The organism is Wolbachia endosymbiont (group A) of Bibio marci, from assembly GCF_947251645.1.
Taxonomy (GTDB): domain Bacteria; phylum Pseudomonadota; class Alphaproteobacteria; order Rickettsiales; family Anaplasmataceae; genus Wolbachia.
Map to the genome: position 1 here is coordinate 57,672 of NZ_OX366364.1, position 56,605 is coordinate 114,276.

Below are 56,605 nucleotides of genomic sequence, written 5' to 3' on the forward strand. Positions count from 1 at the left end.
GCATCCTGTATTATTTATACTAAATCCATACCATCACGCTTTGGACCTAGTTCTTTATTCATTCTCACAATCCGTGAACGGTTACAAATACTGGAGTTTACCCTTCTTCTTGTTATTTTTCTAATCTATAGTTAGCGTTCAAAACCATATTCGAAAAGTATCTCATATATTTCCAGATTTTTTTAATGATGTTTATTTCATCCTCAACATTGTCTCTACCTTTATGAACTAAATTACAATTTAGCAGCATTAAAAATTATAACGTATTCCTACCTCCAGAGTTGCATCTGGTATTTGTGATGCTTTTATACCGCTTAGTTGTCCACCTGCAGTAATACCAACTGCACCAACTATCTGTGGAGTAATTTCATAATCAACACCAACCTTCAGTTTATAGGAAATAGAACCCAGTATTTTATCTACTACCTCACCTTCACCAAAGCTAAAAGGCATTACTTGTAGGTATCCTCCTAAGCCTCCACTGACATATAGCTTAACGGGATCAATATCAAGGTCAGGATAATAACGATAATTTGCCAATAAGCTAGCCCCTATTTTCCTTTTTTCTTTATCAGCTATATCACTTATGTCAGTGAGAACCTCAAGTTCAAACTTAGAGTTTTTGTCATAATGATAACCAAAAACAACGCTAGGTTTTATTTTTAAGCCGCCACCCCATCCGGCACCAAAGTTTAAACCTGCATAGTACTGATCTTCTGACTTACTTGCACTATTACTAGCTGCACCTGCTAAAGATGAAGTAAGCAACACAGCCAAAACGCACAATCTCTTTATTTTCATATAACTCCTCATACAAAAAAATATATAATGCATAAGTATATATGCTTTGTATTAAAAAAGATATAACTACATGTCAAAAAAAAGTATACCCACAAAGTAAAGGATGTGCTACTCGGATGTATCCGTTCAGCCAATGGCGTCAACTTAAGGGAAAATATCAGTGATTGTGTATAAAACTTCTCTCTAAATTTTTTACCATTAAATTACCCAAAAGCTGCAATAAACAGCACTTTTGTTTCTGTTTTATTTCAACAAAGAAGTCTAAAATATGTCCTTTTTAGGTGAAACATGCAAAAAGGAAAAAATCTTATTCTACAAATTAAAAATATAATATACTCGAAAGCTTTTCAGAGAATCCATTGTGTTGAGTTTTACACGAACAAGAAAACTTCCTTTTACGACAGTATTTTCTATGATTTTAAAGTTAATTAAGAAAAGTTTAGGAAATAGAATGTGAGCTCATTAAGTTCCACCCTCAAAGCAAGCTTTTTCTAAAGCAAGATATAAATACAGGTCTTAAAGAATTTAAGCATCCAAACAGCCTATTGAGCAAACGTTAGCAGAAACCTGAAGTCGTTACTCAAATGCGTTCATTAAATCAAATTATTTATCTACGACCGTCTTCATTAAAATTTATTCAGCAGCATTATGAATTGAAAGTAGATTTTATTTTTCGCTTGCAAAAAAGAAATTATAGCAAGCTATGGTTCATCTGGTGAATTAGATTTTGTGCTAGAAAATAAAACGAAAAGCCAAAAAGTAAGAGTAATAGTGCTTACATTAGCCAATGGGGAAACAGAGTTTTTGACCGAGACTTTGGAGCAAAGCTTATGTGTTAAGGTGGCATATAGAAGAGTGCTATAAACGACTCAAAATAGGTGCAGAGTTAGAGAATTTTTCTGGCGTAAATTTAGAGGCTGTATTACAAGAATTTTGAGCAAACTTAGTCATGTGTAATATATTGTCGCTTCATATCACAAGGGCCTTGGAATGGCTTTGTTGCATCGCACCTTATACTGGTAGTAATTTACGATAAATATCATGTAGCCATTTCAAATTTAGCCATACCAATTTCAGTAAATTGATTAAGCAAATAGCACTTAATCAGCAATTCTTTTTCGCGATTTACTTCGGATTTATTCCTAAAGCTGAATCCAAATATTTGCTTTAATCTTGAGAAAAACCCTTCAATATAAGATCTTTTCCCATAATTTACTTCTTTTTTCCATTCTTTCACGCCATCTTCACCGTATAATTTTATTAACCTAATAGCAGCATTTCTGTCAGACATATAATCTATTTCTGGATGTTCTGCCGCATTGTTTATTGGTGGAATTTTTGCCTTTATATCATATTCGTGACACAATTTGTAAAACTTGTGCCTATCATATGCCCTATCTGCATATAGTGCTTTTATGACATGCTGAAAATTAACTTCTTTAAGCAAATCGCAAGCTCCATAGTGATCAGAGTAGACACCGTTACTGTATTTTACAGCTATGGCTTTTTTGCTGTTTATATTCAACATTACATGCAATTTTCTTGTCTGTTCATAGCCACGATATTTTCTGTTAGCGCTATTTTCCTTGCTGTGACCAGGGGTATTGTTGTAAATGCTGATACCTGTACTATCTATAGCAATTTCGATGTCTTCCATATTATTTTTATCAATTCTGCAATCATTGATCTTAATATTAAGTTTCTTAAACCTTCTTGATGCTTGTGAATAGCTGATAACTGCTAAATCTCTTCCTATTTGTTGCATATATCCTTTTATAAACCCCACCGTTTGTCTTAAACCAATTCTAAAAAGATTGACAATTATATGCACCAAAATCACAACTTTATCACTGTAAATATAGTTGCCGCCTTGCATTTTTGGACTATTTTCATACCAATTTTCTATGGCTTCATTGATATAATGAAAAATATTTCCTCTTTCCTGGAGAAATTTGTTATATTCATTTTGGTTACTGACTTTCATTTTCTGTGGCATATTTTTTCTTCAACAGTTAAATGGTTATTTATAATGAATTTTGTCAGTAGCCACCAGATTTTTTCGGTTGCTATGCAACAAAGCCCCTTGGAATCCAGATAAAATTGCTGATAAATTTTTCAGTTTTATTTGGTGTAATGAGGCAGAAACTCTATCAGGTACTTATTGCGCCAAAAAACTTTCAAGCCCTTTTTGATAGAGCAAGTATACGCGCTAAAGTTAAAATCCGACCAGGACAGCCGCAATAAGGTAGATAAGCCCAAACGCCATCATGTCTTTAGGAGAGTTTGCTAATGAAAGTTCTTAAGTTGACGCCATTGAGTGAACGGTTACTATTTAAAAGGATATGTTCAAAAAAACTGTGTCAAATCAACTCATACATTTCATTACCAACTTCATGATGAAGTTCTGCAGTTGGATGGAAATAATCAAAAAAGAAGTAATCCTTTAGTGTTTCTTTGCTACACTCAGGGTTATAGTGAACGTCAAGTTCCCCTTTAAATATCAACTTTAAGAGTATTTTTATATTTTCTTTAAATCTCCCAATTTGGTCTGCAATGTTCGATGTGCATGCATCTTGACAATTTAAACCTTTGCTCTTGTATTCGCCAAGCATACTTTTCATTTTAGAGTTAAGATCAAATGCTTTTATTTCAAGATCTGTACTTTTCTTCATATAATCTAAGCCATTAGCCAATTTTGCATTGAAATTCTCTATGAGCTTTGTAGCTAGTTCCCTTGCTTCTTCATCTCTATTAAAAGCTGGTATTAAGCCAACTTCAGGTGCGTTTGCAACAACTACATGCTTAACACCATGTTCATTTAGAACCTTAAGTGCATTACATATTTCACTCACTGCTTGTTCCAATACTTCTTCCGCTTTAGTATCGTCATAAGCAGTGGCAATCATAACATCATTTCCGCCGATTATGATGCAAAATAAATCTTCTTTACCTATATCTGGATGATGTTTAATTACCGCATCTAGCTGGTTAGCTAAACGAAATTTATTGAAGAAATAAGAAAAAATAGGGTCAAAAATTTCAGATGCTGTTGCACATGAAACTGCATAGTTTTGACCTTGCTGTTCGTGGCATCTACCAAAAAATGAATAACTCCACCCAGGTTTAAATTCGTCTAAATCTAAATATTTTGCTACATATTCAACAGCAGTAGGGCCATCGCTAAAAGATCCTCCTTGATAAAAAGGGTCACCAAACTTTACGCTTTTTGCAAAGGATAAATTATTTAAAATTCCAATAATTGCACCATTATCGGATAAACTATCACCCAGAACATAAAAATTTCTATACTTTGAATTAAAATCTTCATTTTTATTTGTCATAATATTTACCGTAGATTAGCATGTTGTTTCATTAGATTCATAAAAAAAGAAAAATAGCGGTGCAACTTTTTTACAACCCCCATTTTAAACTTTATTGTGTATTTCCTTCATATCATACCTTTTTGAAAAAACGCTCTGACTTTTTCTCCACTTTTTCCGGGCAAAATCAGCTTCTTCTTAACTTGACACGTATACTTAAAAGAACCCTCTAAGTTTTCTAGCGCGGCTTGGATGTTTCAACTTGCGCAGTGCTTTTGCCTCTATTTGCCTGATTCTCTCACGTGTTACATTAAAAATTTTTCCTACTTCTTCTAAGGTATGCTCCTTCCCATCTTTACCAAGGCCAAAACGCATTCTTAGAATTCTTTCTTCCTTTGGTGTTAAAGTTGCAAGAACATTGGTTGTAATGCCACGCAAGTCAGCAAGTATTGCAGCATCCTCTGGTCTGGAGACTCGCTTATCTTCTATACAATCACCGAAGGTACTACTATCATCTTTTCCTGTTGGAGCTTCAAGACTTACTGGATCCCTTGCTATTTTCATAACTTTGCGTATTCTTTCCAGTGGCATTGTCAGTTCTACACTCAATTCCTCTAACGTCGGCTCTCTCCCCATCTCATGAGTCATCTTTCTTAATGCTCTGTTGATTTTACTGATAATTTCCACCATATGAACTGGTATTCTAACTACTTTAGACTGCTCAGGTATTGCCCTAGTGATCGATTGTCTTACCCACCAAGTGCCATAAGTTGAAAATTTATATCCACGTTTGTAATCAAACTTATCCACGGCCTTCATAAGACCAATATTGCCTTCTTGTATCAAATCAAGCAGATCAAGACCTCTTTTTGAATACTTCTTAGCAATGGAAACTACTAGCCTTAAGTTAGCCTTAATCATTTCTTGCTTTGCTTCAGAGACTTCTCGTTCGTGTTTTTGTATTCTCCTGATTAGCTCCTTAAATTCTTGCACGTTATCTTCCTGTATATGCTGCTTAATACCGTTCAAAGTACTAGCTATATGTTCAGAGTTATCGTCTATAAACCTTAAAAATTTGTTTTTTGATTCACCTGTAAAAGAGGACTGATTTTCATTGATCTTTAAAAGACTTATCTCTTTCAACTCGTGCTTTAAAAGCACGTCATCATAAACTTTATAGAAACTTTCTCTATTGATATCGTATTTTCTAGCCTCAGCAATAAGATTAGCCTCATCAAGCGTGATGGATCTATTTATCTTATAAAGTTCTTGTGTAATTCTGGCAACAGCAGCATCACTTAACTTAATTTGTAATGCCATAGACCATATTTGATTATACAAAATTTCTAGCTCATTAGAGAAATTTTTAGAATTTTTTCTTAATATCAACGCTTCATTTGTTAAAGTAATTATCTCATCCAATGCAACTATGACCTTTGGCAATAAGTCACTTTCCATTTCAAGAATAGAAACATTTAAATTGACTGAACTTATATCTTCATTATCACCGTCTTTCTCATCATCACTTTTTTTACTATCTTTCTCATCATCACTACAATACTCAGCATCTTCAGAAACATCCTCAGAATCCTCAACATCTTCAGCACTTTCTTCACTCTTTTCTTTGGGTACCACATTAAAATCAGAGTTATAAATTGCATCCAGATCTATAATTTCTCTCAGTAAGAGAGCTCCACTACTTAAATCATCACGCCATACTTTTATCACCTTTAATGTTACTGATGTTTCAATTATTGCACGTAACATGTTATGCTTTTCAGATTCAATTTTTTTTGCTATCTCGATTTCATCTGCCCTTGACAAAAGCTTTACAGAGCTCATGTCTTGTAAATAAATCCTTACTGGATCATCATTTTGTACTAAAGTTGCAGTAACATTTGGCGATGTGTCATCATCATCAAGTTTACTATCATCACTGTTGGAAGGAACATCTTCTTCATCTTCGCTACTTTCAAGCACATTAATTCCGGAGTCCTGCAATAAAGATATAGCATCATCTATAAAGTCAGACGAAAAATTTTCATCTGATAATTTATCATTTATATCATCACAGGTGACAAAACCACCTTTTTTTATACTTTTAGTTACAAGATCTCTGATAATTTTTTTCTTATCTTCTGCATCATTAATAATTGACATCATTACCTTTATAGTTTATAATTTCATTCCTTATTAACAAACAAACTTACAACGAGCAAGTCTATAATTTTACTTTTAACTTGTGGCTATTTGTTACTTCATATAGTTTAAGATACTGTTAATTTATGTACACTTGTCTTGATCAATTGTTCCATACTTTTCTTCTATTTTTACTGCTATGGACAATCCAACTGAAAATGTTGCAATTCCAACCACTATAGCAGTAAGCATTAAAACATGGGGTATAGGATTGCTATATGAATAAAAATTTGAAACCAATATAGGAGGCAAGGAACTTTTTATATACCCTAGAGATATGTAAAACAACAAAACAGATGCTTGGAAGACACTTACTCCTATCATTTTCTTGATTAAATTTTTATCGTTTATAATAATATATAAACCTAGCACCATTAATATAATAATAATTGTATAATTATATAAAGTCATTGTTTTTTCCTACGAGCAAAATTTATATATATAATTAACATAGAGGAGCAGACAGTAAATGCTACACCTAATTCCACAAAAAAAATACCCAATTTTTGACCGGTTCTATTATTGGCTGACAAGATATCGTAAGATAAAAAACTTTGGCCAAGTAAAGTTGTTGCAACGCCCGTTCCTCCATAAATTAAAATACCTAACACGTTAGTCAATCTAATCACAGAATAAGGTATTGCTTTTAGAGTTGTAGATACACCAAATAGCATTGAATATAATATTATCCCGGAGGCAATAATTATTCCTGCTTGAAAACCTCCACCCGGAGTGTAATCACCGTGAAATTGTATGTATAAACCAAATAAAATGATAAAAGGTATCATCAAAAATGTTACTGCATTTAATATCGGATCTTTAATCATTTTCTTTTTCTTCTTTTAATATCAACGTTATACAAAGCGCAGCAGTAAAAACTACTATAGTTTCTCCAAACGTGTCATAACCACGAAAGCTTGCCAAAACAGCTGTCACTATATTAGGAATACCGGTAGCTTTTTCGGTATTTTCCACATAATAAGGAGCAACATGCAAGTGGATCGGAGCATTGTGGCTGCCAAAATCTGGCAATTGAATCATAAAATATGACAAACATACAGCCAGAAATAACATAAAAAAAAGCGTTATAGGGTTATGAGATAGATTTACTTTATGATTCTTTATCAAGGAGAGTGCTGCAAACGTAAAAACCGTACTTAGCCCCGCACCAACAGAAGCTTCAGTAATTGCAACATCAGGTGCATTCATAATTAAGTATATAAGCGCAATAAGTGAACTAAATACACACATTAGAACAGCACTTACGACTAAATGTCGCGAGAAGACTATAAAAACCGTAACTGTTAGTAACAACAAAAGTAGCACTACATTTAATATTTCTAACACCTTAACCTTCTTTAACAGTTTTTTTCTTAACTTTATAATAAGTGCGCGCTAAAATATAGCCATTAGTTGAGCTAGCTACCCATATTATAAGAATTAATAATATTATTTTAACAGTATTGATTGAAAATCCATTCTGCAAAGCAAAACCAATTAACAATAACGTTGCACCGCTAGAATCTGTAATACCTGCTGCATGTAACCTAGTATAGAAATCAGGAAATCTAATTACTCCCACACTTGAAATAATTACTAAACAAATGCCTAAAAATATAAGAACGGATCCTATCATAAATTATTAAAACAACATTAATCTCATTAGTGCTATAGTTGATATAAAGCTAACGCTAGCATACAACAATGCTATATCAATTAAAAAAAAATTATTCAGAATGATTGATATTGCTGTTATGAGTACAACTACTTGCGTTGAGAAATTATTGAACGCTAAAACCTTATTGTACACATCACTTGACTTAGAGACTATGCGACACAACATTACACTCATACAGAACAACAGTGTATAGATAGCAATGTGAATCATTTAAAGACTATGTAACTTCAGTAGATTTCTAAACGGATACTTCTTCATCGCCATCTTGATCATTTATTTCACCATCCACTTCATAATCTTGGCTTTCTTGACTTACATCAAGATCTGTGTTATCAGAAAAATTTAATAAATTCGCTAGCTTACTTGTATTACTGCTGTAAACATTATTCATATTTCCTTTCATGTACTCTTTGCATCTACCTACCAAAAGGTTAAATAGGTCATGAGTATCCACCTGTTTTTCTGCTATTTCATGTAAGGAAACTATGGTGTTCTTATGGTCTTTAAACTGAGCTGTTTGAACTGGATTACTTGCCCCTGTATTTAAATCATGTGTTCTTTGACTTGCCAATAGAATCAATTTGAAACGGTTACTTACCTGTTCTGTACACTTTTCTACAATAGACTCAGCCATAAGATACTACCTTAATAAGTTTTATACTATATCACAAAAAACAAGTTGTCAACTTTGTATCTATTGCGATTCAACTTCATGTTTTACTTTTTCTGCCTCAGATTTTATTTCTTGGCTTTCTGTCATCGTGATTGTTATTTCATGATCAAGTTTTTTTAGAAATCCTAACAATCGCTCTAAAGAAAAACCATCTATTTTACCATTTTTAATTTGCGATACCTTTGGCTGATCAATACCAAGTTTCTCAGCTGCAAAAGCCTGAGTCCAAGCATTTTTTTCTATAATTTTATTTATTATATAAAGCAACTTTGTTTTTATTCCTGCACTGTCTAAGTTATTTAACGATATTATTTCCATAATTTTTACACTCACATATCAATTAACTTTATTAAACATTATAACATAATATTTAATATACCAAGATATTAATATCATATAACTTGTCAATAATTATATGATATCAATATTTAAAACTTTAAGTTGATTGTATATTAATATTTCAATCAAATTTCTAGTAACTTTAAATTATCATTTTACTATCAGCCTATCTGAAAAAGTCATTTACAGAAAGAACAAGCTAAAATTACAAAGCTTGAAATACAAAAATAATTATTTTATAAATTTATCTTACATAAGAAGTTTATACTCTATATCTTAATATAGATATTTATTTAAATTTTTAAAATTTCCATTTTAACGAGAATTCTATATATTCTATTTATAATATAACTTAAATATTTGTTGCTTTTTAGCTGGAACATTATTTAGTTAGTAAGTAAAATTGTGTTGAATATGACAAAAATAAAAAAAGATGTTGCTGTTATTATGGGGAGTGAGTCAGATTACACCACTATGATCCATACCGTTGATATGTTAAAAGCATTAGAAGCTTCACATGACATATTCATAATATCTGCACATAGAACACCAGAAAGGCTCTTCAATTTTGCCAAGTCTGCGCAAGAAGAAGGTTTTAAGGTTATTATAGCTGGTGCAGGGGGTGCAGCTCATTTACCTGGTATGGTTGCGTCACTAACTTGTTTACCAGTTATCGGCGTTCCTGTGCATAGTAAACAATTAAATGGGCTGGACAGTCTACTCTCTATAGTTCAAATGCCAAAGGGTGTTCCAGTTGCAACCATGTCTATAGGAGAAAATGGAGCATATAATGCTGCCATTACCGCCGTATCTATATTGTCAATTTCCAACAGTGAAATTGCAGGTAGGTTAAAAAAGTGGAGAGAAAAACAGACCAAAGAAGTAAAAGAAAAACCAGTTTCATAATAAATCTATGGCAATAATTCTTTTAGACACAAAAACCATAAACCGTATAGCAGCGGGGGAGGTGATAGAAAGGCCAGCAAGTGTAGTAAAGGAATTAGTGGAAAATGCAATAGATGCTGGAAGTTTAGAAATAGAGATCAAAATAGAAAGTGGTGGGCGTAACCTTATTATTGTGACAGATGATGGTAACGGAGTAGAAAAAAACGATTTAGAACTTGCGTTTATGCGCCATGCTACTTCAAAATTGAGCGATAGTGAGTTGATAGAAATCAAGCATCTTGGCTTTAGAGGAGAAGCTCTACCTTCAATTGCAGCAGTAAGTAGGATAAAATTATCGTCTAAGGCAAGAGAAGCAAGTGAAGCATGGTCTATAAGTTATGAGGGTGGAGAGAAAATAGGGGAGCTAACTCCTTACTCTTTATCACAAGGGACACATATTGAAGTACGAGATTTGTTTTTCGCTACCCCAAATAGACTAAAATTTCTAAAAACCGAAAGAGCAGAAACTCAAAGCATTGTTGATATTGTAAATAACCTAGCAATGATTAACTATCATATAGGGTTTACTCTCACTTCAGGTAATAAAAAGCTCTTAAAATACGCTAAGCAGACTTCGTTATTTCATAGATTGTGTGAAGTAGAAGAAGAATTTCAGGGCAATTCTTTGGAGGTCAATGAAGAAGAAGACGGCATTAAACTTACGGGACACATCTGTAAGCCGACCGTCAATCGTGGTAAGTCAACTCAGATCTATACGTTTGTTAATGGAAGGCCAATTAAAGATAATTTACTTATTGGTGCGGTTAGGTATGCATATCATGATTTTATTCCAAGCGATAGGTATCCTTTTGCAGCGTTACATTTAGAGATACCTTATGATCAAGTAGATGTAAATGTGCATCCAAATAAATCAGAAGTAAGGTTTCAGAATAAGAAGCTCATATATGAGATAGTGACAAGAGGATTAATTAAAGCGTTGTCAAGAAGGATAGGCACCTTTGATGTCATTCCAGCTAGTGACCAGAAAACTACTAATACGATAGAGGGTTTTGTGAAAGGTTCATTATCAGATCCTTTTGATAAGTCTAATGTTCAAAAAGAATTTTACGAAAGGAGGCCAAGTCCTTTTGAAAATCAACTAATAAAAGAATTTGCCTCTCCAAATGAAAAAGCAAAAGGCTTATCAGAACAGTCAAAATCGTTTAATTATACCGGTATACAGAAATTCCCAGCACAAGCGGAGGCTATGGTTCTAGAAAAAAAGGTGTTAGAGCAAGTTGATTTGATAGAGAGCCACCCACTCGGGTTTGCACGCTGTCAGGTCTATAATACTTACATTATTGCCGAGGTAAGAGACAAATTGATTATAGTCGACCAGCATGCAGCCCACGAAAGACTAGTATATGAATGCCTAAAACAAAAATCAAGTATAAAAAGACAAAAACTACTTCTTCCTGAAACGGTTGAAATCAAAAATCAAGCTGGAATGGAGATGATTGAAATCTATAAAGATAAGTTATTTGAAATGGGTTTTGATATTGAAATCAAATCAGAGAATAAAGTAATAGTAAAAGAAATCCCTGCAATTTTGGGAGCAATAGATGTGAAAGAGATGCTAATTAATATAGTGGGTAGATTAACGGAAATAGAAGATACATTGCCAGTAGAGGATAAAGTGAACAAAATATTGGCTACTATCGCTTGTCATGGATCAATTAGAGCGGGTAGAAAAATGAGGTTAGAGGAGATGAATGAGTTGCTGAGGCAAATGGAAAAAACCCCATATTCCGGACAATGCAACCACGGAAGGCCAACTTATATAGAAATGAAATTGAGTGATATTGAAAAACTGTTCGAGCGTAGGTAATGAGGTTGCCATAAATATGTAAGTGCTCCTTCCTCGTCATCCAAGTAGCTATAGAAACGGATTAAACGAAAAAACCTCCTTGACAAACTTCGCCAGCCCCCTTATTATGATAATAAGGGTATTTATGACTCAAAACTTGTTTTTGACCTGCAGGCTCAATGACAAAATTCAGTAAAAAACTCAGAGTATTTATTGGCGGATTACATAAAATTATAGCGGCTGCATGTCTTTTAAATTTTTTCTACATTCAGCCAAACCGCGCTTAAACTAAGCGTCAGCACATTATTACAGCGCCACTTACAGTAATATAGAGTCAAAACTCGCTACTCGGGGCTTCTTTTGCCTTTTTTTCGTTTGGTAAATTTTTTAATATTTATAGCAACATGAACTGGGCAGGAAGGTGTCATTCCAGTGCTCCTGTGATGTCATCCCAGTGCTTGACACTGGGATGGCTTTGTTGCATAGCAACCGAAAAAATCTGGTGGCTACTGACAAAATTCATTATAAATAACCATTTAACTGTTGAAGAAAAAATATGCCACAGAAAATGAAAGTCAGTAACCAAAATGAATATAACAAATTTCTCCAGGAAAGAGGAAATATTTTTCATTATATCAATGAAGCCATAGAAAATTGGTATGAAAATAGTCCAAAAATGCAAGGCGGCAACTATATTTACAGTGATAAAGTTGTGATTTTGGTGCATATAATTGTCAATCTTTTTAGAATTGGTTTAAGACAAACGGTGGGGTTTATAAAAGGATATATGCAACAAATAGGAAGAGATTTAGCAGTTATCAGCTATTCACAAGCATCAAGAAGGTTTAAGAAACTTAATATTAAGATCAATGATTGCAGAATTGATAAAAATAATATGGAAGACATCGAAATTGCTATAGATAGTACAGGTATCAGCATTTACAACAATACCCCTGGTCACAGCAAGGAAAATAGCGCTAACAGAAAATATCGTGGCTATGAACAGACAAGAAAATTGCATGTAATGTTGAATATAAACAGCAAAAAAGCCATAGCTGTAAAATACAGTAACGGTGTCTACTCTGATCACTATGGAGCTTGCGATTTGCTTAAAGAAGTTAATTTTCAGCATATCATAAAAGCACTATATGCAGATAGGGCATATGATAGGCACAAGTTTTACAAATTGTGTCACGAATATGATATAAAGGCAAAAATTCCACCAATAAACAATGCGGCAGAACATCCAGAAATAGATTATATGTCTGACAGAAATGCTGCTATTAGGTTAATAAAGTTATACGGTGAAGATGGCGTGAAAGAATGGAAAAAAGAAGTAAATTATGGGAAAAGATCTTATATTGAAGGGTTTTTCTCAAGATTAAAGCAAATATTTGGATTCAGCTTTAGGAATAAATCCGAAGTAAATCGCGAAAAAGAATTGCTGATTAAGTGCTATTTGCTTAATCAATTTACTGAAATTGGTATGGCTAAATTTGAAATGGCTACATGATATTTATCGTAAATTACTACCAGTATAAGGTGCGATGCAACAAAGCCCACTGGGATCCAGCTAAGTTAGTGAGTGTAAAAGTAGCCAACCTTACGTTAAAACACAACGTTCTTGATGAGATTGCATAAAAACTGGATTCCTTACATCATAGAGACACTGCCATTATAGAGTGAACCAGTGTCTGGGCACTGGGATGACAAAAAAGGGGCTACTCGGATGACACCGTCTTGGATGGAAACCAGTGTCAGCTACTTTCATGACATCATCATAAAGTAAAATGAGATCCCAGTGTCAAGCAATGGGATGACAGGAGAAGGAGGCTACTTGGATGACACCATTCTTTTTTCCGGATCCAAGTAGTCAGCTACTCGGATAACAAAGAAAGGAACACTGGGATGACCCCTTTTCCGGTGGAACAATATTTGTACAGTTATGGAATTGTGCAACAGGCACAATTTAATATAAAAAGCTTTGCTTTTTGAAATTTTGGGTTATAATTAACTTAAGATATTTCAGTAGGGAATTTATTGTGAATAGCAGTTGTGTTAAAAGTCAATGAAAAATATCGAAAAATTTTCAATTTAGTAGATTTATAAAAAATCAATATATTATGACTCTTAATTTAAATATTCTTAATCTAGTGTAGCTGTGGATAAGTACTTATAGTTTGTATAGCGTACTTATCCACAAGCTCTGCCATAAATTAGCTTAGATAGAAACAGACTGAGGACTATATTCCTCAGTAAAGACTCTATCGTCTCTGACCAAAGAGTTAGCAAGAATAAGCAGTTTTCTCATGGCAGCAGTGGAAGCAATTTTATATGGCTTTTTATATTGATTATATAATCTAGTAAAGAAAGGGTTGATATAAGAATTAACTTTTTGTGCACTGAGAATACACATGTGTAAAACCGTTCTAACTTGTGATCTACCGCCCTGAATACATCTCTTTCCTTTACTGAAACCACTGTCTCGATTAAAAGGTGCAAGTCCTGCAAGGCTAGATATTTGCTTTTCTTGAAGGGTTCCAAGTTCGGGCAAATAGCAAATCAAAGTAATGGCTGTGATTTTACTTACACCTGGTATGCTAGTTATTGATATATATTTTCTTTTAAGCTCTTGGTTTTGATCGATAAATGTAATCATTTCATCTTCTAAAGTTTTAATTTGATTACGTAAAATCGCGAGAAGCTCCTCTATTTGTTTGATTATAGATGTATCAGTTACCTGTTGGATTTGGGTTTTTTGTATTTTTGCTATTTCTACAAGTTGGTTTCTACGAGATAATTTTTGTTTCAAGCAATCAATATTACCATTATCAACTGTTAAAGGAGTAACACGCATATCTGTATTATTGATATAACGTGAAATGATACTGCAGTCTATTTTATCAGTTTTTGTAGTAATACCAAGGCTTTTAGCATAGTCTCTAACCCATCTAGGTTGAATGACGTACACCTCAAAACCATTGCTTAGTAAAGTATAGGCACATAATTTTTCGTATCCACCAGTTGCCTCAAGACCAACTTTGGTTACATTATGCAAACGTAAAAAGTCCAGCATTTCATCAATGGATTGTACATTGTTTTCAAATATTTTATAATGCTCAAGTGGGTGAATGTGGATATCTAATTTACTTTTGCTAACATCAATGCCAGCAATAATATTTGATGAATTCATAATTCCTCCATAATAATAACATATACTGCATTTTCCAGTCTTATATACGAGCCTAAAAGCTCAATCAGTTGTTCGGAACTTTCAGTATAAATTTAAGAGAAGAGAACCTTGCTTTCCAACGGTCCCTATGACCAAGAAAGGAAACGGTTCCTCTTCTCTATACATCTTTATATTACTGCTTTGTCACACTTATAAAGACTTAATTTCAACATATAAGAAAGGAAAGGAGCCAAGCTTGTTGGTTAAAAAAAATTGGTTGCGACAAAACAGTGGTCGGAAAGAGAAAGCCAGTTTCTGCATAATTGATGCTCAAAGCGTCAAAAACGCAGATACTGCTGAAAGAAAGGGCTATGATGCAGGTAAAAAGATTTCAGGGTCATATCGCAGTTGATACACAACACATGCAATTCATATAACAACGGCAGAAGCAACTGATCGTAGCAACCCCAGTTGCGAATTAGAAAGCAGTGAAAAAGCCAGGAAAATAGAGTAACCTCCGTAAATTATTCACAAAATAGAAAGGTTACCCATGAATAAAAATATAACAGAATTATTTTGCCTGATCGACGATTTTTGCAATTCAGTTGACAAAAATTTTGCAGAAAAACTTCTACCAAGTGGCAAAAAACCAACCAGGACGCCAGAGATTACGCATTCAGAGATTTTTACCATAATATTGCTATATCAAGTGCGACAATTTTAAAATTTTCTATGTGCATTATTTGAAATTATTATACGAAACAGCGTTTCCAAAATTGCCATCCTATAGTAGGTTTATTAGGCTAAAATCGCGGGTTTTATGGTATTTAGCGCTCTTAATGCAATGGTTTTGCGAACAGTCAAAAGTGACAGGGATTTCGTACATAGATGCAACATCTATCGCTGTTTGCCATCCAAAAAGGACCTCGAGAAACAAAGTTTTCAAAGGGTTGGCAAAGATTGGAAAGACTACCTATGGGTGGTTTTTCGGTACATCTAGTAATCAACGAAACTGGCAAAATTCAAGGGGTTACGGTGACAAAAGGCAACGTTGATACCTGTGCCAAATTTAACTCAGAAATTGACTGGATTATTGTTTGGAGATAAAGGATATATCAAAAAAGATCTTTTTCACGAATTATTCGATAGAGGGTTAAAGCTTGTAACCAGTATAAAAAAGGGTATGAAAAACTCATTAATGGCGCTAAATGAGAAGATTTTGTTAAGAAAAAGATCGATTATTGAGACAGTTTTTGGCTCTCTGAAAAACAAATTTGAGATTGAGCATACTCGCCACAGATCACCGATAAATTTTTTGGTACACATTTTTTCTACGCTTGTTTCATATTCCATGCAGCCGAAAAAGCCCTGCATTTCTAAGCTTTACTTCGTTGGCTAATCCGCAACTGGGGTTTTCAACAGTTTTAATTATATGACTGTCTAATATCTTTCTTTCAGAAATGGCATCGTTTTGGAAAAATCTATAAGCTGCTTTACTTTGATGCCAATCTTCACAAGCTTGATTTATTGAATGTTCAGGCGATTCAGCAAAACTATTAACTATTTTTAAAAGCCTTTTACTTAATCTTTTATCACCAAAATTAACAATTCCAAATTCACTTTCTGCCCATTCACCAGTTGAGGTGCTTAAATTTCTTTTTACCATATATTTCCATTTTTAGACCATAGATCTATTTATAGTAAAAAGTTGAATTAGTAAAATAGCAGCTTTTTCACCATTTATAGATTTATGGGTAATAGTAAGGTTCTGAAGTCGAGGGGAGAAGGCATAAGTGTTGAAAGTACCAAAAATGGCGTTATATAAGGTGATTGACGGCATCCTCCTGATATTAGGATAATTGAGCGTATAAAAGAATCATTAAGGTCTAACGTAAACTGTAATAGCGCTATTTTAAATCCGCGTAAGTTGTTTCTGATTTTATAAACGAGAAATAACAAAGCTGTAATAATGATCATATAAATATACACTTTGTATCCGTTCAGGCAATGGCGTCAACTTAAGGAAAAATATAAGCGATAGTGTGTAAAATTTCTCTCTAAATTTTTTACCATTAAATTATCCAGAAGCCGCAGGAAACAGCACTTTTGTTTCTATTTTATTTCAACAAAGAAGTTTAAAATGTGTCCTTTTTAGGTGAAACATGCAAAAAGGAAAAAATTTTATTCTACAAATTAAAAATATAATATACTCGAAAGCTTTTCAGAGAATCCATTGTGTTGAGTTTCACGCGAACAAGAAAACTCCCTTTTACGACAGTATTTTCTATGATTTTAAAGTTAGTTAAAAAAAGTTTGGGAATAGAATGTGAACTTATGGATCCACTAACTTGTAAAGTTCCACCCTCAAAGCAAGCTTTTTCTAAAGCAAGATATAAGATTTATCATACAGGTTTTAAAGAGTTATTGGAGCTAAGCATCCAAACAGCCTATCAAGATGAACCTGAGCTGGAGAGGCTATAGACTTATTGCAGCAGATGGTTCTGGTATGAGATTACCCAGCTCTGAGGAAATTGTATCCGAGTTTGGCCGTTTTAAACCAAATGGAACAACAGGCACAATGCCACCATTGGCAATTTGTTTGTTGATTTATGTACTTCACTGATTTGCAGTGCTCGCCTTGCGGCTTGGAATATAGGCGAACAAACGTTGGCGGAAGAGCAATTACCCGAAGTTATCACTCAAATGCGTTCATTAAATCAAAAGAAATTATTATTTATCTATGATCGTGGTTATCCTTCAGTAAAATTCATTCAGCAGCATTATGATTTGGAAGTAGATTTTATTTTTCGCTTGCAAAAAAGAAATTATAGCAAGCTATGGGAACGAATTGCATCTGGCGAATTAGATTTCGATTTTATATTAGAAAATGAAAAGCTAAAAAATAAAATGAAAGGACAGAAAGTAAGAGTTATAGTGCTGACATTAGCCAACGGAGAAACAGAGGACTTCACTTTTTGATCGAGAAAAATTTACTTTGGAAGATATCAGTAAAGCTTATGTATTAAGGTGGCACATAGAGGAGTGCTATAAACGACTCAAAGTAGGAGCAGAGTTAGAGAATTTTTCTGGGGTGAATTTAGAGGCTGTATTACAAGAATTTTGGGCAAACTTGGTCATGTGCAATATATTATCGCTTCATATGTGTGATGCACAAGGGCCTTGGAACCCAGATCAAATTGCTGAGTATCGTTTAAATTTTTCAGTTTTATTTGGTGTGATGAGACAGAAACTTTATCAAGTGCTTGTTGGAAGTTGTTTGCCAAAAAACTTTCAAGCCCTTTTTGATAGAGCAAGTATACGTGCTAAAGTTAAGATCCGACCAGGGCGATTATATAGCCGCAACAAGGTAGATAAGCCCAAACGCCATCATGTCTTTAGGAGAGTTTGCTAATGAAAGCTCTTAAGTTGACGCCATTGGCTGAACGGATACTACACTTTTATCCCATTCATGGCATAACTTAAAAAGTGCTTATATCCAAGGTTTTGCTTTATAAACTTAAAAAATACCTCTATGTCCCACCTGCGCCTATATAGTTCTGTTACTTCATAAGCTGGCATTTCAAACAAGTTGGTTAAAAACCGTATTTCATTTCCAGTCTTGTTTCGTATTTTTATTAAACGTAGGTCATTGCCACTTTACTTTTTGCTTGATAGAGATTGACTGTTATATCCTCCAAAATTTCTTGGTTGTTGTTTTTGAGCAATTTCATTCTTTTCCATAATGTTATACCTTCTTTTTAAGTGAATTCTTGTAATAAATTTATATTCCTTTTTATCAAACTCAATGAAAGTTCCGGTTTTTGCAATTCCCCTATCAAATATCCTCTTTTTCAACTTTAGCTTCATTAATTGCTCTTACCAATGCTATATCTTCGCTACCTTCTTCTTGCCCTTTACAAAATCTTATGCTTGTCGGCTTTAATCCAACACTGACTTTCACTTATTACTCTTACCACCTACTTTTAACCCATCTTTTATAAGGTAACCTGATAAATTTATGATTGTTGAATCAAATCTATGTAAGTTATTAGATGTTTTTTTAGGTAATAATTTTTCAACTTTATTTATTAAATCGATATATATCCCTTTAAAATAATCAGAACTTTTAACCTTTTCGACAAACCGCTGTATGTTTTCATCATCATTTTTATCTATTACACATCTGTTTATTACCACTTCTAGCGCTCTTAGGCTTGTTTTCTGCCCCATTAATATTAGCTTCATTAGACCCTTAAATATAATTTTGCCCAATAGTTTACTTATCTACCTCACTCCAATCTTTCTAGGTCCTCATCTTTAATTAATTTTAGTATTCCTTCTATTTGATCCATTATTACCTCCATTTTTTTGTAATAATAGCTCTTTACATCCTTTCAGTACCACTTTCAACACTTATGGGGGAGAAGGGTGACTTTCTCTCCTTAGATAACCTCTAGCTATACGCAACAACTTTACTTTCAACAATTTTATTAGCAATAATACGACTTTCACAATCAATATTTATTATATCAGATAGTGAATTAATATCAGTATAACTATCAAAACTTTCCATTGTTGATTCCACTACCTCTACTATTTTTAAAAAGCCGATTCGTGACTTCAAAAATTCATTAACAGCTATTTCATTTGCAGCATTGAGCACAATACTGTTTGTTTGTGGAGTAGAAGAGTTTAACACTGCCATGCTAAGCTTTAGCGCAGGGAAATGCTTATGGTCTGGCTCTTGAAAGGTCAATTTTCCTTGCTTTGTTAGGTCTAGTTTATAATTTAAAGCTGATCTTTCTGGCCAAGATAGAGCATATGAAATAGGAATTGCCATGTCAGTCTCTGCAAGCACAGCAAAGTTGAAACCATCCTTATAAACTACGATTCCATGTACTATTGACTCAGGATGCACTACTGCTTCAATTTTATTCGGGCTGATATTAAACAAGTTATGTGCTTCTATTATCTCTAGTGCCTTATTCATCATTGTTGCGCTATCAACCGAGATTTTCTTTCCCATATTCCAAGTGGGGTGACTAAGCGCCTTATCTACCATGACATTTCTTAATTGCTCAAGACTATAATTTAAGAATGGTCCACCAGAAGCAGTAAGTATGATCTTTTCTACGCATTTATCGTCATTTTGCAAAACTTGAAAAATTGCGTTGTGTTCAGAGTCGATAGGGATTATTTGTACGTTTTTTTCTTTAGCTTTTTCGAGTAATAACTTTCCACCGCAAACAATGCTTTCTTTGTTTGCCAATGCAATGACTTTGGTACCGCTTTCTATAACTTCCATAACTGGCCCAAGGCCTGCAATGCCAACTATTGCAACAACTGAGAGATCAACAGGTATGGTAGCAATATTTGTAGCGCCAATTGCTATTTTTGCATCTGTACCAAGTAGACTTTCTTTTAAATCTTTGTAAAACCTTTCATCGGAGATAGCAACGTATTTTGCATTCAGCAGTTTTGCTTGGTGTGCCAGTAGAGCAAAGTCTGAATGGGCACTTAGTGCTTCCACTTGGTATTCTTCTTTTCTCTTTGAGAGCAAATCTACAGTCTTTTTTCCAATGCTTCCTGTTGATCCTAAAACTGAAACCTTTTTCACTAAGACAAACTCATAACAATAGCAACTTTTCTTATTAGGCCTTCTTGCATACTATTCAGCAGTTTTTAAGCGTTTAACCAAGTTCATGCCCGTGGTCATCGCCAACAGACGGTGAAGGACCAGGCGAAAAAGATTGACCATGGTGGTCACCTGCATCATGCATGTCTTGCAAACCATCAGCATTATGAGCCATTTCATTATTGGCATGAGGGTAATCATCTGAGTGAGGTCCATCATCACCATGAGCCATATCCATTCCTTCTGATGGCATATCTTCTCCACCTCCACCTGAAAAATATTCTGCAAGGCTTTCAAGAAATTTTATGCCAAACATATTACCTGATTTTCCAAGCAGTGTTACTAAACTACTGCCACTTACCAAACTTTCAAACACATTATTATAAGCAGCAATCGCCCCTTCATGAAAGTTGAACAACCACTTCATTCCATCGACAACTGTTGAAACAGAGTCACTATGACCAAGACCAAAACCACTTTTCTCACCAGCGGCTTCCTGGTGTTGCTGCTGCGCTTGCCATTCTGCAATATTTGGACCTTGAGCTTCACTCATAAATTTTTACTCTCAACCTTAAGCTATTATTTTATCACAAATATTGCAAAATATCAATAGAGCTTTTGAATATAGCTAATACAAACAACTTCTGCCACCTTATATAGGATCCAGTTTGAAAAAAATCTGAATTCCAATGTCTGCTACCTTTTACAAAGTTAAAACTTAAAAATATGACTGTTAGCAACAGTGTATATATCTTTAGCTATATATAACGAATGAATTTTTTTATATATTCGTTATTAGTATTTTGTATTTCCTGAACAGTTCCATGGGAAATGATCTCCCCTTCATATAATACTGCTATTTTGTCAGCTATTTTAAATGCGCTATGAATATCATGTGTAATCGTGATAATTGTAGTGTTAAGATCTTTAGATAATTTTATTATTATCTCGTTTACTATATCTGACATAATTGGGTCCAATCCTGAAGTTGGCTCATCTAATATGATGATTTCTGGATTGTGTGCAATTGCCCTTGCAAGTGCTACTCTTTTTTTCATTCCACCTGACAACTCTATTGGAAACATATCTGCTATATTTTCTTCCAATCCAACATCATTTAGCTTTTCGATTGCTAGCTGTTTTGCCTCCTTTTTGCTGATATTAAAGCGCTTTTTATAATTAAAAGATATATTTTCCCACACTGTAACGTAGTCAAATAAAGCGGAATTTTGAAATAAAACCCCAAATTTATTTTTGCTTTTACTATTTATTTTAACAGACCCTGAGTCTGGAGCAAGCAAGCCGATAATTGTTTTTGTTAGTACAGATTTGCCGCTTCCTGAGCCGCCAAGTATGACTAATGATTCCCCTTTTAATATATCAAAATTTAGATCTTTTAGTACTGTCCTATCATCAAAAGATAAGCTTAAGTTCAATATTGATATTATGGGATTACGCATGTATCAAAGTAATCATGTAGTTTGCTAAAATGATCAGTATGGACGATAAAACAACAGTTGATGTTGTAGCAACACCTACTCCTCGTGCACCTTCTTTGCAATGGTAACCGTAATAGCAGCTTGAGACAGAAATTATGGCACCAAATGCAGTTGCTTTAGCTAGCCCAGTTATAAAATCGTACGTATTAAAGAACTGAGCTGTGTATTTAATGTATATATTTAAATTGTGGTTAAATTCGAAGACTGCAGTGATACATCCTCCAAATATTCCTATTAGATCTGCACATACTGTAAGTATGGGAAATACTATGATTGACGCTAAAATCCTTGGTGCAATTAAATATTTGAAAGGGTTGATGTTCAAAGTTGTAAGGGCATCTATTTGCTCGGTGATGCGCATTGTACCAATTTCTGCCGCAATTGATGATCCAACCTTTCCTACCATTATTAAGCTGATCAAAACTGGTCCTAACTCTTTAATGATAGTGATTGTAACAAGTTTGGGTATTATCTGTTCTTGGTTAATTAATGAGTCACTCAAGCTGCTTTGTAAAACTATCGCCGCTCCTATAAAAACTCCAGTGAGCCCAACAATTGGCAGAGAGAAAAAGCCTATCTCTATAATTTGTCTTGCTACGTTGCTAAAATAATATGGCGGCACGAAGCAGTGGTATAGAGATTGAATAAAAAATATGAATGCACTACCAAGCCTTAACAAAAAATTGATAAAGTACCTACCAATTATTCTAACACTATTTATATCAAAAAAGCTCACTTTGTGTTCATTTTAGCTAGAGGTTAGTCTTACTGATTTTATTAAAATTTTTATTAACTTTATCGCAAAGTATAGCTGAGATATGTTTTAAGTTCAATAGCTAACGTAACTTTACCTTATACCGCACACAACTATACGAACGTTTATCTTTCTAAAAGCAATTTGCATAACAAATGATGTCATTCCAGTCTGGAATGGCTTTGTTGCATAGCGTTCAGAAAAACTAGCAGTTACTGACAAAATTCATTATAAAATAGCCATTTAACCTTTGAAGAAAAAATATGCCACAGAAAATGAAAGTCAGTAACCAAAACGAGTATAATAAATTTCTCCAGGAAAGAGGAAATATTTTTCATTATATCAACGAAGCTATAGAAAATTGGTATGAAATTGGGCCAAAAATGCAGGGTGGCAACAATATTTATAGCAATAAAGTGGTGATTTTGATACATATAATAACCCATCTATTCAGAATAGGTTTGAGGCAAACAGTTGGATTTATAGCAGGATACCTTGAGCAAATTGGGAAAAATTTGCAAGTTATCAGCTATTCACAAGCATCAAAAGAAACTTAATATTAAGATCAATGATTGCAGAATTGATAAAAATAATATGGAAGATATCGAAATTGCTATAGATAGTACAGGTATCAGCATTTACAACCTGGCCACAGCAAGGAAAATAGCGAAAATAGAAAGTATCGCGGCTATAAACAAGTAAGAAAGCTACACGTAATGTTGAATATAAACAGCAAAAAAGCCATAGCTGTAAAATACAGTAACGGTGTCTACTCTGATCACTATGGAGCTTGCGATTTGCTTAAAGAAGTTAATTTTCAGCATGTCATAAAAGCACTATATGCAGATAGGGCATATGATAGGCACAAGTTTTATAAATTGTGTAACGAATATGATATAAAGACAAAAATTCCACCAATAAACAATGCGGCAGAACATCCAGAGATAGATTATATGTCTGACAGAAATGCTGCTATTAGGTTAATAAAATTATACGGTGAAGATGGCGTGGAAGAATGGAAAAAAGAAGTAAATTATGGCTTACATTGAAGGGTTTTTCTCAAGATTAAAGCAAATATTTGTTTAGAAATAAATCCGAAGTAAATCGTGAAAAAGAACTGCTCATTAAGTGCTATTTGCTTAATCAATTTACTGACATTGGTATGGCTAAATTCGAAATGGCTACATGAATTTATCGTAAATTACTACCAGTATAAGGTGCGATGCAACAAAGCCCGCTGGAATCCAGTTTCTACACAATTTAATCAAAACGCTGTATGATATGTTTTTTGTAATCAAGTTTCCTGGATCCAAGTAGTCTGGGCTACTTGGATGACACCATTGTGCTTGAGGTAAAATTGACTCCAGAATTTAATGGACTGCCTGCAAAAGCAAATATTTGTATAAATTGCAAGCTTCGCAAGAAGGATTTATAACTTAAATTATATAAACAGACCTTACTTATTTTACTATCCCTGTTTACTTCCTGTAAAAAACATGTTACTAATGAATTGAATTTTGTAGTAGAATGGAGGAAGTTTTGGCAGTTCCAAAAAGAAAAAAGTCAAAGTCAAGGCGTAATATGCATCGTTCTCATCATGCTATTGAGCCTAAGAATGTTGTGGTATGTTCAGCAACTGGGGAATTCATGTTGCCTCACAATGTAGCAGTCGATGGCAGTTACAAAGGAAAACGAGTTTTCATTAAGCAACAGGCAGAATGACTATTATGGTATGTTATCTACGATCAATAATAATATAGTTATTGCACTTGACGCTATGGGGGGCGATTTTGCGCCTCTTTCCGTAATTCAGGGCGCTGGTTTTTTTTTGGATAATCTTGTTGACCCAGGCATTAAAGTTCTTTTTCATATTTATGGAGATAAGGAAAAAGTATCTCCTTTGCTTTTGAAATATAAAAAAGTAAGTAACAATTCTGAGTTTACTCATTGTTCTGACAATGTCCTTGCAAATGATAAGCCATCTTTTGCGCTGAGACATCGTAAAGACTCAAGTATGAAAGCTGCAATTGTTGCAGTGAAAGAAGGTAAAGCTTTCGGAGTGGTATCTTCAGGCAACACCGGGGCGTTGATGGCAATTTCCAGATTTATTTTAGGAACATTACCAAGTATTTATCGTCCTGCTATTGTCTCTATCTGTCCAACTAAGACAAAAAGCTTCGCTTTGCTTGACCTTGGTGCAAATGTTGATTGTAATGCTGACTCATTATTTCAATTTGCGTTAATGGGTAGTATATTTGCAAAAATAGCATTAAAAATTGACAATCCTGAAGTTGCTTTGCTAAATATCGGTACAGAAGAAGTTAAAGGTAATGACTCAGTGCGCGGCGCTTTTGAGTTGCTTAAAAACGCTCCAGGCATTAATTTCAAAGGGTATATAGAGGCAAGTGAATTTTTAGAGGGTAATATAGATGTGATTGTTGCTGATGGTTTTGTTGGCAATGTAATGCTCAAAACAGCTGAGGCAACCGCTAGTACCTTTATCAATCTAATAAAGCAGGAAGTATTCAACTCGTGGACAGCGAAAATGCTTGTTGGTATATTGTTAAAATCCAAACTGAATAAAGCATTAACGCGTTTTAATCCCAAAATTAGAAGTGGAGCTATGTTTTTAGGGCTGAATGGTATCATCATTAAAAGTCATGGAAATTCTGATGCTGTTTCTTTTGCCCATGCTATAAAATTTGCAGTAAATGCAATTAGTGAAAATTTAAATCAAAAGATAATTAACGGGGTAAGTCATATTGAATAAAAGTTTCATATTAAGCACTGGATCTTACCTACCAAGAAAAATGTTGAGTAACAACGAAATTGCATCGATAGTTGAGACAAGCGATGAATGGATAAGGCAGAGAACAGGAATAGCTCAAAGGCATATAGCAGATGAAGGAGAATTAACGTCAGATCTAGCTGTAAATGCAGCAAAAAGTGCTATAGAAAAAGCTAAAATTTCAGTGGATGAAATTGACTTGATTATAGTTGCAACAACAACGCCTGATAAAACTTTGCCTAGCTGTGCAACGATTGTACAAAGTAAGTTAAAATGTAAAAATGCATTTTCTTTTGATGTACAAGCAGCATGCTCTGGTTTTATATATGCAGTTACAGTTGCTGATTCGCTCATAAAATCTAACAATAGAATTAAATATGCGCTCGTTATTGGTGCTGAAATAATGTCTAGGATTGTTGACTGGGAAGATAGGTCAACTTGTGTACTCTTTGGTGATGGTGCTGGTGCAGTGATAATAAAATCGGAAATGGGTAGCAGCGGCATCATATCAACAAACTTACACTCTGATGGCAATGTGGACATATTATGTACGAACGGAGGGACATCCTCTATTGGTGATTCTGGAAAAATATGCATGAATGGAAGAGAAGTGTTTAAACATGCAGTGGATAAGTTAACAGCCTCAGTAGAGGAAACACTAAGATGCAATAATTTGAAAATCACTGATATTGACTGGTTAATTCCCCATCAAGCAAACATTCGTATTATTGAAGCAGTAGTAAAGAAATTAGATTTTCCTATAGAGAAAGTGATTAATACCGTTGATAAGCATGCAAACACCTCAGCAGCGTCAATTCCACTGGCCTTAGACTATGCAATACAAGAATCAAAAATAAAATCAGGAAATCTGGTACTGCTGATTTCAATAGGCGCAGGCCTGACCTGGGGTTCCGTGTTGCTGCACTATTAGACTTCCTGCATTACCTCCTGTCACCCAAGTAGCTATACTTGTAGAACATCACAGATTGCACCCATAGGGCACAGCCCTTACTATTACCCACAAATCTATAAATAATAAAGATGAAGGCTTTTATTTTATTAATTCGACTTTTTACTATAAAAAAAACTATAGTCTAAAAATGGAAATATATGGTAAAAAGAAATTTAAGCACCTCAACTGGTGAATGGGCAGAAAGTGAATTTGGAATTGTTAATTTTGGTGATAAAAGATTAAGTAAAAGGCTTTTAAAAATAGTTAATAGTTTTGCTGAATCGCCTGAACATTCAATAAATCAAGCTTGTGAAGATTGGCATCAAAGTAAAGCAGCTTATAGATTTTTCCAAAACGATGCTATTTCTGAAAGAAAGATATTAGACAGTCATATAATTAAAACTGTTGAAAGAGCTAAAGAATACTCAACTATCTTAGCTATCCAAGACACGAGTTATATTTCATATAAAAATCATAAAAAGACCGAAGGATTAGGGATTATAGCAGCAAGATTAAGATCTAAAACAACTGATTTTAAAACCCATGATGCATACAACGTTTGCAGTTACAACAGAAGATAGGATTATTGGATCAAAAAATTAGTACTAGACCTTCCTTAGCTGAAGACCTAAAGAAGTTGAAAAGAAGAAGCCATAATACTGCTCTTCCCATAGAAGAGAAAGAAAGCATACGGTATCACTTAAAGACTCTACTAAACATCCTGGATTAAAGGATGTTAAGGTAGTTACCGTTTGTGATAGAGAAGCAGATATTTATGATTTATTTGAAGTTGCTTCCACTAATCAATCTCTTTTTGTAGTAAGAGGAAATCAAAACAGAACAGTAAACAAGAAGTCGACTTATTCTGAAAAAGGTGGTAAAAGATTGTGGGATTTGATGAATCGCATGTCTTGTCAAGAAGAAATTCAAGTCTGCTCGCGATAATAAACCTCAAAGAACAGCAGTTTTAGAAGTAAAGTTTAGTAACTTTGTGATGAATGCATCAAAAAATAACGCTAGACGTAAAACCCAAAAACTTCCTAATTTAAATTTAAATGCTGTCTATGTTATAGAAAAATATCCCCCATTTGGCGAAGAGCCTATGAACTGGATTTTATTGACAAATATAAATATTAATAATTTTGAAGAAGCAGTAGAAAAAATACAATGGTATTGCTTAAGATGGAGAATAGAGGTTTTTCATAAAATTTTGAAATCCGGTCTTAAAGTTGAAGAATGTAGGCTCCAAACCGCAGATAGATTAATCCGCTTTCTTACAATTATGAGTATAATTGCATGGAGAATATTCTTTATCACATTGGTAGCTAGCAAACCTTTCTTGTACTGTCATACTGACTGATGATGAATGGAAGGTTTTGTATACCAAAATGCTTAAGACAAAAAACTATCCTGTGACCCCACCACCTATAAGAGAAATCGTGAGGTGGGTGGCCAAATTAGGAGGGTTTTTAGCCCGCAAAAATGACTTAGCTATAGCTCTGTGGAAGGGATGGAAACGTCTCTTTGATTTAGCAGAAGGATGAAGACTTGCTCATGAATTCTATACTTGTGGGTAATAGTAAGGGCACAGCCCAGTCGTCTAAGTGAGGAAAGTCACCTCTCCCCACCATAAGTGTTGAAAGTGGTGCTGAAAGGATGTAAAGAGCTATTATTACAAAAAAATGGAGGTAATAATGGATCAAATAGAAGGAATACTAAAATTAATTAAAGATGAGGACCTAGAAAGATTGGAGAGAGGTAGATAAGTAAACTATTGGGCAAAATTATATTTAAGGGTCTAATGAAGCTAATATTAATGGGGCAGAAAACAATGACCTTACCCAGAAAAAGTGGAGAGAAAGTTGGTACGTTTTTATAATAAAAAAATGTTTTTATAGAGAGGTACAATATGTCAAATGGAAGAGAATATACAGCAGAGTTGAAAGAAGAAGCTGTAAAACTTTTTAAAGAAAGAGGAGAAACAATTTCGAAAGTAGCAAAAGATCTAGGTATAAGCTCTAACGTATTAGGTAAGTGGATAAAAAAATATAACGAAAAGAAGTCAGTAGCAAATGCTTTTCCAGGTAGGGGTAATGTAGCTCCTTACGACAAAGAAAGATTTGATTTAAAGAAAGAGTTAGCAAGAGTAACAAGAGAGAGAGACATTTAAAAAAAAGCCCTGGGCAGTCAAAAAGAGTAAAATATTTTTTTATAAAAGAACATAGCAGCTGCTATAAAGTACGGGAATTATGTAGGATTTTGAATGTATCTGCTAGTGGCTACTATAAGTGGGCTGCGAGGGAAATAAGCAATAGAGAATTAGCAAATAAAAGCAGATATTCAAAAAAAGCTTCTAAATGTAGATATGGAGCTCGTAAAATTCATGCTGAATTAAAGGCTTTGGGTAAAAGTTGCAACTTGAAAACAGTGCAAAGTATTATGCAGAAAAATGGTATTCAGGCTATATTGAGAAGAAAATTTAAAATTAAGAAACAACAAACGGACAGTAGAGTCGTAATATTAGACCAAAACTTTATTGTCGATCAACCAAATAAAGTATGGGATTACTTATATAAAAACCAAAGAAGGATGGCTATATTTGGCAGCAGTAATCGACCTATACTCACATATGGTGATTGGCTGGTCAATGAGTAGTTCAATGAATAAATAATTGGTCATGGACTCTGTATTAATGGCCGTTAATAAACGTAAACCTGCCAAAAACCTACTGTTACATAGTGATCAAGGTTCACAATATACTTCACAAGGTTATCAATATCTCTTAGCCATAAAGAATATAGATGAGCCATAAAGGTTGTTGTTACGACAATTCTGTTGTAGAAAAGTTCTCTAAAAAGGGAGTTACCAATAGACACTTCTAAGCACTTTAAACAGCATATTAAAACTGCTATATTTGAATATATAGAAATTTTTTATAACAAACAACGTTACTATTAACTATTGCGTCCCTGAACATTTTGATTCATCATTCTTTTTATAAAAAAACATTCTCAACTTTCTCTCCACTTTTTCTGGGTAAGGTCAGAACGCCACTAACTTCCTCCATCCCAGGTTGATTTTAAATTGTCCGGAATGCTGTATTATTTAAAATCCTAACATTTAACTCTTTTTTTGATAAACTTGTTTATTTGCTGTTTATTAAAATTTTCACTTCAAAATTTAACCTCACCAAAAGTATAAGAAGCCTGTCCAATGAAAAATTTGCAGTCCTTAACCTTCTATAGCTAACCCAAGAAAGGTTTCCCTACGTCATACCGCCGCGGTATCTCAGCATAGATTCCGCTAGCAAGTAGCGGAATGACGAATTTGTTGTTTTTCAAATTATCGGTAAACCTAAGTCACTTTAGCTATAAAATTATAAGTTATTGATATTTTTGCTCTTTTTTATCCTTAATCCAGAATTCGGATTAGTAGGGTGTCATCCAATTCTCAGTGGTAAATTAAGAAGGGTCTGCAATAACGAATGTAGCTAGGGATATAGTTGTTCTATTTTCCAATCGCTTCCCTCAACAAGGGTGTATCTAAATCTAATATGCTTCCTATATTCACCTTCTTGCCAAAATTCAATTACTTTTGGGATTACGCAAAATCCCACCCAAAAGTCAGGACGAGAAACTTGTATATTGTAAAATTCTTTTTCCTTCAATTTTATAGCTTGCTCAAAATCTTGCCAATCTTTCAGAATGCTCGATTGTTTTGAGCACCATGCGCTAATTTGACTATCGCGCGCTCGAGAAGAGAAGTATTTGTCAGTTCTTTCATCGTTTAGAAGTTTAACCTCTCCTTCAATTCGTACTTGCCTAGCAAATTCTATCCAATGAAACACTAACGCAGCTTTGGGGTTCTCAGTCAATTCTTTCCCTTTTTTACTGTTTACGTTAGTGAAAAACACAAAACCTTCTTTGCTATATTCCTTTAGTAATACCACTCTTGCAGATGGAATGCAGTCTTTGCTACAAGTTGCTAGCGTCATTGCAGTTGGTTGTTTACACGGAGAATTAAGTACTGCTTTATACCACTTTGAAAACAAATCAAACGGATCTTTTTCAGGTGAAAATATCATGTCAAAAAATAAAATCTTAATTCTGGCACGCATTGCAAAAATAAGTGCTACGGCCATTTTGTCTTATAAGTGTTATGATATTGTTGCAGATCTTGCAAGGTTTTTGAACTTTACCATATACGTAAAAGTTATTTTGAAAGTATCCAGCAGATCCAGATGGCTGTGCATAATCTTTCAGTGTTGAACCGCCTGCAGCAATTGCATCACTCAGAGTATTTTTTACTTCAGTAGCAAGTTTTTCGCACTCTCTATAGGTCAAGTCTTTTGCTGACCTGAGTGGTGATATGCGGGCTCTAAACAAGCTCTCAGAAGCATATATGTTGCCTACGCCAACTATTAATTTATTGTCCATTAATGCTGATTTGATATTTGCTTTTTTGTTTTTCAGCAACTCCTGTAAATAGTCTCCACTGAATTCATCTGTGAGGGGCTCTATTCCGAAATCATCAAAAAAATTTACTTCTTGTTCTTTATTTAAGACAATGACTACTCCAAATCTTCTTGGATCATTAAAGATTATTGAAGTATTATCAGAAAATAAAAATACCACATGATCATGTTTATTCTTCACTTGATCGTGGTCAGCATATATAAGCTTTCCACTCATGCCAAGATGTATGATTACAGCCATACTACCATCTGTATTCCAGATCGTATACTTACCTCTACGCTTGATGTTGCGTATGACTTTGCCCTTTAGCATATCATCAATATTTTTTGTTATTGGGGCACGTAAATTCCAATTATTAACTATAACATTACTAATTTGCTTGTTTTTAATTTTATCAAGCAAGAAGTTAGAGATTACTTCCACTTCCGGTAGTTCTGGCATCTTGTCTACTCTGTTGCTGCTTTTTTCTTTTCAAAATATTTTGCTTTAAAGCTTTCGCTAATCTTTTTTTCTCCTCTTCTTTTTCCTTATTCTTTTTTATATTATTCATTATCATTATATATAAATCCTGCCGTTATAGCTCAGGTGGTAGAGTACGTCATTGGTAATGACGAGGTCCCAAGTTCGAGTCTTGGTAACGGCACACTGATTACACTTATAATATTGCATAACTTGTAAGCAAGGCTTAGAAGAAAGTTACAGAGGTAAGTTGTCATGCTTTTTCCATATCCTTTCTACTTTCTTGTTTTTGAGTAGCTCTAATGCTTTACAAAAGTGATGCCTTGTTTTACTTGGCACTATAATGTCATCAATGTATCCATATGATGCAGCAAAAAATGGATTAGCAAATTTTTCTTTATACTCTTTAATCAGTGTTTGCTGATCTTTTTCGTATCGAAATATAATCTCAACTGCACTTTCAGGGCCCATCACAGCTATTTCAGCAGTTGGCCAGGCATAATTTATATCACCTTTTAGATGTTTCGAGTTCATAACGATGTATGCACCACCATACGCTTTTCTGGTGATCAAACTAATTTTCGGCACGGTCGCTTCAGCGTAAGCGTAAAGCAGTTTCGCTCCGTGTTGTATTATATTATTGTATTCTTGATTTGTACCCGGCAGAAATCCTGGAACATCAATAAGTGTGATGATAGGAATGTTAAATGCGTCACAAAACCTTACAAACCTTGCAGCTTTTCTTGAAGAATCAATATCCAAACATCCTGCAAGGTGCATGGGTTGATTTGCAACAATACCGACAGTATTTCCTCCAATTCTACTAAAGCCAATTATGATATTATGAGCAAAATCAGGTTTTAGTTCAAAAAATTTCCTTCCATCACACACTTTTTCGATAAGTTCGTACATATCGTAAGAAGTATTGGGATTGATTGGAATTAGAGTGTTTAAGGATTCATCAATCTCATTAACATCATTACAGGTTGGTACAGATTTCGGTAGTTCTTGATTATTTGCTGGTAAAAAGGTAAGGAATTCACGCATTTTGAGTAGCATCTCAACATCATTATTGAATGCAAAATCTGCCACTCCTGTTTTGCTTGTATGAATTTTTGCTCCACCGAGGTCTTCGAAGCTTACATCTTCATAGGTAACCTTTTTTACTACATCTGGTCCGGTTATAAACATGTATGAACTATTCTTTACCATGAAAGTAAAGTCAGTTAATGCTGGAGAATAAACTGCACCTCCTGCACATGGGCCCATAATTAAAGAAATTTGTGGTATAACACCTGATGCATTTACGTTCCTTTGAAAGATTTCTCCATAACCAGCAAGAGAATTTACTCCCTCCTGAATTCTGGCTCCACCAGAGTCATTTAGTCCGATAATTGGAACCCTGGCATTAATTGCCATATCCATAATTTTGCATATTTTTTTTGCATGTGACGCACCAAGTGACCCACCAAAGACAGTAAAATCTTGCGAGTAAACGAAAACTTTTCTGCCATAAATAGTACCATGACCAATCACTACTCCATCACCTAAAAAATTAGCATTTTGCATGCCAAAATCAGCTGCGTGATGCTTCACGAATTTATCGTATTCTTCGAACGAATTTTCATCAAGCAATATACTGAGTCTTTCTCTAGCAGTTAATTTCCCTTTTTCATGTTGTTTGGTAATCCTGTCAGAACCGCCTCCTTTTTCAGCTTCTAGTGCTTTGGTTTTTAGATTTTCTAGTATTTTAAAGTCTTGCATACAATAAAGTAGTTTTCAAATTAGTTGTAGACTTTATTAAGTTTACAAACCCTATTAACTATACACATACACTATTGCTATATGCAATAGTGTATGTGTATCGTAATCATTAAAACTTTTTCAACCTAGACTTTGGCCACTACTCTGTAAACTTTCGACATTACTCTGAAGCTGCTGGACATTAGCATCGTCTATAGAAGAAAGAGGAGATTTATTTTGCACAAAACTTTTAGCAGCTTCAACAACCTTGCTTATACGTGGTTCTTTTTCTAGCTCTTTTAGGTACTTTGAGAAGATTTTACAACTTCTATCATCCATATTACTATTATTTTGCCAAAGCTTGAGGCATTTTCTGGTTTGTCAGCCTTTTCAGAAGATAGAGTCATTACAATCTTTTCACTGTTGCTTATTGGAAAAGTCATCTGGAATCTGCCCTTTATATCATGATATTTTCCATCTTGTATTCGTATTACATCATCTCCTTCCCCGATCTTTAATGCTCCATCTAAATTTTGAAATTCTGGATTACTCAGGAATTTTGCAGGAATCACAATGCTTGCTTCTGGACACTGTATACAATAAAATTTATTATCTCTTTCTACTATAACATCTTTTATCACATTTTCTTCTCCATCTTTTTCAATGCCCTCACATACAATTTGTTTTAGATTTGATAAATAGCTGGTATGTTTTTCCAGTAGACTTGTTGGCAATAACTTCAAAGCTTCTTCACTCATATAAGTGCCTGTTGAAACTAGATCGGACATTTTTGATGAAAGAAGATCTAGTTGATATCTTTCATAAGTGGACAACTCTTGTGTTTTTAGGATATATAAGTTGCGCACCAAAAAATCTATTAATGATGTATTCTCAGAGAACGCATAACATGGCATGCCAAACATTATCTTTTTGTCTTTTCCAAGTGCTATGAGCTCTAGCGATTCCTTTATCATTCCCTCTGCAACTGTCTCATCGCTATACAAGTGTAAGGTGCTAGCTTGACGTCTTGTGCTCAATAATGTACTCAAGGTATTTTCACGTATACATTCATCAACTTGTTTATACATTGTTATGTCTGATTGAGATGCGTTCGTCGCTTCTAACGCTTTAGGCTCACCTTCACCATCTTCTATTATAAAAGCTTTATTTAGTATATTGTGATCAAGTGTATCTTCATCCTCAGGCTTATCCATATCCTTTATATATTCTGGTTTGTATGATACATTGAGTGTATCTTCAGACTCATCTACATCTTCATCATCCATGATCTTATCTTCAAAACCCTTGTAACTACCTGGAGAACCACAATACCCCTCATCTATCGAATCTGGATTATGCTTTTGTATACCTTGACCTACCATATATCCCCCTACTTGACATAATAAAACAAGAAATTCTAGTTATAGTATGCTCGCGTGATCTATAAAGTCAATAGTTAAATTGCAAGATTTCGGTTATAATTTACTGTGTATAGAAGGTGCTCTTAAATGATGCTAAAAATCGCTATAGTAGGCCTACCAAATGCTGGTAAATCAACTCTTTTTAATAGATTGGTGGGAAGAAAAGCAGCGGTAGTCAGCAATATTCCAGGGGTTACACGAGATAGAAGAGAAGGAATAGGCAGAATTAGCGATTTAGAGTTTAAAGTTATAGATACAGGAGGATGGAACGACCAAACTAGTTTTTCACTGCAAGTTATTGAGCAAATAGAATTTTCTTTATTGAGTGCAGATGTCATTTTCTTTCTTGTTGACGCAAAAGTGCAAAATGAGCAAAACAAAGAACTTGCAAAGTGGCTGAAGAGAAAAATGAATAAATCTGTAATCCTCATAGCAAATAAATGCGAGAGTCATAAGTCTGAAAATGTTGATTATTTGCAGTTTTTTGATTTTATAGGCCCGGTATACATCTCTGCCGAACATAATCTTGGTATGGTTGATCTTTATGATGCACTAGCTGGTGTTATTGAAGATTTAAATGAGGACACTGAACTACTTGAAAATGAATCCAGCAGACTTAGAATTGCAATCATCGGTCGTCCAAATGTCGGAAAATCAACTTTTTTAAACAGCTTGCTTACAGAAAACAGAGTAATAGTGAATTCAGAGCCAGGCACAACACGTGATTCTTTAGATATTGTATACGATCATAATGGAAAGCTAATTACTCTCATCGATACCGCAGGAATCCGCAGAAAGGCTAATGTTACAGATAAATTAGAATCAAGATTTGTTGAGAAAAGCTTAGAATCAATAAAGCGCTCTCATGTGGTAGTTTTAATGCTAGACTCCCTACTTGGTATTGAGCAGCAGGATTTATCAATTGGTGAAGCTGCAATCAAAGGAGGAAAGGGGATTATCGTTGTTTTAAATAAGTGGGATTTAATAAATAAAGATGACAGAAGTAAATTAATAAAATTTGTCAAACAACAGGAAGTGACTCGGTTATTCTTGGGAGTGCCAACTATAACAATTTCTGCGTTAAAAGGTATGCGCTGCGGTGATGTGGTAGATAAGTGTCTTGAAGTGAGTGAATCTTTGAACAAGAAAGTCAGCACTGCAAAACTGAATAAGTGGCTAATTGAAGCTTTAGATAGGCACTCTCACCCGCTTGTAAAAGGCAAAGCAGTTAAAATGAAGTATATCGCTCAAATTGGTACTAAACCTCCAGCTTTTTCTTTGATATGTAACATACCTGAAAGTGTTGATGAAAGTTACAAACGCTATTTAATTAATGATCTTAGAAAAAATTTCTTTGCTGAAGGCGTGCCAGTCAGATTATTTTTGAAAAAAAATAAAAATCCCTATGCAAAATGAATACTCTGCTTTATACTTTCAGGGATAATTTACTTAAAGTTATGTGTAATAACTCCAGAATTCCTACAGTCTTTCTGCTATCAAGTGCTTTTGCTCTAATTTTTGCATATGTGCTAGAATATTTTTTCAACATGCTGCCATGCAAGTTATGTACATACGAGCGAATAGTTTACTATATCGCCGGATTACTTGCAGTAGCGTGCATGCTTAAAAACAACAAAATTCTAATCTATGCAATGTTTTGCAGTTATCTCGTAGGTGCAATAATATCTTTTTACCATGTAGGCCTTGAACTTCATTGGTTTCATGACATTTTAGGATGCACAGAGCAAGTAAGTAGTAACGCTAGTGTAGAAGAGTTAAGAAATAATCTGTTAAACCCTAATTATTCTCCATCTTGTGACAGACCTCATTACGTTCTAGGTATTTCCCTAGCAACATGGAATCTAATTTATCTCATAGTAGCTCTGTTCGTATCAGGTAAAGTGTATTGTGGAGAAAGAAAGAAATCTAAATAATTTAAGGTACAGCAACAATCGGTTCTTGCAACAAGCAATTAGAGTAAATCATGCTGGAGAATATGGAGCTATTTGCATTTATTCTGGTCAAAAATTTATTCTTAAAAAATCTTCTATAATCAATGAAATAATTGAAATGGAAGAGCAGGAAAAAAAGCATTTTCATTATTTTAATGAGAAAATCAAGGAGCAAAAAGTTCGTCCTACTGTTTTGTTGCCAGTTTGGCGTGTGTTAGGAATGTCGCTTGGCGTTGCAACTGCCATTATGGGCAAAAAAGCTGCTATGGCTTGCACTGCTGCAGTTGAAGAAGTTATAGGGGAGCACTACAGAGAGCAAGTTTCACATTTAGAAGATGGAGAATTAAAAGAAACTATAAGTAAATTTCGTGACGAGGAGTTAGAGCACAGAGATATTGCAATTCAGCACAATGCTGAAAGCGCATTTGGCTACAACATTTTATCTTCATTCATAAAAACAGGCTGCAAAGCTGCTATTTACTTGTCCAAGTTAATTTAACTAAGCAGCTTTCTTAAAGTGTTTTTAATGTTCTGATGACAACAGAAACCAGGAAGAAATTCAAGTGTAACAGTTACTTTATAACTATATTTACATATCACTATTATTAATAAATAATTAGTATTTGTAAATTAACTACATCCAGAGTATAGATTACTAAAGAGGGATAAAAGTGCGTTTTAATTTAGAACCAGGAGATACTGCTTGTGATGGTAGAAGTAAGCTCGTAGCTGTCAAAATAAATAACGAAGAAAGAATTAACTTACCTTTCACATCTTACATTTTCGATAAGGATCATTTTGTCATATCTAACTTTAGACACAATCCGATGAACGGCGTACTAACCAATTTATCTCAAGGACTACAATTAAAGCTAGAAAAAGCAGGAGATGATTATTGACCTTACCCAGATGGTATGATACTTAGTCAATTAAATAAGCAGATGATCTTAGCTACAAAAATATTTTTTACCTCATTTGTTTTTGGATTTATTCTTTTTCCCTATTTTATAAAGCTTCTAAAAAAAATAAGTAAAGATGGGCAACCAATTAGATCATGTGGACCAGAAAGTCATTTAATAACAAAAAAGAATGTACCACCTATGGGCGGAATAATAATACTGATTTCTTCTTTATTACCAATTTTACTCTGGGCTCAGTTAACACCAGAAATCTTGCTGCTGATATTGACAACTCTATTTTTTGCTCTACTTGGATTTATTGATGATTATTTAAAATTGAAGACAAATCACTATCGAGGTTTAAGTGCAAAAACCAAAATACTTATTCAGTTTATTGTTGCTCTGGTTGGTGTGTTTATATTTAAGCTATACTCTGCTGAAGGTTTTACAAAAACGTCCCTATTTAAAGGAGTAATAATTGATTTTGGCTATCTATATGTCCCATTCGCTGCGTTTGTAATTGTCGGCTCTTCTAATGCTGTGAATCTCACAGATGGTTTGGATGGCCTTGCTGCAACTCAAGTCATCACTTCCTTTGCTTTTTTGGGGCTAATTGCATACATAACTCAAGCAGATATGAATATTACTTTATTCTGCATTGCATTTATAGGAGCTATTCTAAGTTTTTTGTGGTTTAACACACATCCAGCAAAAATATTTATGGGTGATGTTGGTAGCTTGTCGGTAGGCGCAGCTTTAGGGTTAACTAGTGTCCTAATTAAAAGAGAAATGCTTTTTGCCGTTATTGGAATAATCTTTGTAATAGAGACTCTATCTGTAATTATTCAGATATCATATTTTAAATATACAAAGTTTAAATATGGAGAAGGAAAAAGAGTTTTTCTTATGGCACCAATACATCATCACTTTGAGAAGAAGGGATGGTCAGAAAATGTAATCGTTATGAAATTTTGGATAATTTCTATTATCTGTTCAGTTTTTACTATAACTTTCTTATTATAAAAACCTATGAAATACCCAGACTTTACATTAGAAAATAAATTATCAGGAGTGATAGCAGGAGTGGATGAAGTTGGAAGAGGTCCACTTGCTGGTCCAGTAATGTCTGCAGCTGTAGTGTTTATCGATAGAAATATAATTATTGATGGTATTAATGATTCAAAAAAATTGACTCCTCAATGTAGGCAAGTCCTATATGAAAAAATAACATCCGTTGCAAAATTTGGTATAGGAATGGCAAGCGTAGAAGAAATAAATTCATACAATATCTTGCAAGCAACAAAACTTTCAATGAAACGTGCGTTAATAGACTTGGACCTAGAATTAGATTATGTGCTAGTTGATGGTAATCAACCACCTGAAGTGAAATGGCAAGTGAAATCCATAGTAAATGGTGATAATTTGAGTACATCAATTGCAGCAGCTTCAATCGTTGCAAAAGTTACGAGAGATCGGCTTATGCAAGAATTGCACAATAAGCATCCTGAATATAATTGGTATAAAAATAAAGGATATGGGACAAAAGAGCACCTTAACGCTATTGGCCTTTATGGAATTACAGAACACCATAGAAAAAATTTTGCACCCATATCTCGGGCATTATAGCCTTTAATCACTCACCCTTTTTTGAAAGGCGCATTTTCATTAAATAGGCAAACTGTACTTGATCCATTCCTTAAGGTAAACACTGAACTCACCCTTTCGATTATCAGGTAGTCGTCAACTGTACGGAAGTTTACTAAAGACTCATACCCTGCAGAATCAACCATAAAAACTGCCGGGAAATCAGAGTTTATTTTATTGAATTGCAGATATGTAAATTTTCCATCATCAAAAACCTTAATTGGTATTATTGACTGACTGCCTTTAACGTGCGAGATGGAATAATTAAAATTTAATCCCTTCTTTACAACTTCAATGTCGTTTATATCAGGAATAATGTTATGACTAGCTTGTTCGAAGATATCACCGTTATTTGTTGTGTAAATCTCATCACTGCTAAATAGTGGATAAAGAAACCTTACTTCATATGCTAATCTTGGATCATCTAGTCCAGTTGCTTCTTCAGCATGAAGCTCAAAGTAATAAACTCTTTTATTGGTAATTATAGTTGCGTTAGTATCGGCAATATCATCTATAGGCTTAATAAACAATCTGTTACCTTGAGGAAGGAGTTGCCAACCAGTTGAATCACCCATTGAAAGGTTTTGTATTACCTCCCCTGGTTCAAACAATATGCTGGATTGATAACCATAAAAACCCGTATACTTATGTATAGCCTGTGGGTTATAATTTATCACCTTTATGTGATCATCTCCAGCTATTGAACGTGGCTCCTGTTTTGCAAGTGCATCACTACCACAGAGGAACAACAGTACGGCAAACAGTAAACCAATCATAATATCAAAATAAATTAATCTTCATTTTATCATTGATAGACATGCACTGCAACTGTTAAGCTATACTATAAACCCCAATTATAGGTTAGCAAGCGGTAGAAAAGGCAAGAAATAAGGCGAACTCCTTAAATACTTTAGAACTACAGGAGGCTTCACCTAAACGGATATACTTGGAATCCTGCCATTTTCACTTCGTAAACATACCAATAATTTTGTCCATTATTCCACCCATATTTGCTTCAGCTTGAGTATGCTCTATTTTACCACCATTCAAAATTAGTTTAGCATCTGACCCAGGTGATATATTAACAAATTTACTACCAACAACTCCACTGCTAGTGATCAGAGCTGAACTATCAATTGGCAATTTTATGTCTCTGCTTATACACATATCGATTCGTGCTACGTAGGTAGCTTTATCAAGTGATACATCAGTTATGCTTCCAACGTCCACACCAGAGATCTTGACACTATCACCAACTCCTATACCGTTAGCGTTAGCAAAAAGACCATATATTTTATTGCAATCCTTATAGTTTTTCTTTATGTAAGATAGCTTATCAATAGCAAAGAAAATCAGAAAAATAGTAAAAATTAATACAAATAATCCAGCGGTTATTTCAAGTATATTTGACCTTCGCATCTTTAGTTATCAGGACTCCAGCTTTTATAGTAATTTTTCACTTTTTGGTTTGGATAGTATGCATCTTTTGTACCCGTTAAATTAGGAGTATGTTTTACTTTTCTTTTTTTATTATTAACTGGTACTACATTATCAGTATAGTGAAGCCATATATGCCATTCCGGAGGCACTGTTGTAGGCTCAGAGACACTGCTATATATAACCCACCTTTTCCCTTTACTTGATTCATAGTAAGAATTTCCATTTTCATCTCTTCCTACAAATTTATCTTCTCTTCGTAATAGGCGTTTTATTGCATTACAAACTTTAGATAACATAAGGGTATTAAAACAAAAAGTATTATATATACTAATACTTTAACGATATATTAACAACAATTTAATGCAATTACCAATTTTACAAGTTATTATACCAATAATTGCATCAATGTTTTGCTTTCTTACCAAGAAACACAAGGTATCTTGGTTTATTTCTTTTATTGCAACAACAATCACTCTTATCATTTCATCGATACTACTCATTAAAACATATAAAGGCGAGATTATAACTTATCACCTTGGAAATTGGGCTCCTCCGTACGGCATAGAGTTAAGAATCGACGTGTTAAACTCCTTGATTCTAACTTTGGTGAATTTTATAGCGCTGATTAGTGTGCTTTATAGCTTTTATATTAACGAAAAAGAAATTAGCAAAAACAAAATCACTGGTTTTTACTCTCTATTTCTACTGTGCTTAAGCGGACTGCTCGGGATTCTAGTAACAAATGACATATTCAATCTTTATGTTTTTTTGGAAATTTCATCTCTTTCTTCTTATGTATTAGTTTCAATGGGAAGGGATAAAAAAGCTCTAGTTGCAGCATTTGAATATCTAATTAGTGGAACAATAGGCGCAACATTTTATTTATTTGGCATCGGGCTTTTGTACTCCATGACAGGAACGCTCAATATGTCTGACATGGCTGAGAGAATAGTGCCATTATACGATAATAACATCATGAAACTTGGCACATTGTTCATTTTTGTTGGTCTCTCAATCAAAATGGCACTATTTCCATTAAGCAGGTGGCTGGTTAATGCATATAGTGAGGCACCAAGTTTCATTAGCATATTCTTTTCAGGCACAGTAACTAAAGTGATGATATATGTTTTCATCAGAATCTTTTATACCACTTTCCAACAAAATTTTTTCTTGTTTAAGCCGCTGTTGGACAATGTGATAATTATCCTCGCACTTTGCGCTATTGTATTTGGGTCGATATTTGCAATAACCGCAAAAGACATAAAAAGACTGTTTGCTCACTCTAGTATTAGCCAAATTGGTTATATAATTTTAGCACTGAGTTTTAACTCAAAAACAGGTGTATTTGCAGCAATTCTTCACATAGTAAACCACAGCATAATAAAAACATCTTTATTCATGGCTGCAGGATGTATTTCTTACAAATTTGATACAACAAAAATAGAGAATTTATCGGGACTCAAGAAATCAATGCCTTATACAGCACTTGCGTTCACTCTACTCAGTTTAGCATTAATCGGTGTGCCTTTAACAAATGGCTTTGTAAGCAAGTGGTATATAATGAAAGCAATTATCGAATCTCATGCGTGGATTTCCCTTGTAACATTTGCTGCTGGCTCTTTCCTTGCATTGATATATATGTGGAAGATGGTAGAGAAAATGTATTTTGAAGATGATGCAACGTCACGCACTGGAATGACACCGGACAAAATTAATGATGTGCCATTTCCTATGCTTTTCTGTCTATTATTTATGGCAGCTTTAACAGTAGTAACTGGAATATATAGCACTTCAATTCGGTTAGTAGTTGAGAAGTTGGTTTTTTGATTTTTATCTTTGTTTCATATTTTACTATACTTTAAGGTTATAAGGTCTTTATTGTGGATAGGCTGAAGAAGATTCATTGGTTGTTAGTCATTAACGTGATAGCTCTGTTTTGCGTTGGCATTGTTGTTCAATACTCTTCTGCTGGAGGAAAGTGGGTGCCATTTGCGATTCACCAACTGGTCATATTCTCCTTCTTTTTCCTACTCGCTATAGCTATGTCATTCATAGAATTAGATTTTTATTTGAAGCACGCTTACTTTTTTTATATAGCAGCAACGATTTCGCTATTAGCAGTAAATTTTTTTGGCTCACACATAATGGGTGCGACGAGGTGGATAAGAATTGGGTCGATTAGTTTGCAACCATCAGAATTTGCAAAAGTGGGCTTAATACTTGTGCTTGCTCGCTATTTTGATAAGCAGAGTGTGTATAAAATGATGGAATTTAAAAGATTGCTTAAGGCACTTATAATTATTTTCTTACCCGTGTTCTTGGTGTTAAAGCAACCTAATTTAGGCACAGCTGTAATAATGTTACTTATAGGGATGTCAATTATATTCACAGCAATAATAAAAAGATCTCATTCAGTAGTATGTGGAACTCTTGGCATTTTTGCAGTACCGGCTATTTGGCCTTTTTTACGTCCTTATCACAAGCAAAGGATATTGTCGTTTTTGGATTCATCAGTGGATCCACTTGGGATAGGTTATAATGCGCAGCAATCTCAGATAGCTATTGGTTCAGGAGGTTTACTTGGTAAGGGCTTTGTTAACGGAAGTCAAACTCAACTTGGATTTTTGCCGGAAAAGCGTACAGATTTTGCTTTTGCAGTGCTGAGTGAGGAGTGGGGCTTTTTAGGTAGCATGGCTTTAATTTTGCTTTATACCTCATTACTTGGAATAATTTTCTCTATCGCTTATAGGTCGAAAAATTATTTTTCTAAGTTAGTATCTATCGGAATTTTCGCCTTTTTTAGTGCTCATTTCTTTATAAACATCGGAATGTCAATAGGCCTCTTGCCTGTGATAGGCGACCCATTGCCATTTCTGTCCTATGGAGGAAGTACAACTGCTGCAAGTTTGATATGTATAGGATTATTGCTGGCAATAAAAGCAGATGAACAACAAAATGCTTGTATTTTACCTATGCTAAAGTAGAATTAAACTTTACTTAATAGTTTTTATGCTAGATGAAATGCGTGAGGAGTGTGGGGTATTTGGCATAAGTTGCAACCAAAGTGCTGCTTTTAACTCTATACTTGCTCTCCACGCTTTGCAGCATAGAGGTCAAGAGTCTTTTGGCGTAGCAACCAGTAACAACGATAAGCTGCACTCTTATCACTTTCAAGGTCAAGTGAGCAGCGTATTTGATGATATAGATGAAATAAAGAAATCCTTACCTGGAGATTGTGCAATAGGTCATGTTCGATACTCAACAAGTGGTAGTAAATTTGGAGTGCAGCCCATGTTTGGCAAAAGTGGCAAATTTGGGGATTTTGCCATAGCACATAATGGTAATTTAATTAATATTTCTCCGATACGCGAACAATTAATTAAACAAGAGTGCGTTTTTCAGTCAGATATTGATACAGAAGTAGTAGTGCATCTAACAGCAAGCGGTGAAAAAGATAGCTTCTTAGAGAGTTTTATATATGCATTAAAGCGAATACAAGGTGCTTATTCTTTTGTGGCAATCAATCAAGAAGTAGTTATTGGAGTACGTGATCCATCTGGAATCAGGCCTCTTGTTTTAGGAAAGTTAAACGGTTCTTACGTTCTTGCATCTGAAACTTGTGCTCTTGATATAGTAAATGCAGAATTTGTTAGAGAAATAGAACCAGGCGAATTAGTTACCATCAGTTCGAATAGTAAGCTAGCCTCAATGTTTCCTTTCCCACAGCAAAAATCAAGTTTTTGTATTTTTGAATACGTTTATTTTTCAAGACCAGACAGCATAATGGAGAATAGGTCTATATACGATACAAGAAAAGAAATAGGAAGAATACTTGCGAAGGAAAGTCCACCAAAAAACAATGTGGATATGATTGTACCAATACCTGATTCTGGAATACCTGCAGCTATTGGATACGCAGAACATTCAGGATTACCTATGGAACTGGGGATAATTCGTAATCATTACATAGGAAGAACTTTTATACAACCAACCGCTGAAGTACGTAAAGTTAGAATAAAATTGAAATTCAACGCTAATAAGCACATTTTAAAGGGTAAAAACATAATTTTAATAGATGATAGTATAGTGCGTGGTAGTACGTTAACAAATATAATAGTTATGTTAAAGGATGCAGGAGTAAAAGAAATTCACCTCAAAATTTCAAGCCCACCAATTAAGCATTCTTGTTTTTATGGAATAGATACGCCAGAGTGCAAAGATTTAATTGCTGCAAATAAATCTGTAGAGGAAATTAAGGAAGTTATAGGAGTAGATAGCCTAGCCTTCTTGAGTATTGATGGACTATATCAGGCTGTTAAAGCAGAAAAGCGTAACAATGCTACACCACAATATTGTGATGCTTGTTTCACTGGTGATTATCCGATTGGCAAATAGTCTACACAAGATCACTGAAGCTCAATTGTACCCGTTCAGCCAATGGCGTCAACTTAAGGGAAAATATCAGTGATTGTGTATAAAACTTCTCTCTAAATTTTTTACCATTAAATTACCCAAAAGCTGCAATAAACAGCACTTTTGTTTCTATTTTATTTCAACAAAGAAGTCTAAAATGTGTCCTTTTTAGGTGAAACATGCAAAAAGGAAAAAATCTTATTCTACAAATTAAAAATATAATATACTCGAAAGCTTTTCAGAGAATCCATTGTGTTGAGTTTCACACGAACAAGGAAACTTCCTTTTACGACAGTATTTTCTATGATTTTAAAGTTAATTAAGAAAAGTTTAGGAATAGAATGTGAGCTCATTAAGTTCCACCCTCAAAGCAAGCTTTTTCTAAAGCAAGATATAAATACAGGTTTTAAAGAATTTAAGCATCCAAACAGCCTATCAAGATGAGCCTGAGCTGGAGAGGCTATAGGCTTATTGCAGCAGATGGTTCTGGTATTCAGCTCTGAAGAAATTGTATCCGAATTTGAACCAAACGGAACAATAGGCACCATTGGCAATTTGTTTGTTGATTTATGTACTTCGCTGATTTGTAGTGCTCGCCTTGCGGCCTGGAATGTGGGTGAGCAAACTGACCTTACCCAGAAAAAGTAGAGAGAAAGTTAAGACGATTTTGTCATGAGAATGATGCATCAAATTGTGCAGGAATGCAATAGTTAATAGTAGAATGTCTACGTTGTTTGTTATAAAAGATTTCTATGTATTCAAATATGGCAGTTCTAGTTTATTGAGCAGAATGTTGAGAAGTATCAATAAGCAGCTCCCTTTTGAGTGAACTGAAGAAGCTTTCTGCAACAGAATTATCGTAACAACAGCCCTTATGGCTCATGCTGGAAATGATGTTTTTTGTATTCAATAGAAATTGGTAATTTTGAGAGGTATACTGTGACCCTTGATCGCTATGTAACAGTAGATTTTGGGAGTGTTAAATAAACCATACGCGTCAAGTTAAGGAATGTAGAGAGCTTAAAGTAGATACCCTGGTCTTCCTATATCTGTCTTTCAAAGAAAACTTTGACCAGATTATAGTAAGCTTTTTTAGAAAAATTTTTAAATTATTGACAATATTGTTTAATATCAAAAAGAGCTCTCTAACCCGCCTTTTCAATTCAATAAATGCCTTTGTTAAACTGAGCTCCGTGTTCTTTTTTAGTTTTACACAGCCAATCATTCCGTGAAATACGAGAATAGCACATAATTTTGCGTATAGCTCGCACAATACTCTAAATGGATTTGTCTTTCCTTTTAGTTTATCAAGATTGATATGACTTTTATATAGTTTAAATAGTAATTCGATTTGCCATCTTACTCTATAAACCGTCAATATTTGTTCAGCATTAATTTTACTCTCTGGAACATTAGTTACAAATATTGATCAATCTAATAACTTTTGATTCTTTTGAGAAGATGTATATCCATGTGACTTTGCTAATTTATTAGCCTTTCTTCTTCTAGCCATAAACTGTTCTTCAGTTAGCTTTTGACATATAATTCTTACCTTAATTTTTACTTCCTTTCCTAATAATACTTCTTTTTCTAAAGATAATTGACCTTCCAAATACTCCAATAGCTCTATTTTTTGATTTGTTTCTATATCATATATATTGGTATCAGACTTATAACGACTAACAAAATATGCACCTGCTTCATCAATCTGTTTAAAAGAACTAGGCACAAAGTAGCCCAAGTCAAATATTAGCAAATCATTGGCTGATAAACCGTTCAGATAATCCCTATAACCTTGATCCGACCTTATTCCTTCCATTAAATTTAACTTATCTAGCGCTTGATTCAGGTAATCAAAGACTAACTGTAGCTTTATTCCTGATTTGGTATTATTCTCACAATCTCTATAGCTACTGCCATATCCTTTATACATATCTTCCATGCTACTGGGCAGGCTAATGTAGCTGCTATCCAATAATTTAACGCTTCCAAATTGCTGTAAAATTTTGCAATCAATCTGTAGACTTTTTTTAAATAAACACAAAGCTTCGTTATACATTTTTTTCATGAACTTAACTGCTTCTTCACTAAACCTAAAATCTAAACCCTGTTTTGTAATTTCTATCGAGTCTTCATTTAGCAATTGGCACATTGTTTCTATGCTGCAATCATCAACTCCTATGTTACCAAAAACCATGGCTTTTATGAATGATGAGCCATTAAGTTTTCTCTTTCTTTTTATGAAACCTACTGCAATTGATATTTCGTCTGCTTTTTCATTAAAGAATTCATTGAGGTCTTTTGATAAGCAAGCTATTCTGTCCATTGTAAGTTCTCTCATTCATATATCCAAGAGAACTTATACCTTATTATTTTCCTTCACTCTATCAACTTTACTTACACTTTTCCTTAACTTGACGCGTATGGTTTATTTAACACTCCCATGCGTGAGAATTATTGCTGCCAACAACCTTCCTTGGTTTTTATATAAGTAATCCCATACTTTATTTGGTTGCTCAGTGATAAAATTTTGATCTAATATATTAGGAGCAATAACCATATTATTTGGTTGTTTTTTAGTTTTAAATCTTCGTCTAAGTTTGGCTATAATGTCATTTTCCTGCATAACATTTTGCACTGTTTTGATGTTATAATTTTTGCCTAAAGCTTTTATGGATTTTAGGGGCTCCATATCTGCATTTAGATGCTTTTTTTGAATCTCTGCTAGAAGTCCTTCCCTTGCTAATTCTTTATTGCTTTTTTCTTTAGCAATCCATTTATAATAACCACCAGCACAAAACCCTGCATAGTTCCTGTATTTTATAGCAATTTCTATGCTCTTTTATAAAAGAATATTTTACTCTTTTTCTTTGGCAAAATATCCCAGGGCTTTTTTTAAAATGTCTCTTTCTCTTCTTACTCTTGCTAACTCTTTTTTTAGATCAAATCTTTCTTTGTCATAAGGAGCTAGTTTTCCTTTGCCTGGAAATGCGTATGCTCCAGACATTTTTCCATCATATTTTCTTACCCATTTACTTAACATACTGCCATCTATACCTAGATCTTTTGCTATTTTTGTACTTGTTTGACCTGTTTCTTTAACCAGCTTAACAGCTTCCAATTTAAATTCTGCTGTATATTCTCTTCTATTTGTCATATTACACCTCTTTGAAAAAACGTTTTATTTTACTCCAAAAACGTCTTAACTTTCTCTCTACTTTTTCTGGGTAAGGTCACTTCCTTTAACTTATTACAGATTGCTGTATGTAAATTACTCCAAAACATCTATCTGCTGCTGAAAATATTTCTCAAATACTCTTTCTACTTCATTATCAACTAACTCTTTCATTATTTCCCGAGCTTGCGTGTTTACTTTAATTTCATCTATTGGCAAAGACGTGGTATACCTTCGTCTGAAGATTCCTATATGACCATTTTTCATTGTTGCTATAAATGCTCCTTCATACGTACGGCTCCCTACCTTTGCTCCTCTCTTTGTCTGTTTTATACTCCCAAGTTTTGCAACTCCTATCCACTGGGAACTGAGCTTTACTACTGACCATAAGCGCTTTCTATTTGCTTTATCCACACTTAACTTTTTTCTCATTGCTTTTTTTGGTATTTGCTTTTCTTCGCTTACTTGTTTGATAGTTTGCGATCTTACCCATAGTGCTGTTTTGTTTAATGCTCTCACTGTTGCTAATTCTATTTTTCTTCTTTCAGCATCTATGCTTTGCATAACTTTTTCGATGCTATCGGTGACTTCGATGTTAATACGCATCTACACCCCTGACGCTTGAATTTTCCCTAAGTGGTGCTACCTATGGCACATCTCTTCCTTATTACCTGCAATATTTCATCTGCTGATATTTGGATCAATGCACCTATACACACCTTTTTTCTCAGTTGTAAAGTAGTAATCCCCAACTGCAAGATCAGTTACAGGCGTATGATACACATCTTCTGGAATGCTGACTATCTCTTCTATCATGCCTGACTTCTCATCTAATAGAAACATGATTCCCTTATTGCTCACAATAAATAATTTTCCATCTATCACCGGTCTAGCATAATATGTGTCTTTTAGTTTATCATTTAGCTCATCATTCACCACTAAGTTAGTACTCCAAATTATCTGACCATCAGGTATTGCAACTTTCATAACTTCATTCTTTGTGTTTACTACAAAAAATTCGTTACCATTTATATCATCGGGGTACAGCCATGGCATAATCCCACCACCACTGATATTTTTTGCTTCCATGGCCTTTAACCACAAAAGATCTCCTGATCCTATATCAATCGCAACAATGGTAGAATTGTTTGTAGCTATTAATGTGTTATTCTTTACTACTGGAGTAGTTGTGATATCTGCAAGCTGAGTGTCTAAAATATTTGTAGAAGGTAACTTATAAGACCACAACTTTTTCCCATCTTTGTCAAAAGCTACTAACTCTCCATTTGAAAATGGAACTATTAGCTTATCGTGTATAACCACAGGAGATATGTAATTTGATCTTGTCATTTGATTACTACCATTAGACATATGATAGAACCAGCTTGTATTACCATTCTCTATGTTCAGCATGTATAAATAGTTATCTACAGTCAAAATTGCTATTCTATCATTAAAAATTGTAGGGTTTCCTTTCACCAAAGACTTTAACTCCTTTTTCCACATAACTGCGTCTTCATTTATTTCATATTGTGTATTATCTCTATTTATTGCATATAGCACATTATCTATTGCTAAGTAAATTTCTCTACAATATTCACTGCAAGTAGCACTCATTCTACCAATTGTTTTATGACTACCAGATAAATCTACATCCTTCCAGTACCACCCTGTGTTGTACAATACCCCATCACCACCAATAATTAGCTCATAACTTTCGTGTATAGGAATTGGTTGTATATAACCTTGAGAAAACTCTCTACTTGGATTATTCCACGGGTGACACCTATATTTATTTTTTATTTCTAAGCTAGGCTCTACCCCATCTTTTGCAATAACACAACTTGTGCTCAATAAGAAAGCAATAAAAAAAATGGCTAGTTTCATAAAACTTTTCTAGAAAGATCACTTTATATACACATTAAAGATACGATATATTGAACAATTTCACTATCGTTAGTTTTGATTTTAACACGAAAAACCATTTTACATTCTCACTGCGTTTATTTTCCACAATATTCCTGAATTATCCCTGAGCGGCGGTGAATGTACTTTGTATCTACGGTTACCAATAACAAAAGTATCTCCTACTACTGGCTGCAATACATCAAAGACACTCACCTCCAAAATCAACATCTCCCCTACAAATTGTCCTTCACCGATCTCGTATAATTTATCCGGCTGTTGCTTTAATATCTGCACCATATATGACTTATCCTTTGACTCATACAAAGCTTGCTCTCCTAAATGTGCAAAACAATCTTTCAATAACCTTTTAATATTTTCTTGCATCTTGTTCTTTTATGTACTATAGTACTTTCAAAAGCGAATGATAAAGGTATAATATACTTTTTAGTGTATAGGAAAAGTGATGGTATATAGTGTAGATTTAAGGAAAAAAGCAGTGTCTTTGGTAGAAAAAGGAAAGTCAAAGACTGAGGTTGCAGAGCTTTTTGAGATAGGAATAGCAACACTATATAGATGGCTGAAAAAGAAGTCTGCTGGTCAAGATCTCAGAGCGACAAAAAGTGTTGGTTTTATTCGGAAAATAGACCCAAAAATACTTGCAGACTATGTTAAAAAACACCCAGATCACACACTAGCAGAAATGAAACAAAACCTTGGCTTTGGGATCAGTGCAATTTGGTATAGGTTAAGACAGCTAAAAATAACCTTAAAAAAAAGTCACATTCTATCAAGAGCGCAATCAAGAAGATAGGCAGCAATTTATCGATAAAGTCTCAAAAATAGACCACTGTAGCATTTTATATATAGATGAAGCAGGAGTTGATAATAGACTATACCGAGAATATGCACGAGCTCCAAGAGGAGAAAAAATGTATGCTGATGTTCCAGAAAAAAGCGGGAAAGAGTGAGTATAATAGGTGGATGGATTGAAAAGAAGTTTATTGCACCAATGACCTTCACAGGAGGGTGTAATAAAGATGTATTTAATATATGGTTAGAGCGAAGATTACTTCCACAATTACAGCGTGATACAACCATAGTTATGGATAATGCTACATTCCATAAAACTCCCAAAACAAAGTCATTAATAGAGTCTTTTGGCTGTCATTTGCTTTATCTTCCAACATATTCACCTGATCTAAATCCTTACTTTTACCCACAATTTTGAGAGGTTATGATGTGAAGCATAACAATGCTCTCCTTAAGGTTTTCATAGCCCCGCCATAGAGTCATAGACCCTGGTAAATTATCACTTTTTCTATTCATAAATCCACCCAATTTTCCTAACCAAATAATAGCTTGTTTTATGTTTGGAGGTTCTTCGGGTAATGTTGCTACCCGATACTCACGCATGTAAAGGACCTTCCACTCTTCGTTGCTTAAAATTTTAGTACAAGTTTCCATGGGATTTGATAAAGCCACTTTTGTCAAATATAAAATTTTAAACGCGATTATACTTTTTATAGCAATTAACTTCTGTAATCTTTCTTTTGTAGCTAAGCGAGAGCTTTCTATCTTACATCCTGATTTTAAAATCCTAAAATACTCTTCAATTTTCCATCTTAGCTTATACCAATTTATCTTTTCTATGGCATCTAAAGTATGGTACATTAGTTAGTAGAGTCCAGTCGACAGCTTCCAATCCATCAGGAGCTTTTGCACTTACCACATATACAGGGATTTTATCACTTATTTTATGTATTGTATCTTTTGACCCATAAATGGAAGAAGATCTGATAGGTATATAGCCTTTCATATACTTAACTTCAATATTAGCTTTCCTTGATCTCTGGTTTCCACCTTTAGTAACTTCTAGAGAAATTTTCTTTTTTACTGGCAGTTGAGTGATGCGTGTTTGCAAATCTGTTTTTCCGACTTCAGTACAGATAAATCTTCTATTAGCTCGATTGCGGATTACATAAAAACTACCTAACGTCTCAGCCACCCATAAAAATTTGAAGATGTCTGCTTCCCTATCACCAAGGGTAACAAGTTGTACATTTGGAGGAAGGTTGTTTATAATTTCTTTGAGAGCTGTTATCCACTTATAACTTTCTTTTTCTTCTATGGAGGTACGGTATTTTCTGTTTGCTTTTTCTTGTGCCGTTTCTTCTTCCCTAATAGAACGCGCCCAACATTGTTGGGAAGATAGACCTAAAGGTAATCCGTCTTTGCTAGGCACTATGCAACAGTAAACCCATTTTATGCTTTGTATAAGCTTTAGAAATACTGCCTAGTCTCTTGGTCTTTATATGAGAGTCAAAATCCAAATAACTTGTATCTTGAACTGAAAATACCAACTGGTTTCCTTTTATTCTTTCCTTAGTTTCTTTATAATGGGAAGAATAAATTTCCTTATCTTCAAGCTTTTCATTGCTTATATGCACCCTTAGCTTCTTTCCACCCACTACAGCTTTGATTCAGATGCCTTACCCTCTATGCAATAACTTGTTTTTATAAGTCTTTTATTAAGCCTTATATCTCCCAAATTAATGTGTTTTAACTCTCTTTCCAGCCATTTATCCCCTAAGCCATCTGTATATTGCACGCTTGTACTTGTTTCTATCATTTTGATCCTAAATTATTTAGCTTACTCACTTTTTATATTTGTGGGTAAAAGTAAGATCTAAATCCGATAGAGCATTGTTGGCACACCATTAAAAGTCGCCTCAGACCTCTAATGCATCAATGTACAGACTTACACCTTTTAGTTGGTAATACCATTTTAGACGTTTATCATTCGTTTTAGAAAATACTATAGTTGTAGATGCTTTGTTGATGGCTGTTAATAAGCGCAAATCCGCTAAAGATCTACTGTTACATAGCGATCAAGGGTCACAATATACTTCAAAAAATTATCAATATCTATTGGATACAAAAAATATCATATCTAGCATGAGTCACAAAGGTTGTTGTTACGATAATGCCGTTGCGGAGGGCTTTTTTAATTCACTTAAGAGGGAGTTACTTATTGATACTTCGCAACACTCTGCACAACAAACCAGAACTGCCATATTTGAGTATATAGAAATTTTTTATAATAAACAACGACGTCATTCTACTATTAACTATTGCATTCCTGAACTTTTTGATTCATCATTTTCATGACAAAATCGTCTTAACTTTCTCTCTACTTTTTTTGGGTAGGGCCAATGTTTACAGACCTAAATGTTCAAGCAGCATGGGAAATGGCGCGGGGTAAGTCACTATAGATCACTCAGTAATAACCTTAAGTGTTAATAATGATAAAGAGAAATTAAGGCTAGATATCTACATAGCTGAAAAGTGCAACATATCACGCAGTAAAGCTCAAAGATTGATACAAAATGAGCAGGTAAAATTACTTGGCACACCGATAATTAGTAATGACCACATAGTAAAACCAGGTGAAGAGTATATAGTACATCTCGTTCAACCTGACATATCCACATCAATTGAGCCTAATTATGACATAAAACTTGATATCGTCTATGAAGATGAAGACATTATAGTTCTGAGTAAACAAAGTGGATTAACAGTGCACCCAGGTGCTGGGACAAACAATGATACGCTTTTGAACGCAATTATCGCTCACCTTGATGTAAGACCAGGAATTGTTCATAGACTCGATAAAGATACCAGTGGGCTGATGGTAATTGCAAAAAATGAAGGAGCCCATGGTTTTTTGTCTGAATTGTTATCAAATCGTAAAATAAAGCGAGAATATTTAGCAGTAGTTTGGGGAATATTATCTTCTCAGCAAGGCACGATAAAAACTAACATTGCTCCCAAACGCGGTAATAAAGAAATGATGTGTGTAACAAAAATCACAGGCAAATTAGCAATCACTCACTATTTAGTGCAAAAAGTTATAGGACAAGTAAGCCTCGTTAAATGCACTTTAGAGACAGGCAGAACACACCAAATTCGAGTCCACATGAGCCACATAGGACATTCCATAGTTGGTGATCAAGTTTACGGAAAAAATAGTAGTAAAAGCACAAAATATGCTAAAAACTCTAGTTTTATTCGTAATTTCAATAGGCAAGCACTACATGCTTATACACTGGGTTTATATCACCCAAAAAGCAAGGAATACATGGAATTTGTCTCTGATTTACCGCAAGATATAAAAACTTTAATTGGTGAGTTTAACAACATATCTTAATAACATTCGTATTAACCTGTCAATATTATCATCCATGTTATCAGGAAGTTAATTAATGAAAGAAAAACTGCTGCACTACCTAGATCTTTCACCTTTTTTGAAAGTATGTGTTGTTCACTGGAAATACGCTCAATTGTCGTTTCAAAAGCAGTGTTAACAATTTCCACAATTAACACCAGGAATAGGCTGCTTATCATTACTGCACGTTCTAGATTACTTACATCCAAAACAAACAAAGTTGAAACACATACTATAAAAAGTAGTAACTCCTGTCTGAACGCAACTTCTGATATAAAAGCTGATTTTATTCCTTCACAAGAGTATTGAATTGCTTTTATTAGACGAATAATGCCCTTCTTCATTATTACTCACAAAACCCTTTAATTAAAATTTTAACTCATTTGGATTTGCTACACCCTATAGCATTTTATCATTTGTTCACCCTATTGGTTTTGAAATTAAGATTTACTGCAACTACAATAAGTACTCTTGTTATCACATTTTGGTGTTAAGTCAGGATAAAACGTAAGTATAGCATCATTCTTTCTTACAAACACTGATTGATAATTGTCATCCTCCATTTTATACAGGCACATTCCATCTTTTCCTAATTCCTTGAACGCCTTAGTTGCAGAAATTAAAATATCATCGGCATGAAGGTTATATGCGTATCCATTTGAGCATTTAACTTTCATGATAAAGGGGCTGGCAAAATGTGTCAAGTAAGTTTTTTCGTTTCTGCGGGCTACCTGGTTTTCCTACTGAAATTTTGAAAAATGTAATCTACTTCTATATTCAAATATATCAAGCAGTAATTCAAAATCAGCCATTGCACCTTTTGCGTTATTATACGCGAGGTTGAGCAGCTCTCTGTCCTGATATAAATCAGCAAATTTAAATTCCATACATCCTGATTGTTTTGTGCCTAAGATATCTCCACTGCCTCTTAGCATCATATCCCTTTCAGCAATGTAAAATCCGTCCTGTGACTCACACATGATCTTTAACTTTGAAGATGAGCTTCTACTTAAATTATCGTATAATAATACACAAAAAGATGGCTTGTTTCCTCGTCCTACTCTACCTCTTAATTGGTGTAATTGCGATAACCCAAATTGCTCTGCATTTTCTATAATCATAATGGTTGCATCTGGTACATCTATACCAACTTCTATCACAGTGGTTGCAACAAGCAGAGAAAATTCATTTCTTTTGAAGGAAAACATAACTTGATCTTTCTGCTCCTGAGTCAATTTTCCGTGTACTATGCTAACTTTATCAAAAAATGTTTTTTGTAATTCCTGAAAACGCATCTCTGCTGCAGCAATATTGGTCTCTTCGTTTTCTTCTATGTATGGACAAATCCAATATGCTTTTTCGCCCCTGTTTATAGCACCTTTTAGCTTTTCAATAACATCTGGCACCCTACTAATGTTCATAGTTACAGTTTTTATTGGCAATCTGGATTTTGGTTTTTCTTTCAAAATTGAACATTCAACGTCACCATACATAGCTTGCTGCAAGGTTCTTGGAATGGGAGTTGCAGTAACGAAAAGTATATCGGCATTTTCTCCTTTTCCTACCAAGCGATTTCTCTGCATCACTCCAAATCGCTGTTGCTCGTCTATGACTGCAAGCCCTAAATTTTTAAATGTAACGTTAGCTTGAAATAGTGCATGAGTGCCAATTACTATATTTAAAACACCACTTGCAAGTTCGTTCATGATAATCTTTCTTTCCTTGCGCGAAGTTTTACCAGTAAGCAGCGCAACTTTTATATCGGTACAGGATAAAACTTCCTCAATCCAATTATAATGTTGCTCCGCCAAGATAGTAGTCGGTGCCATTAGAGCTGCCTGCATGTTGTTTTCTACCACATTTAGCATCGCAAAAAGTGCAACTACGGTTTTGCCACTACCAACATCACCTTGCAGCAAGTTTATCATGCGGTACTTGGATTTTTGCCTCTCTGAAATTTCATCTATTGCACGAATTTGATCGTTTGTTAATTGAAACGATAATTCATTTAAAACTTGCTCTTTATATTTACTCAATACTATAAATTCTCTTCCCCTTTCTTTTACATGATTTTCTCTTGCAAGTTTCAGTGCTAGCTGATACGCAAACAATTCATCATAAGCAAGCCTTTTTCTACAAACCTCGGCTTCCGCCAATGAGCTTGGTCTGTGCAACTTTATGATGCTTTCCCTCCAACTTAGCCATTTTTTTTGCTTGATTAATGTATCATCTATCCACTCTGGCAAATCAGGCAATTCTTTCAGGTTAGAGCTTATTATGTTCCCAATG

Annotated in this window: 59 protein-coding genes, 1 tRNA gene and 16 pseudogenes (2 of these 76 only partly in view); 33 read left to right on the forward strand and 43 right to left on the reverse strand. The window is 34.3% G+C overall.

Annotated features, from left to right (window positions below; genetic code table 11):
* Window positions 1-124: pseudogene (locus tag OPR48_RS00325) on the forward strand (hypothetical protein); its annotated part reaches 110 nt to the left of the window's first position; the annotation flags it as partial.
* A gap of 125 nt (window positions 125-249) precedes the next feature.
* Here the strand turns inward: OPR48_RS00325 and OPR48_RS00330 are convergent.
* Window positions 250-801 carry an outer membrane beta-barrel protein gene (locus tag OPR48_RS00330; RefSeq protein WP_265026100.1) on the reverse strand — a complete coding sequence of 184 codons (552 nt, stop codon included), beginning with the start codon at window positions 799-801 and terminating at the stop codon, window positions 250-252.
* Between the two features lie 288 nt (window positions 802-1,089).
* Between OPR48_RS00330 and OPR48_RS00335 the strand changes: the two are divergent.
* A pseudogene (locus tag OPR48_RS00335) lies at window positions 1,090-1,735 on the forward strand (IS4-like element ISWosp8 family transposase); the annotation flags it as partial.
* A 105-nt stretch (window positions 1,736-1,840) separates the two neighbouring features.
* Here OPR48_RS00335 and OPR48_RS00340 read toward each other — a convergent pair.
* Window positions 1,841-2,797: an IS5 family transposase gene (locus OPR48_RS00340; protein WP_265025723.1), complete on the reverse strand. Its 957-nt coding sequence runs from the start codon at window positions 2,795-2,797 to the stop codon at window positions 1,841-1,843.
* Between the two features lie 79 nt (window positions 2,798-2,876).
* Between OPR48_RS00340 and OPR48_RS00345 the strand changes: the two are divergent.
* Window positions 2,877-3,091, forward strand: a pseudogene (locus OPR48_RS00345) (IS4-like element ISWosp8 family transposase); the annotation flags it as partial.
* A 70-nt stretch (window positions 3,092-3,161) separates the two neighbouring features.
* Here OPR48_RS00345 and OPR48_RS00350 read toward each other — a convergent pair.
* The 9 genes from OPR48_RS00350 to OPR48_RS00390 all read right to left on the reverse strand — a co-directional run bounded on the left by OPR48_RS00350 (window position 3,162) and on the right by OPR48_RS00390 (window position 8,989).
* Window positions 3,162-4,142, reverse strand: coding sequence for an SGNH/GDSL hydrolase family protein (locus OPR48_RS00350; RefSeq protein WP_265026101.1), 981 nt, complete (start codon window positions 4,140-4,142; stop codon window positions 3,162-3,164).
* A 195-nt stretch (window positions 4,143-4,337) separates the two neighbouring features.
* Window positions 4,338-6,281, reverse strand: a complete 1,944-nt coding sequence (rpoD, locus tag OPR48_RS00355; protein WP_265026102.1) for an RNA polymerase sigma factor RpoD — start codon at window positions 6,279-6,281, stop codon at window positions 4,338-4,340.
* A 123-nt stretch (window positions 6,282-6,404) separates the two neighbouring features.
* Window positions 6,405-6,731 (reverse strand): cation:proton antiporter subunit C, encoded by a 327-nt coding sequence (locus tag OPR48_RS00360; RefSeq protein ID WP_265026103.1) that lies wholly within the window; start codon window positions 6,729-6,731, stop codon window positions 6,405-6,407.
* Window positions 6,728-7,147: a Na(+)/H(+) antiporter subunit B gene (locus OPR48_RS00365; protein WP_265026104.1), complete on the reverse strand. Its 420-nt coding sequence runs from the start codon at window positions 7,145-7,147 to the stop codon at window positions 6,728-6,730. Before OPR48_RS00365 ends, OPR48_RS00360 begins: the two co-directional genes overlap by 4 nt.
* Window positions 7,140-7,667, reverse strand: coding sequence for a DUF4040 domain-containing protein (locus OPR48_RS00370; protein ID WP_250294918.1), 528 nt, complete (start codon window positions 7,665-7,667; stop codon window positions 7,140-7,142). Before OPR48_RS00370 ends, OPR48_RS00365 begins: the two co-directional genes overlap by 8 nt.
* Before the next feature lies 1 nt (window position 7,668).
* Entirely contained in the window at window positions 7,669-7,956 is a 288-nt protein-coding gene (mnhG, locus tag OPR48_RS00375; RefSeq protein WP_265026105.1) for a monovalent cation/H(+) antiporter subunit G, read from the reverse strand.
* A gap of 6 nt (window positions 7,957-7,962) precedes the next feature.
* A complete protein-coding gene (locus tag OPR48_RS00380) occupies window positions 7,963-8,208 on the reverse strand; it encodes a monovalent cation/H+ antiporter complex subunit F (protein WP_320109922.1) in 246 nt (81 codons plus the stop codon).
* Window positions 8,209-8,236: 28 nt separating this feature from the next.
* Window positions 8,237-8,632, reverse strand: coding sequence for a DNA-directed RNA polymerase subunit omega (gene rpoZ, locus OPR48_RS00385; protein WP_265026106.1), 396 nt, complete (start codon window positions 8,630-8,632; stop codon window positions 8,237-8,239).
* Window positions 8,633-8,692: 60 nt separating this feature from the next.
* Window positions 8,693-8,989, reverse strand: coding sequence for a helix-turn-helix domain-containing protein (locus OPR48_RS00390; RefSeq protein ID WP_010081926.1), 297 nt, complete (start codon window positions 8,987-8,989; stop codon window positions 8,693-8,695).
* A 435-nt stretch (window positions 8,990-9,424) separates the two neighbouring features.
* Between OPR48_RS00390 and purE the strand changes: the two genes are divergently transcribed.
* From purE to OPR48_RS00415, 5 genes are all read left to right on the forward strand, one after another.
* The gene (purE, locus tag OPR48_RS00395; protein ID WP_265026107.1) at window positions 9,425-9,916 is read left to right on the forward strand and encodes a 5-(carboxyamino)imidazole ribonucleotide mutase; all 492 of its coding nucleotides are present in this window, start codon (window positions 9,425-9,427) and stop codon (window positions 9,914-9,916) included.
* Between the two features lie 7 nt (window positions 9,917-9,923).
* Window positions 9,924-11,783: a DNA mismatch repair endonuclease MutL gene (gene mutL, locus OPR48_RS00400; RefSeq protein WP_265026108.1), complete on the forward strand. Its 1,860-nt coding sequence runs from the start codon at window positions 9,924-9,926 to the stop codon at window positions 11,781-11,783.
* A 383-nt stretch (window positions 11,784-12,166) separates the two neighbouring features.
* Window positions 12,167-12,334: a hypothetical protein gene (locus OPR48_RS00405; RefSeq protein WP_265026109.1), complete on the forward strand. Its 168-nt coding sequence runs from the start codon at window positions 12,167-12,169 to the stop codon at window positions 12,332-12,334.
* Window positions 12,319-13,275: an IS5 family transposase gene (locus tag OPR48_RS00410; protein ID WP_265025515.1), complete on the forward strand. Its 957-nt coding sequence runs from the start codon at window positions 12,319-12,321 to the stop codon at window positions 13,273-13,275. The genes OPR48_RS00405 and OPR48_RS00410 overlap by 16 nt, the downstream gene beginning before the upstream one ends.
* Window positions 13,272-13,403, forward strand: a complete 132-nt coding sequence (locus OPR48_RS00415) for a hypothetical protein (RefSeq protein WP_265026110.1) — start codon at window positions 13,272-13,274, stop codon at window positions 13,401-13,403. The genes OPR48_RS00410 and OPR48_RS00415 overlap by 4 nt, the downstream gene beginning before the upstream one ends.
* 580 nt (window positions 13,404-13,983) lie before the next feature.
* On the opposite strand, the gene OPR48_RS00420 is transcribed toward OPR48_RS00415, so the two are convergent.
* On the reverse strand, window positions 13,984-14,955 hold the full coding sequence (locus OPR48_RS00420) for an IS110 family RNA-guided transposase (RefSeq protein WP_265025994.1): 972 nt from the start codon (window positions 14,953-14,955) through the stop codon (window positions 13,984-13,986).
* Between the two features lie 289 nt (window positions 14,956-15,244).
* Between OPR48_RS00420 and OPR48_RS07300 the strand changes: the two are divergent.
* Window positions 15,245-15,394: pseudogene (locus OPR48_RS07300) on the forward strand (transposase); the annotation flags it as partial.
* Window positions 15,395-15,484: 90 nt separating this feature from the next.
* Window positions 15,485-16,333, forward strand: a pseudogene (locus OPR48_RS00430) (IS982 family transposase).
* A gap of 15 nt (window positions 16,334-16,348) precedes the next feature.
* Here the strand turns inward: OPR48_RS00430 and OPR48_RS00435 are convergent.
* Window positions 16,349-16,600: pseudogene (locus OPR48_RS00435) on the reverse strand (IS4/Tn5 family transposase DNA-binding protein); the annotation flags it as partial.
* 496 nt (window positions 16,601-17,096) lie between these two features.
* Here OPR48_RS00435 and OPR48_RS00440 point away from each other — a divergent pair.
* Window positions 17,097-18,346, forward strand: a pseudogene (locus OPR48_RS00440) (IS4 family transposase).
* A gap of 38 nt (window positions 18,347-18,384) precedes the next feature.
* Here the strand turns inward: OPR48_RS00440 and OPR48_RS07305 are convergent.
* From OPR48_RS07305 to OPR48_RS00480, 9 genes are all read right to left on the reverse strand, one after another.
* A complete protein-coding gene (locus OPR48_RS07305; RefSeq protein ID WP_406830958.1) occupies window positions 18,385-18,513 on the reverse strand; it encodes a transposase in 129 nt (42 codons plus the stop codon).
* Window positions 18,514-18,591: 78 nt separating this feature from the next.
* The gene (locus OPR48_RS00445) at window positions 18,592-18,801 is read right to left on the reverse strand and encodes a hypothetical protein (RefSeq protein ID WP_265026111.1); all 210 of its coding nucleotides are present in this window, start codon (window positions 18,799-18,801) and stop codon (window positions 18,592-18,594) included.
* Window positions 18,770-18,895, reverse strand: coding sequence for a hypothetical protein (locus OPR48_RS00450; protein ID WP_265026112.1), 126 nt, complete (start codon window positions 18,893-18,895; stop codon window positions 18,770-18,772). The genes OPR48_RS00445 and OPR48_RS00450 overlap by 32 nt, the downstream gene beginning before the upstream one ends.
* Window positions 18,892-19,164 carry a hypothetical protein gene (locus tag OPR48_RS00455; protein ID WP_265026113.1) on the reverse strand — a complete coding sequence of 91 codons (273 nt, stop codon included), beginning with the start codon at window positions 19,162-19,164 and terminating at the stop codon, window positions 18,892-18,894. The genes OPR48_RS00450 and OPR48_RS00455 overlap by 4 nt, the downstream gene beginning before the upstream one ends.
* A gap of 223 nt (window positions 19,165-19,387) precedes the next feature.
* Entirely contained in the window at window positions 19,388-20,551 is a 1,164-nt protein-coding gene (dxr, locus tag OPR48_RS00460; protein WP_265026114.1) for a 1-deoxy-D-xylulose-5-phosphate reductoisomerase, read from the reverse strand.
* Window positions 20,552-20,624: 73 nt separating this feature from the next.
* Window positions 20,625-21,122 carry a hypothetical protein gene (locus OPR48_RS00465; protein ID WP_265026115.1) on the reverse strand — a complete coding sequence of 166 codons (498 nt, stop codon included), beginning with the start codon at window positions 21,120-21,122 and terminating at the stop codon, window positions 20,625-20,627.
* 205 nt (window positions 21,123-21,327) lie between these two features.
* Complete coding sequence (locus tag OPR48_RS00470) at window positions 21,328-22,029, reverse strand: ABC transporter ATP-binding protein (protein ID WP_265026116.1); 702 nt, start codon at window positions 22,027-22,029, stop codon at window positions 21,328-21,330.
* Window positions 22,022-22,804 carry an MlaE family ABC transporter permease gene (locus tag OPR48_RS00475; protein ID WP_265026117.1) on the reverse strand — a complete coding sequence of 261 codons (783 nt, stop codon included), beginning with the start codon at window positions 22,802-22,804 and terminating at the stop codon, window positions 22,022-22,024. Before OPR48_RS00475 ends, OPR48_RS00470 begins: the two co-directional genes overlap by 8 nt.
* Before the next feature lie 111 nt (window positions 22,805-22,915).
* Window positions 22,916-23,044 carry a hypothetical protein gene (locus OPR48_RS00480; protein WP_265026118.1) on the reverse strand — a complete coding sequence of 43 codons (129 nt, stop codon included), beginning with the start codon at window positions 23,042-23,044 and terminating at the stop codon, window positions 22,916-22,918.
* Window positions 23,045-23,085: 41 nt separating this feature from the next.
* Between OPR48_RS00480 and OPR48_RS07435 the strand changes: the two are divergent.
* The 7 genes and pseudogenes from OPR48_RS07435 to OPR48_RS07440 all read left to right on the forward strand — a co-directional run bounded on the left by OPR48_RS07435 (window position 23,086) and on the right by OPR48_RS07440 (window position 29,563).
* Window positions 23,086-24,011, forward strand: a pseudogene (locus tag OPR48_RS07435) (IS5 family transposase).
* The gene (locus OPR48_RS00495; RefSeq protein ID WP_265026121.1) at window positions 23,980-24,102 is read left to right on the forward strand and encodes a hypothetical protein; all 123 of its coding nucleotides are present in this window, start codon (window positions 23,980-23,982) and stop codon (window positions 24,100-24,102) included. The pseudogene OPR48_RS07435 and the gene OPR48_RS00495 overlap by 32 nt, the downstream one beginning before the upstream one ends.
* 259 nt (window positions 24,103-24,361) lie before the next feature.
* Window positions 24,362-24,544, forward strand: coding sequence for a 50S ribosomal protein L32 (gene rpmF / locus OPR48_RS00500; protein ID WP_096617771.1), 183 nt, complete (start codon window positions 24,362-24,364; stop codon window positions 24,542-24,544).
* Window positions 24,545-24,554: 10 nt separating this feature from the next.
* Window positions 24,555-25,592, forward strand: a complete 1,038-nt coding sequence (plsX, locus tag OPR48_RS00505; protein ID WP_265026667.1) for a phosphate acyltransferase PlsX — start codon at window positions 24,555-24,557, stop codon at window positions 25,590-25,592.
* Window positions 25,585-26,541: a beta-ketoacyl-ACP synthase III gene (locus tag OPR48_RS00510; RefSeq protein WP_265026122.1), complete on the forward strand. Its 957-nt coding sequence runs from the start codon at window positions 25,585-25,587 to the stop codon at window positions 26,539-26,541. Before plsX ends, OPR48_RS00510 begins: the two co-directional genes overlap by 8 nt.
* A gap of 179 nt (window positions 26,542-26,720) precedes the next feature.
* Window positions 26,721-28,106, forward strand: a pseudogene (locus OPR48_RS00515) (IS4 family transposase).
* 365 nt (window positions 28,107-28,471) lie between these two features.
* Window positions 28,472-29,563: pseudogene (locus OPR48_RS07440) on the forward strand (IS3 family transposase).
* 489 nt (window positions 29,564-30,052) lie between these two features.
* Here the strand turns inward: OPR48_RS07440 and pdxH are convergent.
* From pdxH to OPR48_RS00545, 3 genes are read right to left on the reverse strand one after another with little or no spacing between them, the layout of a single operon-like run.
* The gene (pdxH, locus tag OPR48_RS00535; protein ID WP_265026668.1) at window positions 30,053-30,646 is read right to left on the reverse strand and encodes a pyridoxamine 5'-phosphate oxidase; all 594 of its coding nucleotides are present in this window, start codon (window positions 30,644-30,646) and stop codon (window positions 30,053-30,055) included.
* Window positions 30,647-30,662: 16 nt separating this feature from the next.
* Complete coding sequence (mutM, locus tag OPR48_RS00540; protein WP_265026126.1) at window positions 30,663-31,478, reverse strand: bifunctional DNA-formamidopyrimidine glycosylase/DNA-(apurinic or apyrimidinic site) lyase; 816 nt, start codon at window positions 31,476-31,478, stop codon at window positions 30,663-30,665.
* Window positions 31,444-31,587, reverse strand: coding sequence for a hypothetical protein (locus OPR48_RS00545; RefSeq protein WP_265026127.1), 144 nt, complete (start codon window positions 31,585-31,587; stop codon window positions 31,444-31,446). Before OPR48_RS00545 ends, mutM begins: the two co-directional genes overlap by 35 nt.
* Window positions 31,588-31,607: 20 nt before the next feature.
* On the opposite strand from OPR48_RS00545, the gene OPR48_RS00550 reads away from it, so the two are divergent.
* Window positions 31,608-31,680, forward strand: a tRNA-Thr gene (locus tag OPR48_RS00550).
* A gap of 53 nt (window positions 31,681-31,733) precedes the next feature.
* On the opposite strand, the gene OPR48_RS00555 is transcribed toward OPR48_RS00550, so the two are convergent.
* Window positions 31,734-33,260: an acyl-CoA carboxylase subunit beta gene (locus tag OPR48_RS00555; protein ID WP_265026128.1), complete on the reverse strand. Its 1,527-nt coding sequence runs from the start codon at window positions 33,258-33,260 to the stop codon at window positions 31,734-31,736.
* A 278-nt stretch (window positions 33,261-33,538) separates the two neighbouring features.
* Window positions 33,539-34,621 (reverse strand): hypothetical protein, encoded by a 1,083-nt coding sequence (locus OPR48_RS00560; RefSeq protein WP_265026129.1) that lies wholly within the window; start codon window positions 34,619-34,621, stop codon window positions 33,539-33,541.
* Window positions 34,622-34,750: 129 nt separating this feature from the next.
* Between OPR48_RS00560 and der the strand changes: the two genes are divergently transcribed.
* From der to OPR48_RS00590, 6 genes are all read left to right on the forward strand, one after another.
* Window positions 34,751-36,076 (forward strand): ribosome biogenesis GTPase Der, encoded by a 1,326-nt coding sequence (der, locus tag OPR48_RS00565; RefSeq protein WP_265026669.1) that lies wholly within the window; start codon window positions 34,751-34,753, stop codon window positions 36,074-36,076.
* Complete coding sequence (locus OPR48_RS00570; RefSeq protein ID WP_320109923.1) at window positions 36,073-36,594, forward strand: disulfide bond formation protein B; 522 nt, start codon at window positions 36,073-36,075, stop codon at window positions 36,592-36,594. Before der ends, OPR48_RS00570 begins: the two co-directional genes overlap by 4 nt.
* Window positions 36,569-37,111 (forward strand): demethoxyubiquinone hydroxylase family protein, encoded by a 543-nt coding sequence (locus OPR48_RS00575; RefSeq protein ID WP_265026130.1) that lies wholly within the window; start codon window positions 36,569-36,571, stop codon window positions 37,109-37,111. The genes OPR48_RS00570 and OPR48_RS00575 overlap by 26 nt, the downstream gene beginning before the upstream one ends.
* Window positions 37,112-37,283: 172 nt before the next feature.
* Window positions 37,284-37,511, forward strand: coding sequence for a hypothetical protein (locus OPR48_RS00580; protein WP_264705335.1), 228 nt, complete (start codon window positions 37,284-37,286; stop codon window positions 37,509-37,511).
* Window positions 37,512-37,553: 42 nt separating this feature from the next.
* Window positions 37,554-38,534, forward strand: a complete 981-nt coding sequence (mraY, locus tag OPR48_RS00585) for a phospho-N-acetylmuramoyl-pentapeptide-transferase (RefSeq protein ID WP_265026671.1) — start codon at window positions 37,554-37,556, stop codon at window positions 38,532-38,534.
* A 6-nt stretch (window positions 38,535-38,540) separates the two neighbouring features.
* The gene (locus OPR48_RS00590) at window positions 38,541-39,137 is read left to right on the forward strand and encodes a ribonuclease HII (RefSeq protein ID WP_265026131.1); all 597 of its coding nucleotides are present in this window, start codon (window positions 38,541-38,543) and stop codon (window positions 39,135-39,137) included.
* Between the two features lie 11 nt (window positions 39,138-39,148).
* Here the strand turns inward: OPR48_RS00590 and virB9 are convergent, their stop codons facing one another.
* The 3 genes from virB9 to OPR48_RS00605 form a co-directional block, all read right to left on the reverse strand.
* Window positions 39,149-39,931 (reverse strand): P-type conjugative transfer protein VirB9, encoded by a 783-nt coding sequence (virB9, locus tag OPR48_RS00595; protein WP_265026132.1) that lies wholly within the window; start codon window positions 39,929-39,931, stop codon window positions 39,149-39,151.
* A gap of 187 nt (window positions 39,932-40,118) precedes the next feature.
* Window positions 40,119-40,574 (reverse strand): outer membrane lipid asymmetry maintenance protein MlaD, encoded by a 456-nt coding sequence (mlaD, locus tag OPR48_RS00600; protein WP_265026133.1) that lies wholly within the window; start codon window positions 40,572-40,574, stop codon window positions 40,119-40,121.
* Between the two features lie 2 nt (window positions 40,575-40,576).
* A complete protein-coding gene (locus tag OPR48_RS00605) occupies window positions 40,577-40,891 on the reverse strand; it encodes an NADH-ubiquinone oxidoreductase subunit NDUFA12 family protein (RefSeq protein ID WP_264705331.1) in 315 nt (104 codons plus the stop codon).
* Window positions 40,892-40,955: 64 nt separating this feature from the next.
* Here OPR48_RS00605 and OPR48_RS00610 point away from each other — a divergent pair, with 64 nt between their 5' ends.
* The 4 genes and pseudogenes from OPR48_RS00610 to OPR48_RS00625 form a co-directional block, all read left to right on the forward strand.
* Window positions 40,956-42,422, forward strand: a complete 1,467-nt coding sequence (locus tag OPR48_RS00610; protein WP_265026135.1) for a proton-conducting transporter transmembrane domain-containing protein — start codon at window positions 40,956-40,958, stop codon at window positions 42,420-42,422.
* 53 nt (window positions 42,423-42,475) lie between these two features.
* Window positions 42,476-43,579: a rod shape-determining protein RodA gene (gene rodA, locus OPR48_RS00615; protein WP_265026136.1), complete on the forward strand. Its 1,104-nt coding sequence runs from the start codon at window positions 42,476-42,478 to the stop codon at window positions 43,577-43,579.
* A gap of 25 nt (window positions 43,580-43,604) precedes the next feature.
* Window positions 43,605-44,990, forward strand: coding sequence for an amidophosphoribosyltransferase (purF, locus tag OPR48_RS00620; protein ID WP_265026137.1), 1,386 nt, complete (start codon window positions 43,605-43,607; stop codon window positions 44,988-44,990).
* Window positions 44,991-45,187: 197 nt separating this feature from the next.
* Window positions 45,188-45,635: pseudogene (locus OPR48_RS00625) on the forward strand (transposase); the annotation flags it as partial.
* Between the two features lie 43 nt (window positions 45,636-45,678).
* Here OPR48_RS00625 and OPR48_RS07445 read toward each other — a convergent pair.
* The 6 genes and pseudogenes from OPR48_RS07445 to OPR48_RS00655 all read right to left on the reverse strand — a co-directional run.
* A pseudogene (locus tag OPR48_RS07445) lies at window positions 45,679-45,984 on the reverse strand (IS3 family transposase); the annotation flags it as partial.
* A 21-nt stretch (window positions 45,985-46,005) separates the two neighbouring features.
* Window positions 46,006-47,334 (reverse strand): annotated as a pseudogene (locus tag OPR48_RS00630) (IS4-like element ISWosp9 family transposase).
* Window positions 47,335-47,460: 126 nt separating this feature from the next.
* Window positions 47,461-48,165 (reverse strand): annotated as a pseudogene (locus tag OPR48_RS07450) (transposase); the annotation flags it as partial.
* A gap of 114 nt (window positions 48,166-48,279) precedes the next feature.
* Window positions 48,280-48,789, reverse strand: a complete 510-nt coding sequence (locus tag OPR48_RS00645) for a phage tail protein (RefSeq protein WP_265026140.1) — start codon at window positions 48,787-48,789, stop codon at window positions 48,280-48,282.
* A 75-nt stretch (window positions 48,790-48,864) separates the two neighbouring features.
* On the reverse strand, window positions 48,865-50,070 hold the full coding sequence (locus tag OPR48_RS00650) for an outer membrane protein assembly factor BamB family protein (RefSeq protein ID WP_265026141.1): 1,206 nt from the start codon (window positions 50,068-50,070) through the stop codon (window positions 48,865-48,867).
* A gap of 99 nt (window positions 50,071-50,169) precedes the next feature.
* Window positions 50,170-50,475, reverse strand: coding sequence for a head-tail joining protein (locus OPR48_RS00655; protein WP_265026142.1), 306 nt, complete (start codon window positions 50,473-50,475; stop codon window positions 50,170-50,172).
* Between the two features lie 79 nt (window positions 50,476-50,554).
* On the opposite strand from OPR48_RS00655, the gene OPR48_RS00660 reads away from it, so the two are divergent.
* On the forward strand, window positions 50,555-50,902 hold the full coding sequence (locus OPR48_RS00660; protein WP_265026143.1) for a transposase: 348 nt from the start codon (window positions 50,555-50,557) through the stop codon (window positions 50,900-50,902).
* Window positions 50,903-51,055: 153 nt separating this feature from the next.
* A complete protein-coding gene (locus OPR48_RS00665; protein ID WP_265026144.1) occupies window positions 51,056-51,319 on the forward strand; it encodes a transposase in 264 nt (87 codons plus the stop codon).
* On the opposite strand, the gene OPR48_RS00670 is transcribed toward OPR48_RS00665, so the two are convergent.
* From OPR48_RS00670 to OPR48_RS00685, 4 genes are read right to left on the reverse strand one after another with little or no spacing between them, the layout of a single operon-like run.
* Window positions 51,304-51,762 carry an IS4 family transposase gene (locus OPR48_RS00670; RefSeq protein WP_265026145.1) on the reverse strand — a complete coding sequence of 153 codons (459 nt, stop codon included), beginning with the start codon at window positions 51,760-51,762 and terminating at the stop codon, window positions 51,304-51,306. The genes OPR48_RS00665 and OPR48_RS00670 overlap by 16 nt on opposite strands.
* Window positions 51,719-52,333: a hypothetical protein gene (locus OPR48_RS00675; RefSeq protein ID WP_265026146.1), complete on the reverse strand. Its 615-nt coding sequence runs from the start codon at window positions 52,331-52,333 to the stop codon at window positions 51,719-51,721. The genes OPR48_RS00670 and OPR48_RS00675 overlap by 44 nt, the downstream gene beginning before the upstream one ends.
* The gene (locus OPR48_RS00680; protein WP_265025918.1) at window positions 52,326-52,559 is read right to left on the reverse strand and encodes a hypothetical protein; all 234 of its coding nucleotides are present in this window, start codon (window positions 52,557-52,559) and stop codon (window positions 52,326-52,328) included. The genes OPR48_RS00675 and OPR48_RS00680 overlap by 8 nt, the downstream gene beginning before the upstream one ends.
* Complete coding sequence (locus tag OPR48_RS00685) at window positions 52,559-52,720, reverse strand: transposase DNA-binding-containing protein (RefSeq protein WP_182319418.1); 162 nt, start codon at window positions 52,718-52,720, stop codon at window positions 52,559-52,561. Before OPR48_RS00685 ends, OPR48_RS00680 begins: the two co-directional genes overlap by 1 nt.
* Window positions 52,721-52,911: 191 nt before the next feature.
* Here OPR48_RS00685 and OPR48_RS00690 point away from each other — a divergent pair.
* Both OPR48_RS00690 and OPR48_RS00695 read left to right on the forward strand, forming a co-directional pair.
* A pseudogene (locus OPR48_RS00690) lies at window positions 52,912-53,259 on the forward strand (integrase core domain-containing protein); the annotation flags it as partial.
* Between the two features lie 166 nt (window positions 53,260-53,425).
* Entirely contained in the window at window positions 53,426-54,298 is an 873-nt protein-coding gene (locus tag OPR48_RS00695) for an RluA family pseudouridine synthase (RefSeq protein WP_265026672.1), read from the forward strand.
* An 11-nt stretch (window positions 54,299-54,309) separates the two neighbouring features.
* On the opposite strand, the gene OPR48_RS00700 is transcribed toward OPR48_RS00695, so the two are convergent.
* The 3 genes and pseudogenes from OPR48_RS00700 to recG form a co-directional block, all read right to left on the reverse strand.
* On the reverse strand, window positions 54,310-54,660 hold the full coding sequence (locus OPR48_RS00700; RefSeq protein WP_265026148.1) for a diacylglycerol kinase: 351 nt from the start codon (window positions 54,658-54,660) through the stop codon (window positions 54,310-54,312).
* A gap of 96 nt (window positions 54,661-54,756) precedes the next feature.
* Window positions 54,757-54,993 (reverse strand): annotated as a pseudogene (locus tag OPR48_RS00705) (EndoU domain-containing protein); the annotation flags it as partial.
* Window positions 54,994-55,056: 63 nt separating this feature from the next.
* Window positions 55,057-56,605, reverse strand: the 3' portion of a protein-coding gene (gene recG, locus OPR48_RS00710) for an ATP-dependent DNA helicase RecG (protein ID WP_406830971.1). It continues 473 nt past the right edge of the window; 1,549 of the gene's 2,022 nt are visible here — the last part of the coding sequence; the start codon falls outside the window, past its right edge — the gene reads right to left on this strand; the stop codon is at window positions 55,057-55,059.

Excerpts from the sequence above, each read along its gene's own strand:
- OPR48_RS00330 (WP_265026100.1), bottom strand. The coding sequence starts at position 801 with ATGAAAATAAAGAGATTGTGCGTTTTGGCTGTGTTGCTTACTTCATCT.
- OPR48_RS00340 (WP_265025723.1), bottom strand. The coding sequence starts at position 2,797 with ATGCCACAGAAAATGAAAGTCAGTAACCAAAATGAATATAACAAATTT.
- OPR48_RS00350 (WP_265026101.1), bottom strand. The coding sequence starts at position 4,142 with ATGACAAATAAAAATGAAGATTTTAATTCAAAGTATAGAAATTTTTAT.
- rpoD (WP_265026102.1), bottom strand. The coding sequence starts at position 6,281 with ATGTCAATTATTAATGATGCAGAAGATAAGAAAAAAATTATCAGAGAT.
- OPR48_RS00360 (WP_265026103.1), bottom strand. The coding sequence starts at position 6,731 with ATGACTTTATATAATTATACAATTATTATTATATTAATGGTGCTAGGT.
- OPR48_RS00365 (WP_265026104.1), bottom strand. The coding sequence starts at position 7,147 with ATGATTAAAGATCCGATATTAAATGCAGTAACATTTTTGATGATACCT.
- mnhG (WP_265026105.1), bottom strand. The coding sequence starts at position 7,956 with ATGATAGGATCCGTTCTTATATTTTTAGGCATTTGTTTAGTAATTATT.
- OPR48_RS00380 (WP_320109922.1), bottom strand. The coding sequence starts at position 8,208 with ATGATTCACATTGCTATCTATACACTGTTGTTCTGTATGAGTGTAATG.
- rpoZ (WP_265026106.1), bottom strand. The coding sequence starts at position 8,632 with ATGGCTGAGTCTATTGTAGAAAAGTGTACAGAACAGGTAAGTAACCGT.
- OPR48_RS00390 (WP_010081926.1), bottom strand. The coding sequence starts at position 8,989 with ATGGAAATAATATCGTTAAATAACTTAGACAGTGCAGGAATAAAAACA.
- purE (WP_265026107.1), top strand. The coding sequence starts at position 9,425 with ATGACAAAAATAAAAAAAGATGTTGCTGTTATTATGGGGAGTGAGTCA.
- mutL (WP_265026108.1), top strand. The coding sequence starts at position 9,924 with ATGGCAATAATTCTTTTAGACACAAAAACCATAAACCGTATAGCAGCG.
- OPR48_RS00405 (WP_265026109.1), top strand. The coding sequence starts at position 12,167 with ATGAACTGGGCAGGAAGGTGTCATTCCAGTGCTCCTGTGATGTCATCC.
- OPR48_RS00410 (WP_265025515.1), top strand. The coding sequence starts at position 12,319 with ATGCCACAGAAAATGAAAGTCAGTAACCAAAATGAATATAACAAATTT.
- OPR48_RS00415 (WP_265026110.1), top strand. The coding sequence starts at position 13,272 with ATGATATTTATCGTAAATTACTACCAGTATAAGGTGCGATGCAACAAA.
- OPR48_RS00420 (WP_265025994.1), bottom strand. The coding sequence starts at position 14,955 with ATGAATTCATCAAATATTATTGCTGGCATTGATGTTAGCAAAAGTAAA.
- OPR48_RS07305 (WP_406830958.1), bottom strand. The coding sequence starts at position 18,513 with ATGCCAGCTTATGAAGTAACAGAACTATATAGGCGCAGGTGGGACATA.
- OPR48_RS00445 (WP_265026111.1), bottom strand. The coding sequence starts at position 18,801 with ATGAAGCTAAAGTTGAAAAAGAGGATATTTGATAGGGGAATTGCAAAA.
- OPR48_RS00455 (WP_265026113.1), bottom strand. The coding sequence starts at position 19,164 with ATGGGGCAGAAAACAAGCCTAAGAGCGCTAGAAGTGGTAATAAACAGA.
- OPR48_RS00465 (WP_265026115.1), bottom strand. The coding sequence starts at position 21,122 with ATGAGTGAAGCTCAAGGTCCAAATATTGCAGAATGGCAAGCGCAGCAG.
- OPR48_RS00470 (WP_265026116.1), bottom strand. The coding sequence starts at position 22,029 with ATGCGTAATCCCATAATATCAATATTGAACTTAAGCTTATCTTTTGAT.
- plsX (WP_265026667.1), top strand. The coding sequence starts at position 24,555 with ATGTTATCTACGATCAATAATAATATAGTTATTGCACTTGACGCTATG.
- pdxH (WP_265026668.1), bottom strand. The coding sequence starts at position 30,646 with ATGATATTTTCACCTGAAAAAGATCCGTTTGATTTGTTTTCAAAGTGG.
- mutM (WP_265026126.1), bottom strand. The coding sequence starts at position 31,478 with ATGCCAGAACTACCGGAAGTGGAAGTAATCTCTAACTTCTTGCTTGAT.
- OPR48_RS00545 (WP_265026127.1), bottom strand. The coding sequence starts at position 31,587 with ATGAATAATATAAAAAAGAATAAGGAAAAAGAAGAGGAGAAAAAAAGA.
- OPR48_RS00555 (WP_265026128.1), bottom strand. The coding sequence starts at position 33,260 with ATGCAAGACTTTAAAATACTAGAAAATCTAAAAACCAAAGCACTAGAA.
- OPR48_RS00560 (WP_265026129.1), bottom strand. The coding sequence starts at position 34,621 with ATGGTAGGTCAAGGTATACAAAAGCATAATCCAGATTCGATAGATGAG.
- der (WP_265026669.1), top strand. The coding sequence starts at position 34,751 with ATGCTAAAAATCGCTATAGTAGGCCTACCAAATGCTGGTAAATCAACT.
- OPR48_RS00570 (WP_320109923.1), top strand. The coding sequence starts at position 36,073 with ATGAATACTCTGCTTTATACTTTCAGGGATAATTTACTTAAAGTTATG.
- mraY (WP_265026671.1), top strand. The coding sequence starts at position 37,554 with ATGATCTTAGCTACAAAAATATTTTTTACCTCATTTGTTTTTGGATTT.
- OPR48_RS00590 (WP_265026131.1), top strand. The coding sequence starts at position 38,541 with ATGAAATACCCAGACTTTACATTAGAAAATAAATTATCAGGAGTGATA.
- virB9 (WP_265026132.1), bottom strand. The coding sequence starts at position 39,931 with ATGATTGGTTTACTGTTTGCCGTACTGTTGTTCCTCTGTGGTAGTGAT.
- mlaD (WP_265026133.1), bottom strand. The coding sequence starts at position 40,574 with ATGCGAAGGTCAAATATACTTGAAATAACCGCTGGATTATTTGTATTA.
- OPR48_RS00605 (WP_264705331.1), bottom strand. The coding sequence starts at position 40,891 with ATGTTATCTAAAGTTTGTAATGCAATAAAACGCCTATTACGAAGAGAA.
- OPR48_RS00610 (WP_265026135.1), top strand. The coding sequence starts at position 40,956 with ATGCAATTACCAATTTTACAAGTTATTATACCAATAATTGCATCAATG.
- purF (WP_265026137.1), top strand. The coding sequence starts at position 43,605 with ATGCTAGATGAAATGCGTGAGGAGTGTGGGGTATTTGGCATAAGTTGC.
- OPR48_RS00645 (WP_265026140.1), bottom strand. The coding sequence starts at position 48,789 with ATGCGTATTAACATCGAAGTCACCGATAGCATCGAAAAAGTTATGCAA.
- OPR48_RS00650 (WP_265026141.1), bottom strand. The coding sequence starts at position 50,070 with ATGAAACTAGCCATTTTTTTTATTGCTTTCTTATTGAGCACAAGTTGT.
- OPR48_RS00655 (WP_265026142.1), bottom strand. The coding sequence starts at position 50,475 with ATGCAAGAAAATATTAAAAGGTTATTGAAAGATTGTTTTGCACATTTA.
- OPR48_RS00660 (WP_265026143.1), top strand. The coding sequence starts at position 50,555 with ATGGTATATAGTGTAGATTTAAGGAAAAAAGCAGTGTCTTTGGTAGAA.
- OPR48_RS00670 (WP_265026145.1), bottom strand. The coding sequence starts at position 51,762 with ATGTACCATACTTTAGATGCCATAGAAAAGATAAATTGGTATAAGCTA.
- OPR48_RS00685 (WP_182319418.1), bottom strand. The coding sequence starts at position 52,720 with ATGATAGAAACAAGTACAAGCGTGCAATATACAGATGGCTTAGGGGAT.
- OPR48_RS00700 (WP_265026148.1), bottom strand. The coding sequence starts at position 54,660 with ATGAAGAAGGGCATTATTCGTCTAATAAAAGCAATTCAATACTCTTGT.